The following is a 55,762-nucleotide window of genomic DNA, read 5'->3' on the forward strand; positions in this document are numbered from 1 at the left end:
GATCAGAGATGCTGGAAGGTGTGCCCATTAGCGGCACCGTTGATCTTCTGCACGGCGTCGTCGATGGGAATGTCTTGAGTGGACACTTTCGCGACGTTGTTGAACCCGCAGGCGGTCGGCACATGAGCAATGAGAAGCGCGACTGTGAGGGTGATCAGCCGTGTGGGTGGCATTAGCGCACCGCGCTTTCAGCGTTGACCGGCGGGTAATTGGTGGGGACAAGAAGGGTTTGAGTGTCGACTTGGGCGTAGCTGGCTGCGATCACCGCGGCACCGAGCGGCGCGGCGATGGCCAACACTCGCATCAGCGCGCCCCGACGGGCTGAAATGCGCACGCCCCGCGAGGACGATCGGGTCAGGGGCGGGGCTCCAAAGTTTCACTTTTCAGTGGCGTGGGTGGGCCCGGCGTTCCATCGACTGCGCGCGTTGCAGCGGTCGGCGCTGGCCGAGGTAATAGGCGGTCAGGTACACCAGAGCGAAGCCGCCAGCCGTGATGACCGACGCTACGCCGAACTGTACGAACTGTCTGCGCGCTACCGGACAACGCCCGCTCGCGTCCCCGTATCCGGTGCCGGCAGCCAGCAATGCAAGCAGCGCGGCCACCATTATCGCGACCCAAACCTCCCCTTTCCCGACCGCGAAGCCATATACGTTCCCGGCGGCGATTGCCGCTATCACCACGAGCATCCACCACATTGTTGCCGGCGTGAGGAGCCCGCTGTACGAATCCGGCGTCGGATCGGTTTCCGGCTCCGTGGAAACGTTCTCAGCGTGAGGCACGACTTCAGCGTCGGGGCGCTGCGCGCCGACCGTCAGTGAGTAAATCTTTCCGCCGATCTTGATATAGGGAGTGGCCACATAGGCCATCACCACCATCGCCGCCAAGGGCAGAATGCCCAGCGTGGCAGCGCCGTCCCACGTCGGATACGTCGACATGGCGCCAGCCACTCCTGCTGCGCATGCACAGCTCCAGTAGAGACGCCGCTGCATACTTCTGCTGATGTTGAGGAACGAGAGCATGAATCCGGCAACGAAACACAGGGCCACTACCCAGAAAAGCAAATCGCTCATCATTGACCACCTAGGCCCAACGTCACGAGCTTCTCCCCACCAATACCGCCTGCGACCGCCCCGAGAAGTCCGACAATCAAAGTCCCCTCCGGCCCCACCAACGAGCCCCACGCCGCACCGGCCGCGAATCCTCCAGCGATTCCACCGAGGCTGCGTCCACCAAGTTTGGCAATTTCCTCGCCTTTCGGAGCCCCGTGCTCGATGTTGTCGAAAGTCAATAGAGCGTCGAGTCCGATGCCGGCGTAACCAAGCCGTCGACCGAACATCTCGAGGGCTTGAGCGTCCGCTTTCGACCACACCTGAGCGCTCCCCCAATGCCTGCCGTTCGGCAGAGCCGCACCATGGGACTGCGCGCCGCCGCCCAACGCGCCGCCCCAGCCGGCTGCCCCGGCTCCCGCCTCCCGGATCACCTGCCCGGGTGTCTTTCCGCTTTGTACTTCGTCGAGCGCACGCTGGATCCCGGGCGGAGATACGCCCGCCGCTTCCAGTTGACCGGCGAAACCGCGAAGAACCGTTTCCCGGCCCTGGACCTCAAGCCTGTCGACCATCTGGGTAGCTTGATCCGGCGTTAGTGGTGGGCGGTCTGAAAAGGCTTGCCCGGATTCCAAAAAATCTTGAAGCTGACGTCTGGCTTGGGCTCGGCTACGTGCGTCGCCTCCGAGAACAGGATCGATTGGCAAGTCACCGACGATTTGAGAGTTTCGCAAGTCGTCAAGACGTTCCTGCGCTAACTGCCGCGCCGTCGGGTCCGCGTCGGGATCATTGACGATCGCCAGATCGCGTTGCTCCGCTGGATCAGCAGGATCGGCACCGGCACGCGGCTGCCCGCCATTCCCGCCGTCGGCGCCCTCATCGCCGAAGCTGAACTCGTGCAACCCCGCGCTGGCTGTGGTGAGGTTGCGGGAGATGGCGTCCTCCTCGCCGACGAGCTTGTCGACCTTAGACATGAGGAAGCTCCGGTGGTCCTCAGCTGCCTGTTCGCGTTGTTGGAGTTCCGCGGCGGAGCTGTACCAGGTGATCCTGTCGGTCACCGACCAGTCTTCACCGACGGTGAAGTTGTCGTTCTCGATTTCGTCCACGGTGTCGAGCACCGAACTCTTGTTGCCGCCCTGAGCGTCAGCGCCACGCTCGGCGATCCCCGCGAGGGTGTCGGTGACATCGACGGGCGTGCGGATCTTCACCAGGTCGAGGTAGGCGCGGTCCTGGAATGCTTCGGCACCCGAACCGGTCCAGTCGGTCCCGCCGGGCCGCAGGGAGGATTGGTGCACCTCGGTGAACGCGGACTCCCAGGTGCGCCCGAGGTTTCGCCAGGCGGCGGCGTTGGTCCGCAGGTGGTCCCAGGTGGCAGCGCGGACCTCGGACAAAGTGGGTAGACCAGACATCGAGGGCTACCGGCCTATCCCGAACCCGCCGGCTGCGCCGCCATCGATGCCCGACCCGCGCGGGGCGAGCGGAGTGAAGCCGGGCGGCAGGTCGCCGGCACTGCCGTCGCCGCCCGATCCGGCGGGCAGGTGCGAGCCCACCGCGGTGAGTCGCTGCGCGGCGTGGCCTTCCTGGTTCTCGTAGATGCTCGCCGCTTTGGTGAGCTTGGCCCCGTTCGCGGTCATCCGGGATTTGCAGGCGGTGGCGATGGTGTTCATCCCCGCATTTACCGCACTCGTCGCTGCGCCGGTGGACTGCCAGCCGGAGATGGTCACGGTGGACAGAGCCGGTGCGACCGTCGCCGCGAGGGCTTCACAACGCTGCGCCGCGGTGCGCAGACCTTCGGGTGTGACCTTGAGGGTGGGCGAGGTCATGGAGGAACTGTATTTGAAGGAGGCGACGCGGGCCACGTGACCGTCGTCCACGCGCGTGCGGTGCAGGTCGCGGGTCAGGCTTAATCGCATCGGACTCAGAGCTGTACGGTCCGGTCCGATAGAAGTACTCGCCGACGCAGCGTTCGACCGGTTCGCCGCGAAGTCCCCGGGTGTCGTGTGCCGCGGTGTGAAGATCTCTCCGCCGCGGCGAAGGCACCGACGGCCAATACCGTCCTTGACCCATGAGTTGCGGATGTCGTGATGGTGGCCGTCCCGCGTCGACATCTGCTGTGACAGTGCTCGGTTTCGGGGTCGCCTACCCGGATGGATCAAGGGCCTGTGCGCGACCAGGCCGTGTTCCGCCCGTTCTTGCGCATGGCGGTCGTCAGAATCTTCGCTCCGCCTGCGCTTTGAGCGCCTCCGGTATCACGGCACCTTCGGCTTGATCTCCTCCATCACCCACTGGGCGTAGTCGAGGTACTCGTCGACGCCGCGCACGGCCGGCAGCGGTACGGCACTGACCGTCACACCCTGTTCGCCCAGCCAGCTCAACCGGTCGATGATCTGCTGGCCGCTCATGCCCGAGCGGGCCTGCGGGTCGTCACGGCGGACATGGCCTTCCCCGACCCGGGTGGTCGCCATTCCGTGCACCACGTCGAAGGGCCGCCCGTCGTACTCCGGCTGGGATTTGATGAAGTCCACCCGTTCGCCGATCTTCTCCGGCGGGGTCAGGAAGCTCCACCAACCCGAGGCGAACTTCGCGGCCCGGCGCAACGCCGCATCCGCGTCACCGCCGATCCAGACCGGAAGATGGGGCCGCTGCACCGGCTTCGGCTCGAACGCCACCTCGTCGAAGGACACGTAGCGACCCGCGAACCGCGGCGCCTCGCTGGTCCACAGCTCGATGATCGCCGCCAGATACTCGTCGGCGATCCGTCCGCGTTCGCCGAAAGGCACACCGAGCACGCCGAACTCACGCTGCAGCCAGCCCACGCCGAAGGTGACCATCATCCGGCCGCCACTGAGCCAGTCTGCGGTGGCCAGCGCCTTGGCGAGCACGATCGGCTGGTGCAGCGGCAGCACGGTGACGCACGAATTGAGCATGATCCGCTCGGTCGCCCCGGCGAGGTAGGCCTGAGCGGCGGTCGACTGAAAGTAGTGCGGGCCGGAGAGTTCGACATGCTCGGCCGGGATGACGATGTGCTCCGGCACGGCGATCATGTCGTAGCCCAACTCATCAGCACGCTTGGCCATCCGGGTCTGGTCGGCTCCGGTGACGACCGCCTCCCACGGCTGCATCATCGCTTTCAGCCGCAGCATGTGGGGCAGGCTGAACACCAGCTTCATCCGCGGTACTCTACAACAGTAGAGAAGGTTGCGGACTAGAGTCAGTCGAACCATGCGACGTAAGCCCAACCCTGACCAGCGCCGGCGCGAACTCTGCGACACCGCGATCCGGCTGCTCGCCGACGACGGCGTGAAAGGGGTCAGCCATCTCAAGGTAGACCGCAAGGCCGGTGTACCCGATGGGACCACCTCGTTTTACTTCCGCACCCGATCGGCGCTGCTGCAGGCCGTCGCGGTCCGGGTGTCCGAGCTGGATCTCAAGGATTTGAGCGCAGCGGCGAACGAACCGTCCGGGCTGGCGGCCCTGGTGATGCGTTCGGCCACCGGGACCAGACTGGTCCGGACCAAGGCCCGCCAGGAACTGGCGTTGCAGGCGATCCGCGACCCGTTGCTCGACGAGGCGCTCCGCAGCTATCGCGATCGGTTCCTGGCACTGATCACCGACGCGGTTCTGCGATTACAGCACGGCCATCCCGACCAAGCACTGGCCGACCGACAGGCCTACGTGGTGATGATGTTCATCGGCGGTGTGCTGCAGGGGTTCGCGGCCGGGGACCGCAGGATCGGCAGCGCCGCGGAGCTGGATGCCCTGATTTCGGGCATCATCGTCGGGCTCGGCTCTTCCGCTGCTCTACGTTCATAGAGTAGTGTGGCTCACCAACATCGGAAGGATCCAGACGATGACTGCGGCACAAGATGATTCGGGTGTGCTGGCCGGCGAAGGACGGATGTTCATCGACGGCGAGCTGGTCACCACCGGCAGCGGCGCGACGTTCGACGTCGTACACCCCGCCACCGAACAGGTGGCCGGAACGGCCGCCGACGGCACCGTCGAGGACATGCAGCGCGCGGTCGGCGCGGCCCGGCGCGCGTTTGACGCAGGCGACTGGGCCCACGATGTGAATTTCCGCTACCACTGCCTGATGCAGCTGCACACCGCGCTCGAGGCCGAGAAGGAGCGGCTGCGCCGAATCCTGATCACCGAGGTGGGGTGCCCGGTCACCGTCACCGGCAGCCAGATCGAGAGTCCGATCGCCGAGGTGAAGCATTGGGCCGATCACGCCCGCGCCTTCGACTACCTGGTGGACACCGGACTGCACGACACACCGCTGGGCCCGGCGCGGCGCAAACTGCACTACGAGCCGCTCGGTGTGGTCGGTGCGATCACCCCGTGGAATGTGCCGCTGTATCTCAACATCGCCGAGACTGTCCCGGCGTTGATGGCCGGTAACACCGTCGTGCTCAAGCCGGCGCAGCTCACACCGTGGTCCGGCAGCGAGCTCGGCCGGATCGTGGCCGAGCACACCGATATTCCGGCCGGGGTGTTCAACGTCGTCACCTCGAACGCCAACGAGGTCGGTGCGGCGCTGTCGGCGGATCCCCGCGTCGACATGATCACCTTCACCGGTTCCACCGCGACCGGACGGGCCATCCTGGCCGCCGGTGCCGCCACGGTGAAGAAGACATTGCTGGAGCTCGGCGGCAAGTCGGCGCACATCGTGCTCGACGACGCGGACTTCAACTCGGCGCTGCCGATGGCCGCGATGATGGCCTGCGTCATGTCGGGCCAGAGCTGTGTGCTGCCGTCGCGGATCCTGTTGCCCCGCAGTCGCTACGACGAGGGGCTAGCGGTGCTGAAGGCGTCGATGGAGAACTTCCCGATCGGTGACCCGTGGACGCCGGGCAATATGCAGGGCCCGCAGATCAGCGAGACGCAGCGGCGCAAGGTGTTGGACCTGATCGCCTCCGGCGTGGATTCGGGTGCGCGGCTGGTCACCGGCGGCGGTATCCCGGAGCAGTTGCCCACCGGCTACTACGTGCAACCGACGCTGCTGGCCGACGTCGACCCCAACAGCCGGATCGCGCAGGAGGAGATCTTCGGTCCGGTCCTCACCGTCACGCCGTACGACACCGACGACGAAGCGGTCGCGATCGCCAACAACTCGATCTATGGACTCTCCGGTGAGGTCAGCAGCGCCGACGTGGACCGGGCGATGGCGGTGGCCACCCGGATGCGCACCGGCAACGTCAGCATCAACGCCAAGAGCCACTTCGGCATCGACAGCCCGTTCGGCGGCACCAAGCAGAGCGGCCTGGGATACCGCAACGGCACAATAGGTTTCACCGAGTACCTGCACATCAAGACCATCGGGATGCCGCAATGACGGTGCCGGCCGAAGACCGGCTGGAGATCTCCGCCCTGCTCTACCGCTACGCCCGCGCCGTCGATACGAAGGACTGGGCGCTGTACCGGTCGGTATTCACCGAAGATGCCGTCATCGACTACACCTCGGCCGGTGCCGTTAGCGGCACCCGCGACGAGGTGACCGACTGGCTGGCCGCCGCTTTTACCGCAATCCCGATGTCGATGCACTACATCACTAACATCGAGATCCTGGGACACACTGGGGACACCGCGCTGGTACGGGCGATGTTCTACAACCCGATGCAACTACCGGGCATGGCCGATCTGAGTTACTGCGGCGGCTACTACCATCATGAGCTGGTCCGTACTGCCGAGGGCTGGCGCAGCCGGAGCCTGCGCGAGGAGAACCTCTGGTTCACCAATCCGCCGGGTTAAATCGCCGGTCCAGCTTCGCCTCTCCTCCGTCGAGGCTCGCTAACCGCCGGGTTAAATCAGCGCAGGAAGTCCAGCAGTAATCTGTTGACCTGCTCGGCCTGCTCGATCTGCGGGCAGTGCCCGGCGTCGTCGACAACGACCGCCCGGCCACCCGGAATCTGATCGGCGATCTGTTTCGCCCAGCCGGCTGGTAGCAACTTGTCACAGCCGCCCTCGACCACCAGCGCCGGCACCGAGATCCGTTCGTAGCGGCGATCACTGGATGCCGGCGGGGGCGGTTCGGCGCCGGGCCGGCGAAACCGGGCGGCCGCGATCGCCTCCCAGGCGCCGGGCGCGGTGCTGGAGGCATAGCGGCGCTGCACGTAGTCCTCGTCGGCGGGATAGGCCGGATCATGAAACAGCGCCTCGACGATCCGGCGCATCGCGGGCAGGGTGGCGTCGTAGTCGTAGAGCGCGGCCATGTGCTGGTTCTGCTGGATCTCGCCGCCGCCGCAGATGGCGACCATTCGGCGCACCGGCAACAGCGGTGCCTCCGAAGTGGTGTCGACGAGCAGCATGATCGCGCCCATGGAATTGCCAACGAAATCAGCGGATTCGACGCCGAGCGCGGCGCAGAACCGCGCGACATGGCGGATCCGCATGCCCCGGCCGTCGTTGAAGTCGATGACCTTGGCCGACTCCCCGAAGCCGAGCAGGTCGGGTGCGAGCACGTGGTGTTGCTGCGCCAGGGCGGTGATAGTGCGTTCCCAACCGATTTCGGCACCGGCGCCGAACTCCCCGCCGTGCAGCAGCACCACGGCCGGGCGGGCCGGATCACCGGCTTGAAGGTAGGAGGTGCTCAGCCCGTCCACCAGGACGGTCTCTCGCGCAACCAGCAACGTCGGCTCCTTTAGTTCGGGATCAGCGGGCCGGTCGGGCGCGTCGTGGTGGCGTGCACCAGCAGTTCGGCCAGTTCGGCGGGTCGGCTCAAAAACGGCGAGTGCGACGCGTCGATGGTCAGCGGTTCCACCCCTAGTCGCTTGCAGACCAGGTCGGCCAGCCAGCGCGGGTAGGCGCGGTCCTGTTCGCAGCGAATGAAGCTGCGGCCGATCTCGGCCGCCCAGAAGTTGCCCACCGATACCGGCGCAACCGTGGTCTCGCCGAACCGTTCCGGCCCGAGCCGTTCGAAGGCCCACCGCACAGTTTCGTCATCGCAGTCGTGGTAGAAGTACTGCCGCGCACCGTCGACGTCGGCGAAGGTCATCGCGCCGTCGTCGGCGAAGTGCAGGTGGGACAGCATGTCAGCGGCGGCGGTGTCGAAGAACTCGGTTCCCTCGCTGCCCATCGTCATCGCATCGGTGTAGCTGTGTCCCTCCCGTGGCAATGCCGCGGCCAGGTAGACGATGTGGCGCACCAGCTCCGGTGCACTGTCGGCGCCCAGCGTCGCGTCGAATCCGCCGCCGGAGTGCCCGACCAGGACATCGCCGGCCTGCAGCACCGCCGCGACGGCTTCCCGCCGGTTCGCCAGGGTCGACTCCTCGTTCAGCCGAGCGCCGTGGCCGGGCAGGTCGATCGCGATGCCGGTGTGGCCGATCTTTTCCAGCTCCGCGACGGTGCGGCTCCAGCACCAGCCGGCGTGAAACCCACCGTGGACAAAGACGAATCGCATGACAACTCCCCTGCCGACTACTTGATCGCGATCGGGTTCACCGGCGACCCCACTGCGCCGGTCACCCGTAACGGCGGCGCCACCAACTGGAATTCGTACACCCCGTCGGCGGCGCAATCGGCGGCCAGCGCGCCGAGATCCCAGTACTCGCCCAGCATCATGCCCATGTCGCGCAGGCACAGCATGTGCATGGGCAGGAAGGTTCCCTCGACGCCGGACACCGGGTCCTCGACCATCAGGTTGTCGGCGGCCACTGCGGCGACATCGTGTTCGTGCAGCCACACCGCACACCGCCAGTCCAGCCCGGCGCCCGGCGCAGCACCGTCACCGGTTTGCAGAAACCGTGTCCACCAACCCGTTCGGACCAGCACAATGTCGCCGGCGGCGATCGTGACCTGCTGGGCGCGGGCGACGTCGTCGAGTTCGTCCGGGGTGATCGGGGAGCCCAGTGGCAGGAAGGTGTCCGCGCCGCGGTGGGCGACCACGTCGAGCAGCACCCCGCGGGAGGTGATGCCCTTGCCGTCGACTTTGTCGATACCGCAGTGGTAGGCGCCCAGGCTGGTCACCGAGTTCGCCGGGAAGCCGTTGTAGAGCTGGTCGTCGTAGTAGACGTGCGACAGTGCATCCCACTGGGTCGCGGCCTGCAGCGGCATGACGATCATGTCGTCGTTGAACCGGAATGGGTTGTCGACGAAGAACTTGCTCAACTGCTGGGCAACGATGTTGCGGTGCCATTCCGGCCCGTACCGCGCCAGCGTGTTCACGTCACCGCCGTCGACGGTCATGGTGTGAATCGGGTTGTGCCGAAAAGCGAATGCGCCCTGCGGGCCGGACGAGCCGAAGTCCACCCCGAGCGGGAAGACCTTGCCGTGGCGCACCAGGGCGGCGGCTTCGGCGACTTTTTCAGGCGTGATGAAGTTCAGCGTGCCCAGCTCGTCGTCGTCGCCCCAGCGCCCCCAGTTACGGACCGCCTCACCGACACGGCGGAACTCGCTCAGGCCGGCCACGAACACGCCCCGTTCGCCAGCACGGCGGCGATGCGGCCGGCGATGTTGCCGCCGTCGACCCAGAGCACCTGGCCGGTGATGTAACCGGCTGCCGGGCTGTTGAGGAACACCAGCGGGGCGGCCTGTTCGCTCGGGCTGGCCACCCGGCCCAGCGGCTTGGGGATGTCGTCGAGGTAGCTCTGACCGTAGCTACGGCGCAATTGGTCGAGGATCGGGGTTTCGGTGACTCCGGGTGCGGTGCAGTTGATCCGGATACCGCGACTCGCCAGCCGATCGGTATTGAGCATGCCGTACAGGATGATCGCCTCCTTGGCGAGCCGGTATCCGCCGTCGGCGAGCGCCTCGGGATGCGCTCGGCACCACTGCAACCCGCCGGCCAGGTCCGTGGAGTTCAGCAGGCCGGCCGTGGTCTGCGCGTTCTCCCGGTAACCGGCGGCGGCCAGCGATGAGACATTGGCGATCGCTGATCCCGCCGGCATCGCCGGCAACAGTGCCTCGGTGAGGTGGCGGGTGCCCAGGAAGTTGATCGCGACCACCCGTTCGGGGTCCCCGATGCCCGACGACACCCCGGCAACGTTGAACAGCGCATGCACGGGTGCCCGAATCGCCCCGGCCGCCTGCTCGATCGATCCCGAGTCAGCCAGATCCAGCCGGTGGAACTCGTCGACGGGCACCGCGGGCTCAACCCGGTCCAGGCCGATGACGGTCGCCCCTAGCTCAGCGAGCTGGCCCACCAGCTCCGCGCCGATTCCCGACGCGCAGCCGGTGACCACGGCCCGTCGACCGTCATAGCGCCACAGCCCGCCGGATGCGGTCATTGCTGACCGCGGTCCCGCTCTTCTCGCTCTTCTCTAGCACGCTGGGCTGCCTGGACCCGCCCCTCGTTGATCTCGGCCATGGCCTCGGGGATCTCGGTGGCGGTGAACTTGTCCCGCCCGGTCGGCAGGCCGCCGAACGAGTAGTCCTCGTCGAACTCCGGCGCGCTGGACTTCGGCCGGCGAGACTCGAGCTTCTCGAGCACCGGCGCGAGCCTTTTGGCCTTGTCGGCCACTGCCTTCTCGTCGCGTTCGATGAACTCCGGCAAGACCTGTGTGCCCATCAGTTCGATCGCCTCCATGGTCGCTTCGTGACTGCGCGGGTTGAGCAGCAGGATAATCTCGTCAACGCCGCTTTCCTCGTAGCCGCGCAGGAACTCCCGCACCATCGCCGGGGTGCCGATCGCGCCGCGGCCCGGACCGTAGGCCAGCGTCGGGTCTTTCTCGACCTCTTGGAGATAGCGCTCCCACACCCCGGTCCGGCCCGGCGTGTGCTGACCGGTCATGTAGTAGTGCATGATCCCGAAGGAGAAGAAGCCGCCGCCCACCCCGAGGCGGTCGAGGGCCTGCTCCTCGGTCGGCGCGACCATCATCGACAGGTCGCCGCCGATCGCCAGGATGTTGGGGTTCATCTGCGGGGTGGCCGGGACACCGATTTCTTCGAGTTGCTTGTAGTAGCCGTTGACCCGCTCGGCCAGCGGTCCGGGTCCGGTATAGGCGAAACTCAGGGCGCCGATGCACTTCTCGGCCGCCATTTGGATCGACGCCGGTCGAGTGCAGGCCACCCAGACCGGGGGGTGGGGCCGTTGCAGCGGCTTGGGGACGACGTTGCGGGCCGGCATCTGCACGTGCTCGCCGCTGAATCCGGTGAACGGCTCCTCGGTCATGCAGCGGATCGACACCTCGAGGGCTTCCTCCCACTGGGCGCGCTTGTCGGCTGGGTCGATGCCGAAGCCACCGAGCTCGGCGATCGAGGACCCCTCCCCCGTGCCGAACTCGACACGACCGCCCGACAGCAGGTCCAAGGTGGCGACCCGCTCGGCCACCCGGGCCGGATGGTTCACCACCGGCGGCAGGTGCATGATCCCGAAGCCGAGCCGGATGTCCTTGGTCCGCTGACTGGCCGCGGCCAGGAACATCTCGGGGGCGGTGGCGTGGCAGTACTCCTCAAGGAAGTGGTGCTCGGTGACCCACACCGTCGAGAACCCGGCCTTATCGGCCGCCTCCACCTCGTCGAGGCCGTCCTGGAAGAGCTTGTGCTCGTCGTCATCCGACCACGGACGTGGCAGCGCGAATTCGTAGAACAGTGAGATCTTCACGGGTTACCTCCTGATTGGTTGGGAGTCTGCGCGCCGAGGGGACGACGACTGCTGGAAAGATGTTGTGCTGCCACGTAACCGAACGTCATCGCCGGGCCGATGGTTGCTCCGGCTCCGGCGTAGCTGCGGCCCATCACCGGCGAAGCGGTGTTGCCCACCGCATAGAGGCCCTCGATCACCGAGTCGTCGGCGCGCAGCACCCGGGCGTGCTCATCGGTGCGCAGGCCACCGGAGGTACCGAGATCGCCCAGGATGATCTGGAACGCGTAGTAGGGCGGCTTGCCCAGCGGGTGCAGGTTGGGGTTGGGCAGGGTGGGATCGCCGTAGTAGTTGTCGTAGACGCTGTCGCCGCGGTTGAAGTCGTCGTCGTGGCCGGCGGCCGCGAGCTCGTTGAACCGGTTCGCGGTGTGCCGTAGCCGGTCGGGCGGCACACCGATCGCGGCGGCCAGCTCGTCGAAGGAGTTGGCCGCCTTGACCACCCCGGAGTCCAGCCAGGCCTGGGGTATCCGGCGCCCGGTGGGCACCGGCGCACCGGGCACCTTCGGGATCGGCAGGTGACCGGCCACCACATAGCGGTGAAAGGACCGCTGGTCGGTGATTAGCCAGCACGGGATGTGGGTGATGCCGGATTGCTGGCCGGCGATCATGGCGTGCGCGAAGTCCATGTAGGGCGCCGCCTCGTTGATGAATCGCTCCCCGTTGCCGTTGACGATGAACTGGGACGGCATCATGCGTTCGTTGAGCATGAACTGCAGGCGGCCGTCGGGCCAGCACAGCGCGGGGAACCACCACGCCTCGTCGAGCAGTTCGGTGGCGGCCCCGACGCGCTCCCCGGCCCGGATCCCGTCACCGGTGGCCAGCGGGTTGCCGAAGCTCCAATCCTGTTCCAGCACCGGCTGATACTGCTTGCGCCAGGCCATGTCGTGGTCGAATCCGCCGCTGGCCAGAATGACGCCGCGACGCGCGGTGATGCGCTGCGCTGCGCCGTCGCGGTGCACCACGGCCCCAGTGACCGCGCCCGAGCCGTCGCTGATGAGCTCGGTCATCGGTGTGTCGAGCCACAGCGGGATGTCGCGTTCGAGCATGGCCAGGCGCAGCCGCGCCGCCAGCGACTGGCCGATGGCGGCCATCCGGTCCCCGAACACCCGGGCGCGGAACATCCGCCACAGCAGTTTGACCAGCACGGCTTTGCCGCGCCATGACTGGCGCACCTGATAGAAGAGCCGAAGGTCTTTGGGCCCCAGCCAGATTCCCTTGGGGGCCAGCGCCAGCGGGGCCAGCAGGTGCTGCTCCTCGTCGCCGAGTTTGCGCAGGTCGATGGCCGGAACATTGATGGTGCTGCCCAGCTCCGACCCGCCCGGCAGTTCCGGGTAGTAGTCGGCGTAACCGGGTTTCCAGACGAATTCGAACCAGCTGCTGGCCTGCTCGAGAAACTCCATCATCCGCGGGGCCGCATCGACGTATTGCCGCAGTCGTGCCTCGTCGACCAGGCCGTCGGTGATGGCGCGCAGGTAGGTGACGACGTCGTCGGGGTCGGGGGCATAGCCCTCCCGGCGCTGCGCGGGGGCGCCGGGCACCCAGATGCCGCCGCCGGACAGGGCGGTGGATCCGCCGAAGTACGCCGACTTCTCCACCACCAGGGTGTCCAGTCGGCGGGCGTCGGCGGCCAGCGCTGCGGTCATACCGCCGCCGCCGGAGCCGATCACCAGCACGTCGACGACATGCTCTGTTTGGGTCATCCGCTCACCTCCGTGCGTTCTGCGGTGCGGATGGCGAACCCGGCGATCAGTTCCGGGGCCGGGCGGTAGTAGCGGTCGACGGTGCGGTAGCCGCCCTGAGCCGCCAGGGCGGCGAACGCCGCGGCCCAGGTGCGGATCTCGTGTGCGGAGCCACCGCCGGCCTCGGTGATGAAAGCGTTCGACCAGTCGGCGAGCTCATCGAGCCGCCCGCTGTCGAGGAGGGACAGGAACCGTTGATCGAAGTCGGGGTTCAGCGGCGCGAGGTCGTTGGTTCCGGCCGCGAAGTCGCGCGCCGCCGCGATGACCGCGTCCTGGCGGGCCTGCCGCTGCTCAGCGCTCATCGCGGTGCCGTGCAGCAGCCGGTCTCGGGTGACCGGCGGCGCGGTCGCCAGGGTGGGGATCGGCGGGTCATGCGAGAGTCCACCGGATCCCAGGATCAGCACCCGCAGATCCAGGGTGGCCAGATAGTCGCCGACCGCGGCGCCCAGGGCGCGGGCACGGTGGATCGGCCCCAACGGGGCGGCGACGGCGTTGATGAAGATCGGGATCACCGGGCATGCGGTGGCGTCACCGAACAGTCGCTGCAGTGGCTGCACCATGGCGTGGTCGACGTCCATGCCGGCCGAAACGGCCACATCCACACCGTGATCCAGCACCGCCGCGGCGCAGTCGGCGGCCAGATCCGCGGCGACGTTCAGGGGGCCGGCATAGGTGCCGTAGTCGCCGATGCCCTGCGCGGAGGTGCCGATGCAGAACGGCGGCATCAGCCGCAGGAAGAAGCCGTTGTAGTGATCCGGCGCGAACACCACCGTCAGCTGCGGGTCGAAGTCGGCGACGAACGCCGCGGCCTGATCGATCGCGGTCTCGATGTCGTGCATCAGCTCAGGGGGCGGTCCCGGCAGATTCAGCAGCGGGCTGTGGGACATGCAGCACAGGGCCAGTGCCATCGGGGCGATCACCCCCTTCGGCAGGCAGAGCCGGGCCGAGGGCCAAGGCACCGAAGAGCTGAGCGCTCACCTCGGGTGCGCGCTGGGCGATGCAGGCGGCGGCGATGCAGCGGTCCGGACGCAGGAACAGCACCGACTCGGCGTGGCGGTCGAACCAGGACTTCAACGCCCCGCTGCGATCACCGACGATGGTGATCGCCGGGTCGTCTTCGGCTCCCGGCGGGGTCCAGTGCAGCTGAGTCGAGGGCCGAACGGCGATGAAGCTGGCCCCCAAGGCTTTCCATCGTCCGAAGGCTTCTTCTCCGAGCAGGATGCGGGGATTGTTGTTCCAGGCCAGCACCGCGAAGCCGGTGCCGATCACGTCGTCGAGCAGGAGATCCGTTGCGGTGCGGGTGTCCACGCGGGGCTGAATGAACAGGGTTCCGGCCGGCGAGTCGGGACGGCGGGGCTGGTCGTGGACGACCGCACCCTGTTCGTAGCGCGGCATCGGTTTGAACCGCATCTCCAGCACGTAGCGCTTGAGCGTTGGCACCGCCGAGGCGGCGCGAATCACCCGGTCCCGCACGGCGGCGACCCGGCGATTGGTCGGGGAGATCACTTTGCCCACCATCGTGGACAGGTCGATCATCGCCCGGGCGTGCTTGCGGCGTTCGGTGTCGTAGCTGTCCAGCAGGCTCGGCTGCGCCTGCCCGCGAACCACGGCGGCCAGCTTCCAGCCGAGGTTCATCGCATCGCGGATCCCGCTGTTGTAGCCCTGGCCCTGCCAGACCGGCATGAGATGGGCGGCGTCACCGGCCAGCAGCAGCCGGCCGCGGCGGAACGCGCCGGCGATCCGGGAGTGGTGGGTGTACACCCGGTGCCGGATCACGTCGACGTCGTGCGGACGGGGCAGGAAGGGGGCCAGCATCGCCGCGACGAATTCCGGGTCCTCGGCCTGCTCGTCGGTTTCGTCGGCGTGGATCATGAACTCGAAGCGCCGGATGCCGTGCGCGATCGAGATCGAGGCGTACGGGCGCGCCGGGTCGGCCCCGACCTCACTGTTGGGATGGCCCAGTGGGTCGTTGGCGACATCGACGACCAGCCAGCGGGTGGAAGATGTGGTGCCGTCGAAGGAGACGCCCATCAGCCGGCGGGTGGCGCTGCGGCCGCCGTCGCAGCCGACGACGTAGCGGGCGGCCACCTCGGCCGGCTCGCTACCGCCCAACTGCACCGTGACTCCGTCGGTCTCCTCAGCGCACCCGGTCATCGGACGGCCCCACAGCACCTGGACGTGCTCGAAGCGCTCCAGGCCGCGCAGCAGCTCGGCGTCGACCAGTGGCTGCACGAAACCGTTGCGTTTGGGCCAGCCGAAACAGGCGTCGGCGGGCGCCATTTCGGCCAGCAACCGTCGCCTGCCGTCGAAGAACCGCAGGATCTGGTTCGGCACGGTATGCGGCAGAACGGCATCGACCAAGCCGATCGCCTGGAACGTGCGCAAGGACTCGTCGTCGAGCCCGACCCCCCGGGGATAGTCGATGAGCGTGACGCGGTCCTCGACCACCAGGGTGCGAACCCCTTGCAGTCCAAGGATATTGGCCAGGGTGAGGCCGACCGGGCCGGCACCGACCACCACGACGTCGACATCACTGAGTGCGGTCACCTCAGCGCCCCAGCAGGAAGTCCAGGTGAAGGCGGTCGAAAGTCTCGGCGTCCTCGTACTGGGGCCAGTGGCCGCAACCGGGCATCAGCTCGAAGCGGGAGCCCGGAATCATCGACGCGATCCGCTTGCCCTCCGCGACGTCGGCGGTCGGGTCGTCACTGGTCCAGACCACCAGCGTGGGCGCGGTGATCTTGCCGTACTCGCCGGGCCCCAGCAGGTTGCGGGCCCGGATCTCCGGGTCCTGCAGCGCCATGATGTCGCGCATCGCGTCGACGAATCCGGGCAGCCGGTAGATCCGCTGCCGGCTGGCCACGATGTCGTCGTAGTCCTTGGACTTGTCGGCCATCAGCCACTTGATGCGAGCCTGGACGGTTTCCCAGTCGGGGTTCTCGACGGCGGCCATCGACAGGGTGATGATCCGCTTCATCACCTCGGGGTCGGCCTGGGAACCGCCCGCGGTGTTGAGCACCAGACGGGCGACCCGGTCGGGGTGGTCGATGGCGGCGCGCGCCGCTACCCAGCCGCCGAGCGATTCACCGCTGATGCTGGCCTGATCGGCGCCGATGGCGTCCAGCACCGCGATCAAGTGTGCGACGTAGTGCGGGATCTCCAGCGGATGGCCGGGTTTGTCGGTATAGCCGTGGCCGAGCATGTCGATGGACCAGGTCCAGAAATGCTCGGCGTGGGCGGCCAGATTGCGGACGTAGGCCTCGGCGTGCCCGCCGGAGCCGTGCAGCAGCATCAGCACCGGTTTGGCGGGATCGCCGGCGCGCAGGTAGCGGGTGCGAACGCCGCCCGCGTCCAGATACCCCTGCTCGAACGCGACGCCCTGAAGATCGCTCCAGATGCTCTCGAACTCCGGCACCGGCCACCTCTCCCCTGCACTGCGCGGAAATACGATTCTCGTATTCCGGCATATTTTGCGTGCTTTTATCGCACATGAACGTACGTTATATTGAAGAGCATCACTCTCAAATGGGGGTATGTCAAGGAGGCCGCTGCTGATGACCACGCTGAAGTCCGACGCGGCCGCCGACACCGCTCCCGGGTCGCAGACCCTGGCTCGGGGGCTGGCCGCATTACAGGCGGTGGCCGCCACGCCCGAGGGATTGACGATCCAGCAGATCGCCGACCAGATCGGCGTGCACCGGACCATTGCCTACCGCCTGCTGAACACTCTGACCAGCTACCGGCTGGTGGCCAAGGGAGAAGACGGCCGGTTCCGCTCGGCCGCCGCCCTGGCCGTCCTCGGCGCCTCGTTCGACAACAACCTGCGCCAGCTGAGCCTGCCGACGCTGCGCGCGCTCGCCGACGAACTCGGGACCACGGTGTCGCTGCTGGTGGCCGAGGGCGACCAGCAGGTGGCCGTCGCCGTCATCGTGCCCACCCAGGTCGGTTACCAGCTGGCGTTCCACGAGGGCAGTCGCCATCCGCTCAGCCTGGGCGCTGCCGGGATCGCGCTGTTGGCCGCGATGCCGCGGCGCCCGGACGAACGCGAGATCGTCCCGCAGACCCGCGAGCGGGGCTGGGTGGTCACCCACGGCGAGATCGAGCCCGGGACCTTCGGACTGGCGGTGCCGGTGCGCCGCCGCCCTCCCGCGCCGCCTACCTGCATCAACCTGATCTCGCATCGCGAGGATGTCGTGCTGGGTGGCCGAGCTGCCGTGCTGGCGGCGGCCGCCCGGCTGTCCGAGATCCTCAGCTGAAACCCGCTGTGCCCGAAAGGAAAACGTCATTGACAGTCGGTGATTGGGACGACGAGTTCGACGTGGTGGTGCTGGGCACCGGCGGCGCCGGGCTCACCGCCGCCCTCACCGCGGCGGTGAACGGCGCATCGGTCGCCGTCTACGAGAAGGCCGCGACCGTGGGGGGCACCACCGCGGTCTCCGGTGGTATCGCCTGGATCCCCGCGCACAACCGGGTTCCCGGATTGACCGTCGACGCCGCGCTGGACTACCTGCGGGCGCAGTCGTTCGGCGCGATGGACGAGGAGTTGGTCGCGACCTTCGTACAGACCGGCCAGGAGATGGTCGACTTCGTCGAGAAGCACAGCGACGTCTGCTTCGAGGTCGCCTCCGGATTCCCGGACTACAAGCCGGAGCTGCCCGGCGGGCGCCCGGGAGGTGGGCGTTCGCTGAGCCCACTGCCCTACGATATGTTCCGGCTGGGCCCCTGGAAAGACTGGCAGGACCGCATCACCGCGTTCCCGGCCGACTACAGCAACGTCGGGTTCGACGCCGAGACCCGCGCCCGGCTGCACGCCGACATCGGCAACGGAGCCGACGATCTCTGCGTGGCGGGCACCGCGCTGATCGCCGGGCTGCTCAAGGGCCTGCTGGATGCCGGCGTGACGCCGGCGACCAACTGTCGTGGCGTCGAGCTCATCGCCGGGGCCGACCACGGCATCGCGGGCGTGCGGGTCGAGCACGACGGCACGTCGCGCCGGGTGCGCGCCCGGCGGGGCGTGATCCTGGCCAACGGCGGATTCGAATGGGACACCGCCCTGGTGGAGGCATTCCTGCGGGGACCGATGCGGGGCGCGGTATCACCACCGGCCAACACCGGCGACGCACTGCGCATGGCGATGGCCCACGGCGCCGACCTGGCCAACATGGGCGAGGCGTGGTGGGTTCCGATCGTCCGGATCCCCGGCGACACCATCGGCGGCAAGCAGCGCAGCCGCAGTGTTCGACTGGAGCGCACCCGCCCGCGCAGCATCATCGTCAACCGGTCCGGGCGCCGGTTCGTCAACGAGGCCTGCGACTACAACTCGATGGCCGGCGCCTTCCACTATCTGGAGCCCCGCGGCGGCTACGTCAACGATCCGGCGTGGATCGTGTTCGACGCGGAGCACCTGCGCCGCTACGGTTTCCTCGGCGTCGCGCCCGCCGGCACCCCACCGGACTGGTTCTGCGAATCCCCCGACCTGTCCAGCCTGGCCGCCAAGACCGGCATCGACGCCCAGGGTCTGCACAGCACGGTGGCGGCCTGGAATCGCGGTGTCGCGGCGGGCGTGGATCCCGAGTTCGGGCGGGGCGCCAGCGCCTACGACGGCTACTGGGGCGACGACCAGGCCGATACCCCGGCCGGCCGCACCCTCGGCCCGATCGACACCGCGCCGTACTACGCCGTGCCGCTGTCGGTGGGGGCGATGGGCACCAAGGGCGGGCCGCGCACCGACCACGACGGCCGGGTCCTGCACGTCAGCGGGCGGCCGATCCGGGGTCTGTTCGCCGCGGGCAATGCGATGGCCGGGGTGACCGGCCGGGCCTACGGTGGGGCGGGCGGCACCATCGGCCCGGCGATGGTGTTCGGGTTCCGCGCCGGACGTGCGGCGGCCGCCGGCGATGCGGCCACTTGAGCACAATTCGCTCAGCACCAGCCAAGCGGAAATGCTATTCTTCCGCGCAAAGAATTCGAATCTTTGGCAGTGCCGCTCCGGCTGGCGCCCAGCAGTGGAGGAGTCCGTGAGAGCCCGGTTGAATCTCGGCGCGCCGCTGCTGGCGGGGGGCGTGGCGATCGCTGCCTCGCTGACGGCCGCTACGCCGGCGAGCGCCGATGATGCGGCGCCGCACCGGGTCCGCTACCTGGTCAGCGCGACACAAACCGCGCAGGCGTACGTCTACTACCGCGAGGTCCAGCCGCCCAACTTCGGCGAGTACAGCCACAACCCCTACCAATACAGTCCGCGTGCCGATGTCACCATCGGGCCGAACCAGCCCTGGATCTTCGAGACCACCCTGGCCGACCCACAGGACTGGGCGATGGTGGTAGTCACGCTGCCCGGCATGCATCCCGAGTTGGCCTCGCCCGGGTTTGTCTGCGAACTGCGTATCGACGACGTCGTGGTCGCCACCGACGCAGGTACCAAGGGGGCGCTCTGCTCGCTCCGCACCTGGTGAGAGCCCTGGTGCTACCGTTTCGGCCTGGGTGGACAACGGACAGGAGGGCGTATGCCGTCGCGTGATCCGGCGAAACCGGGGGGTCCCAGAAAGCACGCCGGAAAGCATGCCGCCGAGGGCGCCTCGAAGGATGCGCTGACGCTGGCGGAAGCCGAGGCGAAGGCCGCCGAGGCGGCAGCGGAGTTGGCCCGCGCCCGCGCGGAGCTGCTCAAGGCGCAGCAGGGGCCCGAGCCGGGATCCACCCGAACGGCCGAGCTGGAAACCGCACCGGACGTCGAGGCGTCCGAGGCTGCCGAGCAGGCTTCCGGCGCCGACGAGGGTGCCGTCGAGGAACCGGCTGAGCAGCCGCGCAAGTTCGTCAGCATCTGGAGACGACTGCGATGGGTGGCGGCGACGCTGGCCGTGCTCGCCATCGGCGGGTTCCTCGCCGTTGATGTGCTGATGCTGTCCCACCATCGCGACGTCGCACAGCGTCAGCATCAACTGGGCGAGTACGCCGCGGCCGCGCGGCAGGGCGTGGTGACGCTGATGTCGTTGAACTACGAGACCGTCGACGACGACGTCAAGGCGATCCTGGACAACTCGACCGGTGAGTTCAAGAAGGACTTCGAAGCCCACGCCGGCGACTTCGCCAAGGTGGCCCGCGAGTCCAAAACCGTCACCACTATCGACACGGCGGTCGCGGGCGTGGAGTCGATGTCGGACAACGAGGCGGTGGTGCTGGTCGCGGCCACCACCAAGGTCACCAACACCGCCGGAGCGAAAGAGGAACCGCGCAGCTGGCGCCTCACCGTGCACCTGGCGCGTGAAGGCGACCAGGTCAAGATGTCGAAGGTGGACTTCGCGGCATGAGCGAACCCGATGAAGACGACGTGACACTCGATGCGGCCGATGCCGCGGAGCCTGCCGAACAGGTGGCCGACGAGGCACCGGCCGAGCAATCCCAAGCCGGCCCGACCGTCTCAACGGCGCGCTGGATCGCTGCCGCGCTGGGCGGGCTGCTGTTGGCGTCGGCGGGGCTGGCCGGCTGGCTGTACTTCGGTGTGCTGCGGGCAGATCAACAACTCGGCCCCGCGGGCGAACAAGCCGTGATGGCCGCTGCCGCCGACGGCGCGGTCGCCGTGTTGACCTACGCCCCGAAGACGATGGAGCAGGATTTCGCCGCCGCCGAGAGCCACCTCACCGGTGACTTCCTCTCGCATTACACCGATTTCACCCAGAAGGTCGTCACCCCGGCGGTCAAAGAGAAGGAAGTGCAGACGATCGCCGCCGTGGTCCGCAAGGGCATCGTGTCGTTGCGTCCCGGCTCCGCCGAAGTGCTGATCTATCTCAACCAGACGACGATCAGCAAGACGAACCCCGACGGCTCCTACTCGATGAGCAGCGTCAAGGTCGGCTTGGAGAAGCACGGCGACCGGTGGCTGATCTCCTCGTTCGATCCGGTGTAACCGACTACATCCGCACCAGAGCGAACGTCCAGGTGTTCACTCCGGCGGGACCGTTCATACAGCCGACGTCGAAATGTGATTCGACGACGCCGGCCAGCGTGTTCGCGTCCCAGGTGTAGGTGTCGCGCGTCGGCATCGAGGGCCCGAACGGACAGTTCAGGCCGTTGGGGTAATCCGAGGTGAACGAGTACTGCCCGTTCACCAGTCGGGCGGTGCCGCCGTAGTATCCGCGGCCGAAGAAGTGCGGCCGGTCGATCGCGCTGATCTGAACGCACCCGGCCGGAAGGTCATCGAATTTGCCCATCGTCTCGCACGGGTAGGCCGCCCACACCCAGGTGGCATCGGTCCACCGGTTGCTCAGCACGTCATAGTTGCCGTAGCGCATGTCGGCCGCGGCGGGCGGCGCCAGGGCCGTGGCAACCGCGAGCGCGCCGAGCGCTGCACCGACAGTGGTTCGCATCATGGGCCGAACTCCCTCGAATTGCCTGGACTGGTGTACCGCTACAGGTCTCCGCGACGCCACAACGACTCGCCATCGGCGACACAGGTCAAAAACAGCCCGTCGGGTGCCTGCGCCACCTCGCCGGAGTACTCGTCGCACTTGCTGTTCTCCTCCTTGACGCCGTGCATCTCCGGAGAGCGGAACCAGCGCGGCTCGTAGCGGCGCGGCGACGCGCAGTACACCAGCCTGCCCGGCAGGGTCGAAGGCCCGGCAACAGCGGACCCGAAGACGAAGTAAGTCGTGTTGGAGCACGGCGCACCCAGCACGACATTCGGCGCGATTCCGGGTGTGCACGCCGGGACGTCGCACATCGGCACATACGGGTCGGCAACCGACGGCGCCGCGGGCGTCACGGCGGCGACTATCCCGGCGGCAAGTACCGCCGCGGCAAGCGATTTCATCACGTGGGTGGTCTGCATGGCTTCTCCTTCCGCCTAGAGCCGCTGCACGCTCAGCGGCATCAAGATCACCGTGGGCTGGTTGCGTCCACATGCCCCCGAGACGCCGATCGTTCTGTCGTAGCCGACAAGCAGATCGATGTTGCGTTTGTCGTACTGGCCGTTGAGGTCGCTGCCCTGGAACTGGTAGCGCTGCCGGCCCGGCGAGGTGGTGCCGTCCGGGCAGGTCTGCCAGTTCTCGTGGAAGCGGTCGACGATCCACCGCGAGGTGCGGAATTCCAGCGGCGCGGACCAGCCCTGATCGCTGCTCACCTGGCCGGTACAGACGTGCGCGTTCTCGCAACTGGAACTGAACGTCCACACCGAGGAGACGGTGACCTCGTCCATGAAGACCTCGTTGGTCTTGGCCCAGTCCCCCTTCGAGACGACTCGGTAGGGGCCGTTGAGCTCGAAGCCCAGCGCAGCCTGCGCCGGCGGCACCGGGGCCATCCCGGCAACAAGCCCGAACGCCGCTGTCGCGGCGGCTAATTCGCGTACCTGCATGTTATGTCCTCCTTCGGCTAGGACGGCATCAGGTCGGTCCACGACTTGGGTCCGGAACCGGGCATCAGGTTCGTCTGCTGCTCGTAGCGCCCGTCGGGTGTCATGTACTTGCCCGTGTTCGGGTCATAGGGCAACACCGCCACCGGTGGCCTCTGTTCAGCACTCCCGTCGTGCCCGGCGAACGGCGGCGGCGGCGCCGGAACCTCGGGCCGCGGGGAATCCGGCGATGTCCCCGACGGGGTGGCCCACGGCGGCAGCGGGGTGCCTCCGGTCGGGGCGAAGATCCGGTCGTTGAAATCGACCCGGTCATCGACCGGGATGCCTTGCTTGACCAGGTTCGGGTCGAACGGTCCGGGGCCGGTGAGGTGCTGACGCATCGCGATCGGCACGAACCCCTTCGGGTCGTCGCAGAGTTCGACGGTAGGCGCGCGCTTGCCCGGATGCTCGATACATGGGAAGTTGCGGGCGCCGCGCACCGATACCGGTGAGTCTTGCGGCAGTTTGCAGTACAGGCCGTCGGGGGTGTCGATCGTGGTGGTGTCGGCCGGCGAACGCCAGGACGACGGCGGCAGGAACCCGACGGTGCACGGGTTGGGGTCACCAAAGGTCAGGGTGAAGTCGCCCTGCGGCAGACCGGTCGGGTTGTTCTTGGGCAGACCGAACGATTGCTGGGCCGCAATGTATCCGGGCAGCAGCACCATCATCTGTTCCAGCGACGGGTTGTAGACCATCAGCACTTGTCCGAGGGTGTTCAGGTTCGCCAGCAGAATCGGCAGGGTGGGCTTGAGATCCTTCATCAGGCCGGACACTTCATCGGCGAATCCGGGGCCGCGCTGCAGGATGGCGCGCAACTGCGGGTCGTTAACGGCGACCTGTTCGGAGATCCCGGCCACGCTGCGCGCCCAGGTCCGGATCGCGTCGGTGCTTCGCTCCTGGGAGTCCAGCAATGGCGCAGCGTCATCGACCAGCCTGCGTACCTTGTCCGAGACCCGGTTGGCGTCACCGCTGATGGTGGTCGCCGAATCCAGCAGTGATTGGAAGTCATAGCCGGCGCCGTCGAAGGCTTGGAAGGTCTCGTCGAGCAGGCCACTGAGCCGGTCCTTGGGGATACTGTCGACCAGGGCACTGACCTGATCGAGCATCGGCCCGACCTGTTGGGGCACTTGGGTGTTGGACGCCGCGATCACCGAACCGTTCTGCAGGTAGGGGCCGTCATCGCTGCGCGGCAGCAGGTCGACATACTGCTCGCCGATCGCCGACACGCTGCGAACCGAGGCCACCAGGTCGGCGGGGATTTTCGGCGATCGATCCAGGGACAGCGTGGCACGTACACCGTTGCCGGTCAGCGCGACGTCGGTGACTGTGCCGATCTGCACGCCGTTGTAGGTGACGTTGGAGAATCGGTAGAGCCCGCCGGTCTCGGGCAGGTCCAGCTTGACCGTGACCCGGCCGATCCCGAGCAGCGTCGGCACCTGCATGTAGCCGAAGATCATGGCCCCGACGCCGATCACCGAGGCCACCAGGAACAGGATCAGCTGAATCCGCACAAAGCGTGTCAGCATCTAGCCACCGCCTTCCGACCCGAGCGCCCCCGGCGGTAAGCCTTGGCTCGACGACCGCAGAATCGGTTCTTGCAGCGGGTCGTAGGAATAGTTCAAGTACCACGGGTCACCGGGCGCCGGAACGAGTTTCGCGTCTTCATCGCCCCACTGCGTGCCGGCGAACATGGCGCGCTTGAGTCGCGGCTTGGTGAGGTCGAAGACGGCGAACAGGTTCAGGAAGTCGCCCCGCACGGCGCGCTCGATCGCATTGGGTCCGTAGGGGAAGGCCGAGGCGTAGGCCACCGCCGAGTTGAGTTCCGGACCGATATCGGCCAACGAACGCAACGCCGGTTCGATGTGGATGAGGTCGGAGACCAGTTGGTGCCCGGAGTCGTTGACCAGGCCCGCCGACAGGTCGCCGAACTGGCCCAGCTTGGTCATCGCGGTGACGAACTTGGGACGCTCCTTGATCAAGACGTCGATGGCCGGAGGGATCTTGTCCAGCGCACGGTGGATGGTGTCGCGCTGTCCGGCGAAAGTCGTGGCCGTCCGGTTCATCTCACCGATGGCCTCGACAATGTTGTTCCGCTGCCGGTCCAGCGCCCCGGTGAAGTTGTCCAGCCGGACGATCAGGTCGCGAATGTCGGCTTCCCGTCCCGCCATAGACGCGCTGAAGTTGTGGATGATGTCACCGATCTGGCCGAGCCCGCCCCCGTTGACGATTACCGCCAGCGACGACAGGGTCTGCTCGGTGGACGGATAGGTCGACGAGTCGCTCAACGGGATGGTGGCTCCCGACCTCAGCCGCCCCGTCGGCTGCTGTCCGATCGGCGAATTGAGCGCCAGATGCATCGAACCGAGCAGGCTGGTCTGCCCGACCGTCGCGACTGCATTAGCCGGGACCTCGACGCCGGGGTTGACCGCGATGTCGACGTTGGCATGCCAGTTGCTGACCGTCATCTTGCCGACGCTCCCGATCACCACGTCGGAGAGCAGCACCGGCGAATTGGATTCCAGTGTCCCGACATTGGCCAGCTGAACGGTGAAATGCTGCGCCCCGGAACCGCGGCCCTGAACACCGGGCAGCGCCACCGAGTTCAGCCCGCCGAAGGCGCAGCCGGTCGTGGTGACGGCGACCAAAGCCACGACCGCCGCGCTGCGCCGCAGGGAACGAAGACCGATCATGGCGTGGCCCCCCCTTCCGCGGGCAACGGACCGGGCAAGCCGGGCGGCGGCCCTGGCGGCGGACCGCCCGGCAGCAGCATCCCGTCGAAGGTGGTCGGGCTCGGCAGCGGCACTCCGGGGTTCAGTGGCGGCGTCGCCGCAGCGGGCAGCCCGTCGGGCGCAAGGGAACCGCGCGGTTGCAACGGATCCGTCCACCCCGGCGGCGGCGGGACGTCGCCGCGCAGCCCGGTGTAGGCCGAGATCGACGGCTCCTGTTCCGGCAAGTTCCCCGGGTGCTCGGCGTGCGGCATCAACGCCGGGTCGGTGTAGATCAACTTCTCCGGGCTGGCCGCCTTGGTCAGATACGGCGACATCGGCAACGGGAGCCCGTTGAAATTCAGCAGCCGCATGGCCGGCCCGAGGTACCCCTCGCACAGCTTGCCGGTCTCCGTCGACGTCACGTTGCCGACCGCGCCGGTCATCGTGCAGATCGCCTGAACCGGGTTGCTGAAGTTGGCGAAGGCGAACGAACCCACCGGGGTCCCGCTGGTCACGTTGTACATGTTGAGCGTGTTGGCGATCGCGTTCGGGGTGATATGCAGAATATTGCGGAGCGCATTCTTCGAATCGACCAGCGTCTGACTGACATTGGCCACGCCCTGCAACGCCTCGGCGGTTTCAGCGCGGCTCCCCGCCACGAAATCCCGCACCGTGTCGATCGCGCCGGCGAAGTCGGTCAGAGCGGCATCCAAGTTGGATCGGCTGTCGTTGACCACGCTCGTCAACGTGGCGAGCCGCGACTCGAACACCACGATCTGCTGATCGCTGTCACGTAGCGCCGTCACGAACGTCTGGAGGCCCGAGATGATGTCGACGATGTTGCCGCTGCCCTCGGCGAAGATCCGGGCCACGCCGGACAGTTGCGCCAACGTCTCGCGCAGCTTGGCGCCGTTGCCGTCCATCGCATTGGCCGCGCTGTCGATGAAGCGCGACGCCGACGTTCCCGAAACACCGCTGCGCGGACCCAGTTCCGCGGCAAGCCGGTTCAACTGGGTCTTGACCTCATCCCACTCGACCGGGACCGCGGTGTGCTCGCGCGGGATCACCGCGCCGTCAGCCATCCTCGGCCCGTCGCCGCGGTGGTAGGCGGGGGTCAGTTGGACGAACCGGGCCGCCACCAGGTTGGGCGCGACGATGACCGCTTTGGCCGCGGCCGGGATCGGCACCTTGCGGTCGACGCGCAGGGTGATCTTGGCCTGCGTACCCTGCGGTTCGATGCGGTCGATAGTGCCGACCTTCACCCCGGCGACCCGGACCTCGTCACCGGGATAGATGGCGGTCGCGGTGGAGAAGTACGCGGTGATCCGGGTCGGTTTCAGGATGGTCTGGCGAACCAGGATGCCCGCGCCCGCCAGTAGCAGCAGCGCCGCCAGGGCGACCGCCGCGATTCGCAGTGGTTTACGAGTCTTCATCGGGGCGGCAGGTCTCCTGGTTGCGGAATCCCGTTGACCGGGAACGGCAGTTCGGCACGCGGCCCGGCATTGTCCGGCGGCTGTCCGGCGTCGACGCCGCGCCGGAAGCCGAAGATGTAATCGAGGAACGGCTGGAGCAGCTGCGGCAGGAACAGGTTCGGCACATAGGCGCTGTAGTAGGCCCCGTTGGACACCGTCTCGCCTTGGGTGAGTTCGTATTTCGCCAGGCCTGGCAGCGCTTTGGCGAGGTTGTCCCGGTTCTTCTCCAGGATCTTGTTCAGTTCGATGATCTTCGCCAGCGTCGGTTTGAGCTGTTCGTTGTTCTGGGCGACGAGTTCGGACAGCTGGCGCGACACCGCCGACGTGCTGACCAGCAGGTTGACGATCGCCTGCCGTCGGGTGTTGAGCACATCGACGAGACTGTCGGCGTCCAGGATCAGCGAGTTGATCTGCTGGCTGCGTTCAGAGAGCACACCGGTGAGCTCGGCGGCCGACTTCAGCAGGCCGGCAAGGCCCTCGTTGCGGCTGTTCACCGCGCGGGACAGTCTGCTCAGACCGTCGAACGTCGGCCCGAGCTGCGGAGCGATCTGGTCGATGGTGTCCGAGAGGGTGTCCAACGACCGGTTCAGCGACTCGGTGTCGGTGCCGGCGGTATTGGAGGTCAGTTCGCCGACGACGTCGACCAATGAGTACGGCGACGACGTACGGGTGAGCGGGATGACCTCGAGCGGGCGCAGCTTGCCGCTGCCCTCCGGCTCCACGGTCAGCACCCGCTCGCCGAGCAACGACCCGGTGCGGATGTGCGCGGTGGTCTGCGAGCCCAACGGGTATTTGCCGGCCAGGGTGAACGTCACCAGGGCGTCGCCGTTGTCGAGTGCGACATCGGTGACCGAGCCGACCTTGATCCCCGACAGCGTGACGTCGGCACCAGTGCTCAGGCCACCGGCTTCGGCGAACCGGGCCTGGTAACGCACGCAGGTAGCCCACTGGATCAGTTGCTCAGGCTGCAGCCCGATCGCGACGACGAAGGCTACGACCACAATGCCGATCAGGCCCATCCTGCTCAGCTGGCTGCCGCGGTATTTCAGCATCAGCGCGCCCCCCGCCGTACCGGCGCGGCACCGGGCAACACGCTGCTCAGTCGGTGTCGCTGCATCGGCCCTCCTCCGCTTTGATCCAGGGGAACACCGCCGTACGGCCCTGGGTATCGCTGACCCGGATCTGCACAGCGCAGAGGTAGTACTGGATGAACCCGCCGTAGGCGCCGAGGCGGATGGCCTTGCGGTAGTTCTCCGGCGCCTTCTGCAACGACATGTCCAGGCCGGCCAGGTCCGCGTTGATGGCGGTGGTCAACCGATCGACCTGAGTGATGGTGTTGGTCAACGGATCCCGCGCGTTGCCGAGCAGATCGGCCAGCGATGCGGTGCCGCGGTCCAAGGCCGTCACCGCGGTCCCGATCGGGTCGCGGTCGGCGGCCAAGCCGGCGACCAGTTTGTTGAGTCGATCGATCGCCCCGGAAAACCGCTTGTCGCCGTTGGACAAGGTGGCCAGCGTGGTGCGCAGTTGGTCGATCAGGGACTCGATCACCTGGTTGTTGTCGGCCAGCGAGCTTGAGAACGACGACGTCCGAGACATCAGTGATTCGATGGTGCCGCCTTGGCCCTGCATGATCTGGATCAGCGAGGCGGTGAGCGAGTTGACGTCCTGCGGATTCAGTCCGCGGATCACCGGCTTGAGGCCGTTGAGCAGCAGGTCCAGATCCAGTGCGGGTGCGGTCCGTTCCAGGGGGATCTCCGAGCCGGCCGGCAACAGCCGGGTCGAGCCCGGTCCGTCCGTCAGTTCCAGGTAGCGGTCGCCGACCAGATTCAAGTAGCGCACCGAGGCCTGCGTCCCGGTGGTGAGCGAAATGTTGCGGTCGGCCTGAAATTTCACCAGCACCGTGCCGTCTTTGCGTAGAGACACGCCCCCCACCGTGCCGACGCGCACGCCGGCCACTCGCACGCTGTCCCCGGATTTCAGCCGGGAGGCGTCGGAGAACACCGCCTGGTAGCCCACGGTCGGACCGGTGCGGACCTCGGCGAAGATCGCGAACAGAAATATCGTCGCCAGCACCATCACCGCGGCGTAGATGCCGAACTTGACCAGGGGTCCCAAAGAGCGTGTCATCCCGGCATCCCCACCTGGGCGCTGTTGCGCGGCGGCCCGCCGATCGGTCCGAACAGCGCCTGCTTGAGGCCATCGGAGTTGAGCAGGATGCCTTGGTTGCCGTATTCATACGGGTTGGCTCCGGTGTCGGCGATCAGCGCGGGCACCCGGTATTCCGGCGGCACGTCGGGCAGGCCCAGTTCCGTGCAGTAGGAGCGGTCGGAGCGGGCCGCCACCTTCGGTAGGTGGTCGGGGTAGCGGTAGCGTTCCTTGGCCAACGTGAAGCTGGCGGTGATGATGATGCCGGGGACGTTGAACGGCGGCGAATTGGCGAAGGGCACCAAGCCGCCGATCGAACAGCCGAGTTCCTCGTGATATTTGTCCAGCAGCGCAGCAGTCGGCTCCAGCACGTGCGTCAGGTCGGTCAAGGCCTGGCGGTTGTCGCCCAGCACCTCGTTGCCGGTATCGGCCAGACCGATGGCACTGAGCAGGAAGGTGTCCAGACTGTTGCGCTCAGCCACGATGCTGTCGCTCATGGTGCTGGTGGCGTTGAGCGCAGTGGTGAGGTCCGGTGCCGCGTCGGCGTAAGACCGGAACACCGGCGGCATCGTGGCGGCCTCGTGTTCGAGCGTGTTCAGGCTGGGCTCGATCTCGGCCAGCAGCTTGTCGAAGTCGGTGAGCGCCTGCCCGATCTTCTGCCCGCGACCGTTGAAGGCCGTCGAGACCGCGCTCAGCGTTTCGTTCAGCTTCTTCGGGTCGATCTTGTCCAATACCCGGACGAGCTGCTGGAACACCGTATTGATTTCGACGGTGACGTGTTCGCCCGCCAGCACCTGACCGGCATGCAGCCGCGTGGCCTCCGGATCCGGCGGGGCCACCAACTCGACGGACTTGGCCCCGAAGACCGTCGTGGAGGCGATCCGGGCGGTGACGTTCGCCGGAATCAACCGCAGTTGGTCGGGTTGCATCTCCAGCCGCAGCACCGCGGTGCCGTCCGGTCGAGGATCGATGGCCCCGACTTTGCCCACCTGAACCCCGCGCAGCTTGACCTTGGCGTCGGGATACATCACCAGCCCGGCCCGCTGCGACACCACGCTGACCGGGACCGTGCGGGTGAAGCTGCCCCGGAACAAGCCGATCGCCAGCCCGACGACAGCCGCGATCGTCACGATGGTCACCAGCCCGATCAGTGGCCGTAGGTAGGCCGGCTGTTTCCCTCGCGGCGAGCCGGGCCGATGTCGTCCCGCGGCGGAGCCCCGGTGAATCCCTTCGTCGGATTCCCGGTCCATCGGTGGATCTGCGGTCGCCCCGAGAACCATTAGGCCGCCGCCACCGCGACGTCAGCGTGATCCATCGCCGCCGCCCCTTTCCACGATGGTGACCGCCGATACCGCAGTCGGCCCCCCAAGGTTGTGCGCCAAGCCAATCCGGGCGCCATCGACTTGATTGACCGCTGTACCGCGCAACTGCTCGAAGAGTTCTACGCACTGTCCCACACCGGTGGCACCCGGCGGGTGGCCTTTGCACTTCAAGCCTCCGCTGGGGTTCACCGGCAGCGCTCCCCCGACGCTGGTCGCCTCAGTTTCCAGCAGCTTGTGGGCCTCGAACCGGTCAGCGAAGCCGAGATCTTCGTAGCTGATCAGCTCCACCCCGGTGAAATAGTCGTGCACCTCCGCGACGTCGATGTCAGCCGGCGTCAATCCGGCCATGGCGAACGCCCGCTTGGCGGCGCGCACCGTCGCCGGAAACGTGGTCATGTCGCGCTTGTGCTGATGCATCACCGAGTCCAGCCCCAAGCCGACCCCGCGGACCCACACCGGCCGATCGGTGAAGCGGTCGACCACGTCCTCGGCCGCCAGCAGCAGCGCCGCGGCGCCGTCGCTCTGCGGCGCGCAGTCATAGACACCGAACGGCGACACCACCGTGGGCGCCTCGAGGGCTTGTTCCAGCGTGATCTCGAAGCGCAGCCGGGCCTTGGGGTTGGCCACGCCGTGCCGGTGGTTCTTCACCGCCACCATCGCCAGATGTTCCCGGGTGGCGGGCGATTCGTGCAGGTAACGCTGCAGATGCAGGGCGAAACCGGCGGGAGCGACCAGGCCCAGCGGGTAATCCCACGCCATGTCGCGCACCGCGCCCTCCCAGGCCCACAGCATGTCCTTGGTGGCGATCTCACGCAGCTTGTCCGCGCCGATGACCAGGGCGACGTCCACCGCCCCGGAGGCGACCGCGAACAGTGCATTGCGGACCGCGTCGTTGCCGGTGGCGCAGGAATTCTCCACCCGGGTCACCGGCAGGTCCGGCAGCCCGAGGGTGTCGGCCAGGATCCCGGACGGGAACCCGTCGGTGGTGCCCAGCGCCCCGAACCAGGCCGCCTGCACATCGGTCTTGGTCAGTCCCTTGTCGACGCTGGCGGCGCACTCGGCGAAGGCCATCGGCAACAGGTCCTTGATGCCCAGCGCGAAATGCTCCCGGAACGGCGTCATCCCGGCGCCGACGATTCCTACGCGCCGCATGCGACCGCCTCGGGTTGATCCGCCGGGTCGAAGGGTTCGAAGGCGTAGCCGTAGTCGGGCACCCCGGAGCGCACCGCGATCCGGCGCAACACCAGCCGGCCGCGGTCGCCGATCCAGGCACTGCCGGCCGGGGCTCCGGTCACTTTCACCAGCGCCCGGACCGCAACGTCGTCGAGTTCGACGATCACCAGCGAGTAGGGCGTCCGCAGGCCGGGCACCGGCAGGTGCACGCTGACCTCGGTGTAGACCGTGCCGGTGCGCGGTAGTTCCACCAGCTCGTAGTCGGTGCTCAGCGTGCTGTCGTCGCCGACCCGGTAACGCGGCGGGAAGTCGAGTTCGTTGCTGTCGGAGTGCTTACCCGCCTCCCAGCGCACCTTGGCCTCGAAAGCGCGCTCGTAGGCGGCCAGCGAGATCGGCAGGTCGGCGCCCGGCGTCAGCACGCTCGGCGGCAGCGGCCGGGCCACCGGTTCGCGACGGTGCACCGCGACCTCACCGCCGGACACATTGATGCCGGACAGGTTGGCCTGCTCGACGGCGACCAGCGGGCCCTCGGTCTGAGTCTCGGCCAGCACCGCCAACGCGAACAGCCCGGAGCTGGCGCCGGTCGTCGGCAGCGGCGTCGGCTCGCCGCTGCACAAGGCGACCGCGCGCTCGTGCTCGACCCCGGCCAGCATCACCGGGGTGTCGGCCCAGGCCTGGGCCAGCGATGTCACCACCCCGCGCTCGTGCAGCAGCCGCGGGTCGCCATAGTCGTGCACCACCCCGACCGCATTGCGGGTACGCACCGGCAGGCTGCGCGCGATCCGGGCCGCGGTGCGGATGCGTAGGCCGTCGTCGGCGGTCAGGACCGCCACGGCGCCGCTCCCATACGGCGGTCCCAGCTTCGCCTCTCCTCCGTCGAGCCTCGCTGAACCGCCGGCCGGGGCGACATCGACACCGATGACCAGGGTCCGCGGCCGCGCCGAGCTCAACGCGTCGAGTGCGGCGGGCGCACCACCGAGTCGTTCGACCACTTCCAGTTCCGGATCCAGACCCAACCCCGCCAGCAGCACCGCGGCGTTGCTGCTCTCGGTCAGCGGAAGATCGCGGCTCACGACCACGAGCCGTTCCACCGCACCGCCGGCGGCCAGCGCGGCGCGGCCGGCCTCGACAGCCAAAGTGATGGCGTCCTCGTCGTCACCGGCCAGCCGCCGTAGGGGGGTTCCCCAGCACGGCAGGTAGGTGCCAATCGAAGCTACGTACGGCATCGCGATCCCAGACTTCTCAGGTGACCGCGCCGACGGTCTTCAGCTCGATGATGCGGTCCCAGTCCAGCCCTAGGTCGGTCAGGATCTCGTCGGTCTGCTCGGCGAAGCCGGGGGCCGGGCCGGTTTCCGCGGCGGTGACGTCGAATTGGACCGGGTTGGCGACCAACTCGAGCTCGCCGGCCTGCACGATGTAGTCGTTGGCGCGGATCTGCGCGTCCTGGGCGGCCTGCAGGGTGTCCTGGACCGGCGCCCACGGGCCGGCCAGGGTGGCGAAGCGCTCGCTCCACTCGGGCAGCGTCCGCTTGGCCATCGCCTCGCGCAGGATCTCCACGGCCGCCGGGGTGTGCTCGGTAAACGACTGCGCGGTGGCGAACCGCGGATCGTCGATGTAGGCGTCGAGTTCCATGTGCCTGCACACGTCGGCCCAGAACTTGGTGGGCTGCATCATGACAAACGAGATGTAGCGCTCGTCGGCGGTCGCGTAGACCCCGACCAGCGGGTTGATCGGCGAGCCGTGGACACCGGGCGGCTGTTGGACCAGACGCTCGTTCAGATGACTGGTCAAGGCGACGGTGTGGCCCATCGCCCACAGGCCGCTGCCCAGCAGTGAGACGTCGACGACCGAGGGCTCACCGGTGCGCTCACGCTTGAACAGTGCCGCCGCGATACCGCCGGCCAGGTTGGTGCCGGAGATGGTGTCGCCGTAGGCGGGCCCCGGCGGTGCGATCATGCCCTCGATGCCGGGCGGGGTGATGGTGGCCGCGGTACCGGCGCGACACCAGAAGGCGGTCATGTCGTAGCCGCCTTTTTCCGATTCGATGCCGCGGGGGCCCAGCGCGCTGCCGCGGGCGTAGATGATCTTCGGGTTGACCGCACGGATGTCTTCGACGTCCATGGCGAACTTCTTGCGGTGGCCGGGCAGAAAACTGGTCAGGAAAACGTCTGCCCGCTTTGCCAATTCGAGCAACACTTCGCGGCCTTGCGGTATCGACACGTCCAGGCCGATGCTGCGCTTGCCGCGGTTGGCGTGCTCGATGTTCGGGTTGGGGTCGCCCTCGACGCGCAGCATGCCGGTCTGACGCAACCCGCGCTGCGGATCCCCGGTGACCGCGTGCTCGACCTTGATGACCTCGGCACCCCATTCGGCCAGCACCGCACCGGCCGACGGAACGAAGCCGTACATCGCGACCTCGAGCACCCGGATGCCCTCCAGCGGCCTCATTCGGCGGCTCCTACGGGCGCGGCGAAGGTCTTGCTCTCCAGGAATTCCTCCAAACCGGCGACGCCCATCTCGCGGCCGATGCCGGACTGCTTGTATCCACCGAAGGGGGCGTCGGGACTGAAGTAGTTGCCGCCGTTTATGGAGAACGTCCCGGTGCGGATCCGCCGGGCCAGCGCCACCGCCCGATCATGGCTGCCGAAGACGGCGCCGGACAGCCCGTAGATCGAGTTGTTGGCGATCCGCACCGCATCGTCGTCGTCGTCGTAACCGATCACCGCCAGCACCGGCCCGAAGACTTCTTCCTGGGCGATCTCGCTGTCCGGATCGACTCCTGTGAGCAGCGTCGGGGTGTAGAAGAAGCCGGGGTCGACCTTTTCGCCGCCGGTCACCAAGGTGGCTCCCGCGGCGACCGCGCGCTGCACCATGCCGTCGACCTTGTCGCGCTGCTTGGCACTGATCAGCGGACCCATGTAGGTCTTCGGATTCGTCGGGTCGCCGTAGCGCACGTGGGAGAAGTTGGTCTTGATCAACTCGACGATCTCGTCGTGATGGCTGTTGGGCACCAGCAGCCGCGACGTCAGGGCACAGCCCTGGCCGGCGTGCGTGACCATCGAGAACGAGGCGAAGACCGCGGCCATGTTGAAGTCGGCGTCGTCGAGCACGATCGCCGCGGACTTGCCGCCGAGTTCGAGGAAGACCCGCTTGAGCGTCTCGCTGGCGGCGGCCATAATCGCCCGCCCGGTCGGGGTGGATCCGGTGAAGGTGACCATGTCGACGTCGGGGTCGGTGGTCAGCACCGCGCCGACCTGCGCGTCTGACGAGCTGAGCACATTGACGACGCCGGCCGGGATGTCGGTGTGGTTGGCGATGAGCTCCCCGAGCGCCAACGTCACCAACGGGGTGTCGGGGGCGGCCTTGAGCACCAGGCTGCAACCGGCGGCCAGGGCGGGGGCCAGCTTCGCCAGCGCCAGCTGGTTGGGGTAGTTGTAGGCGATGATTGCGGCGACGACGCCGGCGGCTTCTTTCTCCACCCAGCGGTGGTGCAGCATCCCGCGACTCTCGACGTTGCCGAGGTCTTCGGTCATCGGATAGTCGCGGAGCAGATCGGCGTAGTAGCGCACGATCGCGATCGGCTGATCCAGCTGAGCGCCCTGGGTCAGCGCCGCAGTGGCTCCGACCTCGGCGATGGTGAGCGCGGCGAGTTCGTCGCGGTGCTCGACCAGAGCCCGATGCAGCTGGTCCAGGCAACGGATCCGCAGTTCGGTGTTGGTGGCCCAGTCGCCGGTGTCGAAGGCCCGCCGCGCCGCCGCGACGGCTGCGGTGGCCTGCTCGACGCCGGCCTCGGGCGCGTAGCCCAGGACTTCTCCGGTAGCCGGGTTGAGCGACGGATACGTCCGGTCCGCGCCCACCAGCTTGCCGTCGATCAGCAGTTGCCGGGCGGCCACCTGCTCGGTGGCCTGCGCAACGCCGGGGTCACCGGTGATGGTCCCTGCCGTTTCCTGCGAACCCATGCAAGCCTCCCGCCGGGTAACTACATTCTCATGTGCGGCGAATCATACATCTCGTCAGGGAGAACTCAAGCGCAGTCGGAATCCCGTCAGCAGCCCCGGCGGCCGACACGTCAGCGCAGCGATTCGGCATCCTCCCTGCTGGGAGCCGGTTCGTCCGAGCCTTGCCAGAAACAGTTGGACGAGAGTACGATTCTCACACCTTGGAAAGGGGATTCTTTGTGGGCGAGACGGACCTCGTGAGAACGGCTGTGGTAACCGGGGGCGCCTCAGGCATCGGCGCGGCGGTGGTAACCCGCCTGCGGACCGCCGGCCACCGGGTGGCGATCATCGACCTCAAACCGGGCGAGCAGGACCTGGCGTTCGCCGCCGACGTCACCGACCGCGGACAGATCGACGCCGCCTTGACGCAGATCCGCCAACAGCTGGGTCCGGTCACCATCCTCGTCAACGCCGCCGGCAAGGACGGCTTCAAGAAGTTCAGCCACATCAGTTTCGAGGACTGGCAGCAGATCATCGACATCAACCTCAACGGTGTCTTCCACACCGTCCAGGCGGTGCTGCCCGACATGGTCGAGGCCGGCTGGGGGCGCATCGTCAACATCTCCTCGTCGAGCACCCACTCCGGTACCCCGTATATGGCGCACTATGTTGCGGCCAAATCCGCGGTGAACGGACTCACCAAGACCCTGGCTCTGGAATACGGGCCGAGCGGCATCACGGTCAACGCCGTGCCGCCCGGCTTCATCGACACCCCGATGCTGCGCAACGCCGCAGACCACGGATTCCTCGGCGACATCGACGACAACATCGCCAAGACCCCCGTGCGCCGGATGGGCAGACCCGAAGACATCGCCGCAGCATGCGCCTTCCTGATCTCCGAGGAGGCCGGCTACATCACCGGGCAGATTCTGGGCGTCAACGGCGGTCGCAACACCTGACATTCGCCGGACCGAGGCATTCGATAACGAAAGGAACAGCTGTGGGACGCGTTGCCGGAAAGGTCGCATTCATCACGGGGGCCGCCCGCGGGCAGGGCCGCAGCCACGCGCTGCGGCTGGCCGAGGAGGGCGCCGACATCATCGCGGTCGACCTGTGCCAGGACATCGAGACGATCGGCTATCCGATGGCACGGCCCGAAGACCTCGAAGAAACCGCCAAGCTGGTGGAGAAGACCGGGCGCGGCATCATCACCGCGCAGGCCGATGTGCGCGACGCGGCGGCGCTGAAGACCGCGCTGGACGCCGGGATCGCCGAGTTCGGCAAGCTCGACATCGTCGTCGCGCAGGCCGGTGTGGCCGGCATGAAGGGAAACCCGCCGCTGCAGGCGTGGATCGACGTCATCAACACCAACCTGGTCGGCACCATCAACGGCATCCAGGTCGCACTGCCGCATCTGGGCGAGGGCGCGTCGATCATCGCCACCTCCTCGGCGGCGGCGTTGATGGACGCCCACCAGAAGGCCAATCCCGGTAACGACCCGGGCGGCATGGCTTACATGACCTCCAAACGCCTGATGGCCCAGTATGTTCACGATCTGGCCACCGAGCTGGCGGTGCGCGGCATCCGCGCCAACGTCATCCACCCGACCAACTGCAACACCGACATGTTGCAGAGTGAGCCGATGTACCGGTCCTTCCGCCCGGACCTGGAGCACCCGACCCGTGCGGACGCCGAACCGGTGTTCTATGTGCAGCAGGCGATGAAGGTGCCCTTCATCGAACCCGAGGACATCTCCAACGCGGTGCTCTGGCTCGCCTCCGACGAGGCCCGCTACGTCACCGGAATGCAGTTGCGGGTCGACGCGGGCGGATACCTCAAGTGGTACGACTACCACGTCTGATTGCGGCGCGGCGCAATTCGGCACGTTCGATAGGAGCAGCATGAAAGTTTGGGTTGACCCGGATCGCTGTCAGGGCCACGGCCTGTGCAAGATGATCGCTCCGGATTCCTTCGACCTCGACGACATCGACGGTCACTCCACGGCGGTCAGTGAGGACGTCGTGACCGGGCAGGAGGACGTGGTGATCGAAGCCATGCGGTCTTGCCCGGAGCGTGCGATTTTCGTAGACGGGAAGGACTCCACCGGTCAGGTCGCGACCGGTGCAGGTCAGCCAGATTGGACCACGCAGTGAACGAGCAGAAGACGCAGCGGCACTACCATTTCGATCGCCACGCGCCGGAATATCGTGACCGATTCCTTGACATCACCGACGAGATGCATTCCAAGTGCCCGATGGCTTGGAGCGACACGTACGACGGTCACTGGGTGGCCGCCGGTGCCGCGGAAGTCTTCGAACTGGCCCGGTGCCCACACGTCTCCAACGACCACGACATCAACAATGAGCGTCGCGGGTACAAGGGCATCTCCATCCCGCCCGCAAAGCGGGCCCAGAACCGGGGTGGCGTGCTCGAGATGGACGGCGAGGAGCAGCAGTTCTACCGCGACCTGCTGAACCCGTACATGTCGCCGGCCGCCATCAAACGGTGGATTCCCCTCATCGACGAGATCACCCGTGCCGCAATCAACGAGAAGATCGAGGACGGTCACATCGACTTCGTCGACGACCTGGCCAACGTCGTGCCGGCCGTCTTCACCCTGGCGATCCTCGGCATCCCGCTCAAGAATTGGACGATCTACTGCGAACCGGTGCACGCCGCGGTGTACACCCCCGAGAACGACCCGGACTCGGTGCGCGTGGCCGAGATGCACCGGCAGATGGGCTTGGATCTGGCCACCAACTACTTTGAGGTCAAACAGAATCCGCGGCCCGGAATCGTCAACGCCCTCGCCCAGGCCAAGCGCAACGGTGAACCGATTCCCGACCTCGACGGACTCTCGATGGTGGGTGTAGTGATCGGTGGAGGCTTCGATACCACCACCGCGCTGACCGCTCACAGCCTGGAGTGGCTGGCCGAGCATCCGGATGAACGGGAGCGCCTCAGCCGGGAGCGCGAGAAGCTGTTCAATCACGCCACAGAGGAGTTCCTGCGCTACTTCACGCCGGCCCCGGGTGACGGACGCACCTTCTCCGAGGACGTCGAAGTGGCCGGGGTACAGGTCAAGGAGGGCGAGCGGCTGTGGCTGTCCTGGGCGATGGCAAACCGCGACCCGTCGGTGTTCGAAGAACCCAACCGCCTCATCATGGACCGGAAAGGCAACCGGCATTTCAGCTTCGGACTCGGTGTGCACCGCTGCATCGGCTCACACGTCGCGCGTGCCGTGTACAAGTCGATGATGCTCGCGGTGCTCGACCGGATGCCGGACTACCGCTGTGATCCCGATGGCGCGGTGCACTACGACACCATCGGTGTCATCCAGGGCATGAGGCATCTGCCGGCCACATTCACGCCCGGGAAGCGGATCGGCCCGGGGCTGGATGAGACCTTGGAGAAGCTGCAGCGGATCTGCGACGAGCAGCAGTGCGCCCTGCCGATCACCGAGCGCAAGGAGTCTGTCGTTATCGACTGAGGTCCCCCTGCGCGAGCAGTCGCAAAAGCCCCCAATTCCCGCCTGGAATGGGGGCTTTCGCGACTGCTCGCGGCGGTTGGGCCGGTGGTTGGCGCGTCAACCGCGGGGCAGGCCCAACACCTGCTGGGCGACGATGTTGCGGTGGATCTCCGAGGTGCCGCCGGCGATGGTGCCCGAGAAGCTGCGGGCGTGCCGTTCGAACCAACTGGCGAAGTAGCTGTCGAGGTTCATCGGCGCATACGGCCCGGAGTTGGCCGGATGGATCAGACCCGATGACCCCGCGGCGTCCAGTGCGTAGCCGGTGGCGTACATCTCGGCTTCGGAGCCGAGCAGCTTGAGCACCGACAGGGCGGGCACATCCTCCTCGCCGCGGGCGGCCCGGGCCAGCGCCCGGGAGCCGAGCAGGCGCAGCGCCTGGTAATCCATGACGGCCGTGGCAAACTGGTCGCGTGCCAACGCACCGTCGGGGCGAAAATCGGCGATCACATTGTCGAGCCGGTCGGCGAAACCCAGCCACATCATGGTGCGTTCGTGTCCGAGGGATCCGTTGGCCACCCGCCAACCGCCGTTGAGCGGGCCGACGAGGTTCTCCCCCGGCACCCGCACATCGGTGAAGAACACCTCGTTGAAGTCTTTGTCGTCGATCCCGCAGATGGTGGGGAACGGGCGGCACACCACGCCCGGGGTGTCGGTGGGGATCAACAAGACGCTGATGCCCTTGTGCTTGGGTGCATCGGGATCGGTGCGCACGAACGTCAGCAGCACATCGGCGTCGTGAGCACCCGAGGTCCACACCTTCTGGCCGTTGACGATGAAATCCTCACCGTCGCGGTCCGCCCTGGTCCGCAGCGACGCCAGGTCCGAGCCGGCGCTCGGCTCGCTCATCCCCAGCGACGCGGTGATCTCGGCACGCAGAATCGGCACCGCCCAGCGCCGCTTCTGCTCATCGCTGCCGAACGAAAGCAACGACGCCGCAATGATATTCACACCCTGTGGATTGAAGCTGTGATAAATCCGGCGCCGACACAGTTCGTCGGCGTGGACGAACTGCTGCAGCAGGGTGGCGTTGCGGCCGCCGAACTCCGGCGGGTTGCCGGGCAGCAGCCAGCCGTTGTCGAACAGCAACCGCTGCCAGCGGCGCGCCCACTCCGGCATGTGCGACACCGACCGCGGCCGCTCCAACGTGTCGGCCTCGGCCGGCAGATTGGCGTCGAGGAAGGCCGCGAACTCGGCACGGAACTCCTCGACCTCGGGATCAAACGTGAGCTGCAAGGTACTCCTCTGCGATGGCCGCGCGGTGCTCTGCGGCACCACCGAGCATCAGCTCACCGGCTTTGGCCCGCTTGAGCGCGAACTGCAGGTCGTTCTCCCAGGTGAAGCCCATCGCGCCGAACAGCTGCAGTCCGTGCCGGAAGACGACCGACTGACATTCTCCGGCCGCCGCCTTCGCCATCGCCGACGCCATCCGCCGCCGGGGGTCGTCGGCCGCGATCGTCAGTGCCGCGAAATACGCCAGCGCCCGGGCACGTTCGATCGCCACGTGCATGTCGGCCGCCTTGTGCTGGACCGCCTGGAACGAGCCGATCGGCACCCCGAACTGCTGGCGGCCGCGTACGTGCTCGAGTGCCAGATCGAGGATCCGCTGGCAGGCGCCGACCATCGTCATCGCCATCCCGGTGAGCGCGACATGGCGGGCCCGCTCAACGTCGACGCGCATCCGCGCGGTGTCAGGCACCTCGACTCCGCTGAACGACACGTCGGCCACGTGCAGCGTCGGGTCGAACACCGAGGCCGTCCGCGTCGTCACCGCGGCGGCGTCGACCAGAAACACCCCGGCATCGGCGACCACCGCCAGCCGTTCGGCCCGATCACCATCGAGCACGTTCAGCGCGGTTCCGTCCAGCACCCAGCCGGCGGCGTTGCGGTAGGCGCTCACGCCGCGGTACACCGCCGCGCCGGCCGAACCGTCGCCGCGATGGTGCTCACCGACCAGGGGGGCGAACTGGGTCATGGTCGCCAGGAACGGTGTGGGGTCGGTGGCGCGGCCCAGTTCTTCGAGGACGATCGCCAGCTCTACCGCCGTCTCCGGCTCGTGCAACTCGGTCCAGCCAAGATCGACGTAGACCTTCCACAACGAGTCGATCGCATCATCCGCGCCGCCCTCGGCCTCGGCCACACCGCGCACCAGCGAGGGCGAGCACTGCTTGCCCACCACGTCGCGCACTGTGCCCTGCCACAGTCGCTGATCCGCATCGAACTCCAACAGCATTGCGTCACCTCCTCCACGCGCCCGTCGAGAATAACATTCTCGTTAGCGAATGTAACGATCTCAATCTGAGATACCGTGCTGCCACACCGTATCGCGGGCTGGCAGCGGTCACTGCGCCCCCTGCCTGCAGCGGCCGGTCACCCCATGGATGAGAATCCAGTTCTTGCAAGCAAAGAATACAGCTATACAATGGAGTCCGGCTCGTGGTGACTCCCCACAGCGCGCTCCGTGGCGGGCGCGGGGTCCGGCGAATGAAGGGCGGAGTTGATGATCGAACACCCGGACGGCACCGGGACGCCCGTCATCGACGCCAGCGTGCACATCTTCGCGGCGTCCAACTCCGACCTGCGCAGCTACCTGCGGGAGCCCTACCGCAGCCGCGGCTTCCCCGACTACGAGATGGACTGGTATGGGGCGCCGGGCGGCGAGTATGCCCCCGGCACCGAGGGCGCCAACGGCCAGTACCCGGGCTCGGACCCCGACGTGGTGGCCCAGCATCTGTTCGCCGAGCGCGGTGTTGACGTGGCGGTGCTGCACCCGATGACGCGCGGGAGCATGCCCGATCGGCACCTCGGGTCGGCGATCGCCGCGGCGCACAACGAGATCCTGGTGTCGCGCTGGCTGGACCACCCCGAGCACGGCGAGCGCTTCCGCGGCACGATCCGGGTCAACCCCGACGACATCGCCGGAGCGCTGAAGGAGATCGACCGGTGGAAGGACCACCCGCGGGTGGTGCAGATCGGCGTTCCGTTGCAATCCCGCGAGCTGTTCGGCAAGCCGCAGTTCTGGCCCTTGTGGGAGGCGGCGATCGACGCGGGCCTGCCGGTGGCCGCGCACATCGAGGTCGGCTCGGGCATCGCCGCCTCGCCGACGCCGTCGGGGGGCACCCGCACCTACGAGCAGTACGTCGGATTCATGGCGTGCAACTACCTGTATCACCTGATGAACATGATCGCCGAGGGCGTGTTCGAGCGGATGCCGGCGCTGAAGTTCGTCTGGGCCGACGGCGGCGCGGATCTGCTGACCCCGTTCATCTGGCGGATGGACACCTTCGGCAGGCCACACCTGGAGCAGACGCCGTGGGCGCCCGAGATGCCCAGCGACTACCTGCCCGAGCATGTCTACTTCGTCCAAGGCGCCATGGACGGTCCCGGGGACACCGAGTTCGCCGGGGAATGGTTCGGCTTCACCGGCAAGGACGACATGGTGATGTACGGGTCGAGCTATCCGCACTGGCAGCGCAATGAACTGGCGGTGCCGAGCTCGTTCAGCGCCGAACAACGCGACAAGCTGTGCTGGCGCAATGCCAGCCGGCTTTACGGCATAGAAATCCCGGCCGTTCCGGCCGCCGCGGGCGCACACTAGAGAACAGCTGGATCAAGGGAGAGCACCATGACCGTGACAGCCACAGAGCGCAAGCCGGCGGCCGAGCGTGTCGCCGTGCGATGCGTGGACTCCGACGTCCATCCGGTACCGCGGCGCGGCGAGCTGACCCCATACATTCCCGAGCCGTGGCGTAGCAAGTACTTTCTGACCCGCCGGATCGGCGAACAGATCTACTACGACGCCCCCGACTACGCGCACGCGTTCGCGATGCGCGTCGACGCGTTCCCGGCCGACGGTGAGTTCCCCGGCAGCAGCCCGGAGTTGGCGTTCAAACAACTGATCATGGAGGCGGGCTCCGACTTCGCGATCCTGGAGCCCGCCGCCTACCCGGCGCGGATCCCCGAAGCCCAGCACGCGATGTCGTGTGCGCTCAACGACTGGCAGGCCAACCACTGGCTGGACAGCCACAACAACTGGCACCAGCGGTGGCGCGGGTCGATCTGCGTCGCGATCGAGGACCCGTCCGCCGCGGCCGCCGAGATCCAGAAGTGGGCCGGCCACCCCTACATGGCGCAGGTCCTGATCAAGGCCGAGCCGCGGCCGTCGTGGGGCGATCCCAAATACGACCCGATCTGGACCGCGGCCACCAAACACGACATCACCGTCAGCTGTCACCTGTCCCGCAGCCACCACGAAGAGCTGCCGATGCCGCCGGTGGGGATGCCCAGCTACAACCACGACTTCATGGTCACCTACTCGCTGCTCGCGGCGAACCAGGTGATGAGTCTGGTGTTCGACGGCGTCTTCGACCGGTTCCCGACCTTGCGCATCGTGCTCGTCGAACACGCCTTCACCTGGATCCTGCCGCTGATGTGGCGCATGGACGCCATCTACGAGGCGCGCAAGTCGTGGCTGGACATCAAACGCAAACCCAGCGAATACATCAAGGACCACATCAAATTCACCACCCAGCCGCTGGACTACCCGGAGGACAAGACCGAGCTGATGCGCGCTTTCGAGTGGATGGAGTGCGAGAAGATTCTGCTGTACTCCTCCGACTACCCGCATTGGACGTTCGACGACCCGCGCTGGCTCGTCAAGCACCTGCCCAAGGCGGCCCGCGAAGCGGTGATGTTCAAAAACGGCTTGAAGACCTACCACCTTCCCGACACGGTCCCGGCCCTCGAGGGTCAGGTACGGGTGTTCTGAATGAGCCACGACGACCAGCGGCCCCGGCTGGCCCAGGGCCGCGAGCACATCGTTGCCACTGTCGACGAAATCCCGCCCGGCACCCATAAACTCGTGCCGATCGGGCATCACGGCGTGGGCGTGTACAACATCAACGGGACGTTCTACGCGATCGCGAACTTCTGTCCGCATCAGGGCGGGCCGCTGTGCGCCGGGCGGCTGCGCGGCCGCACCGTCGTCGATGAGACCGCGCCGGGAGACGCCGCTACGGTCCGGGACTTGGAATACATCTACTGCCCTTGGCATCAGTGGGGTTTCGAACTGGCCACCGGCACCACCGCGGTCAAACCCGAGTGGAGCATCCGAACCTACCCGGTGCGGGTCGTCGGCGACGATGTCCTGGTCCAGGCCTAGCACACAGGAGTTTTCGGTGCCCGCAGTCGAAATCAACGGTGGAAACGTCGTCTATGAGATCCTCGGCGACGCAGGCGATCTGATCGTCTTAACCCCCGGCGGCCGGTTCTCCAAGGAGATCCCCGGACTGTGCCCATTGGCCGACAAACTCGTCGAGGGTGGCTACCGGGTGCTGCTGTGGGACCGCCCCAACTGCGGGGCTTCCGATGTGCAGTTCTACGGCCAGTCCGAATCGCATATGCGCGCCGAAACGTTGCACGGACTGCTCACCGCTCTGGGCACCGGGCCGTGCATCATCGCCGGCGGCTCGGGCGGCGCCCGAGACTCCATGCTGACCACCATGCTCTATCCAGAGCTGGTCACCAAGCTGGTGCTGTGGAACATCGTCGGCGGCGTGTACGGCTCCTTCGTGCTGGGGTCCTATTACGTGGTGCCCAACATTCTGGCGGTACGCGGCGGCGGCACCCAGGCGCTGGTGGGCCTGCGCGAATGGCAGGAACGCATCGAGGAGAACCCGGCGAACAAACAGCGGCTGCTCGAGCTGGACTCCGACGAGTTCCTCAAGGTGATGCTGCGCTGGCTGAACGCCTTCGTCTCCAAGCCTGGGCAGACGATTCCCGGCGTCGACGACGAAATGTTCGACCGCATCAGGGTTCCCACGCTCATCATCCGCGGCGGCGAGAACGACTGGGATCACCCGAAACGCACCTCGCTGGAGGTGAGCTGTCTGATCAAGGGATCCGAACTGATCGACCCGCCGTGGCCGGAGGACGCCTGGGAGCGGGCCGGCGAGGAGCGCGCGGCCGGAAAAGTCAGTCACTTCAACATGTTCGACACCTGGGTGCAGGCCGCCCCGGCCATCCTGGAATTCCTGGGTCGCTGATGACCTCAGCGGCTGTGGATATGAACCTCGCAGTTCAGCGACGCCTCCAGCGCGGTGTGGATGCGACTCTCGCCGACCCGCGCCACGTCCGGTTCGGCCAGGGTCACGTGGACGACGTCCAGACCGTTCGCTCCCGGTGTCCGGCCGATCTCGCCGGTCAGCCCCAGCCCAGCCAGCACTCCGTGCGCGTCGTCATCGGTGCCCCTACTCACGTAGGTCACCACACCGGGCTTCGGCGCGGTGTCGAAAGCCTTGGCGCACAAGCGGGTACCGGTGTCGACGAGGTCGGTGTCGGCCCCGGTGATCAACAACCGGACCTGGCGCCGGCCCGCCGGCATCGCCGCAACGTCGGTCTCCACCAGCTCGACGCCGGCCCGCCCGGCCAGGTCACGCAGCGTCGCCATTCCGGCCGCCAACTGCTCACGGGTCAGCTGCCCGGTCGGGTCGATGTCGACACGCACCACCGCTGTTCTCACGTCCGCGAGCCTAGCCAAACGAGGTGGCAATGACGACAACTGCCGCGAGACCGGATATCACTGTCGCCACCTGGCCGGACTGTGCACCGCGTCTGTTGCGTGAGGGCATCGAGGATGGTGCGAGTTACCTCGCCGCGGGCGGCTACCGTGCGCTCGCCGACGCCGACGCGTTCCTTCAGGAGGTGGAACGCAGCGGCCTGCTTGGGCGCGGGGGCGCGGCCTTCCCGCTGGGAGTCAAGTTGGCGTCGGTGCGCGCCGCCAGCGCCCGCCGCGGCGGGGACGCCGTCGTCGTCGCCAACGGCGAGGAGGGCGAACCGGCGTCGATCAAAGACCGCTGGCTGCTGCGCAACCGCCCCCACCTGGTGCTCGACGGCCTACGTCTGGCGGCCGCCACCGTGGCCGCCACCCGCGCCTACGTCTACGTCTCCGACCCGGCAGCGGCCCGCAGCATTGAGGATGCGCTGGCCGAGGTCGGCCCGGAAGTCCTTGGCGGGATGACGATCAGCGTGTTCACCGTCGGCGCGGGTTATGTGGCCGGTGAGGAGACCGCAGCGGTGCGGGCGATCAACGGCGGCCCGGCCAAGCCGACCGACAAACCGCCACGCCCCTACCAGAAAGGGGTTGCCCAGCGACCGACGCTGGTCTCCAATGTCGAGACGCTGGCGAATCTTCCGTATCTGCAGCGGCACGGCGCGGCGGCGTTCCGCTCGGCCGGGACCGCGTTGTCCCCGGGAACGTTCCTGGCGACGGTGACCGGCGGCGGCCGGCCGCCCGTGCTCTACGAGCTGCCGCACGGTATCGCGGTCTCCGAACTGCTGCAGTTGCACGGGGTTCCGCTCGGCCAGGTCCACGGGTTGCTGATGGGCGGCTACTTCTCCGGCCTGTTGAACCGCGAAGCGCTGGACGCCACCCTGGATCACGAGACCCTGCGCGCCGGCGGCAGCGGCCTGGGCTGCGGCGCGATAGCGGTGCTGACCGACGACTGCCCGGTCGCGGTGGCGGCCTCGGTGCTGGCCTATTTCGGGCGGGAGAACGCCGGGCAGTGCGGGTCGTGCTTCAACGGCACCGCCGCGATGGCGGCAGTCGCCGAGGCGCTGCGAGACGGGGCAGCGACCGCCGAGGAGGTCGAGCGGCTGCACCGCTGGGCTGGGGTACTGCCTGGGCGCGGCGCCTGCGGCACGCTGGACGGCGCCACCAATGTGGCCGCGAGCCTGTTGATCCGGTTCCCGGAATCGGTGGCCGAGCACCTGGACGGCGCCTGTGCGACCTGCGGCGGTAGCGCCTTCCGGGCCGAACGTCCCTACGCGGTCGAGGAGGTGACGCCATGAAGATCCGGCTGGATCGCACCATGTGCGACGGATTCGGGTTCTGCGCCAAACACGCACCGAAGTACTTCTCCCTGGACGACTGGGGCTATGCCTCTCTGACCGGCGACGGCACGGTGGACGAGGCGGACGAGCATGACGTCATGCGTGCCCTGCTGGACTGCCCGGTGCACGCCATCATCGAGATCAACGAGGAAGACGCCGTATGAGCACACCCGGACGCCCCCTTCCTGCGGTCACCCCCGAGAACGAATTCTTTTGGACCGCAGGCGCCGACGGCGTGCTGCGACTGCAGGGCTGCCGGGACTGTTCGGCGTTGATCCATCCGCCGGCGCCGGTCTGCCGGTATTGCCGTGGCACGAACATGGGTGTGCGCGAGGTCTCCGGGCAGGCCACCCTGGCCGGGTTCACCGTCAACCACCGGTTCAGCCTGCCCGGCATGCCGGCGCCCTACGTGGTGGCGCAGGTCGCGATCAACGAGGATCCCCGAGTTCGGCTGACCACCAACATCATCGACTGCGATCCGGACCGACTGGAACTAGGCCAGCAGGTGGAGGTCGTCTTCGAGAACATCGAGGACGTGTGGCTGCCGCTGTTCCGCCCGGTGCCGGACAGTTCGGAAATCAAACCGCTGCCCACCGACGAGATCGCCCCCGAGGACTTCGCTCAGCACGTGCGGCCGATGGTGACGACCGACAAATTCGAAGACAAGTCGGCGATCACCGGGATCGGCGCTTCACGACTGGGTCGCCGACTCATGGCTGCGCCGCTGGCGCTGACCGTGGAGGCATGCCAGGCGGCCGTCGCCGATGCCGGGCTGACCTTCGATGACATCGATGGGCTCTCAACGTATCCGAGCTTGGACGTAGCCGGCATGGGCGAAGGCGGCGTTACGGCACTGGAGGGCGCTTTGGGGTTGCGCCCGACATGGATCAACGGCGGCATGGACACCTTCGGGCCCGGCGGTTCTGTCATTGCCGCGATGATGGCGGTTGCCACCGGACTGGCGCGCCATGTGCTGTGTTTCCGAACCGTTTGGGAATCAACATTCAGTGAGCTGCTCAAGGCCGGTAAAGCCTCGCCACCGGGCGGACAGCGCACCACCGGCTGGCAGATGCCGTTCGGAGCGATCTCGGCGGCCCACACGCTGGCGCAGAACGCCCAACGGCACTTCCACCGCTACGGCACCACCCGCGAGACGCTGGGCTGGATCGCGTTGAACCAGCGAGCCAACGCCACGCTGAACCCGACGGCGATCTACCGCGATCCGATGACCATGGACGACTACCTGTCCGCGCGGATGATCACCACCCCGTTCGGGCTCTACGACTGCGATGTGCCCTGTGACGGCGCGGTGGCGGTGATCGTCTCCGCGGTGGATGCCGCGCGTGATCTGGCCAAGCCGCCGGTGCTGGTGGAGGCGGTCGGCACCCAGATCATCGAGCGGATCGACTGGGACCAGAGCACTTTGACCCACGAGCCGCAGGTGCTGGGTCAGGCCGCCCACCTGTGGTCGCGCACCAGTCTGCGTCCGGCCGACGTCGATGTCGCGGAGCTCTACGACGGGTTCAGCTTCAACTGCCTGTCCTGGATTGAGGCGCTGGGCTTTTGCGGCATCGGCGAGTCCAAGAGCTTTCTGGACGGCGGTACCAACATCGCCCGGGACGGCGTGCTTCCGCTGAACACCCACGGCGGTCAGCTCTCCCACGGCCGCACCCACGGGATGGGGCTGATCCACGAAGCCGTCACCCAGTTGCGCGGCGAGGCCGGCGAACGTCAGGTGGCCGGCGCGCGGGTCGCGGTGGCCAGCAGCGGCGGGCTGACGCCCAGCGGGGTCATCTTGCTGCGGACCGACACATGAGCCCAGCAGTTCGCCCGCGGACGGTCAGCGCCGACGGCATCCCGATGTCGGCGCTGCTGGCCGAAGTTTCCGAGCCGCGCGCCGTCGTGGTCGCCCTGCACGGCGGCGGCACGACGTCGGCGTATTTCGACTGCCCGGGCCAGCCGCAACTGTCCCTGCTGAGAGCCGGTACCGCGCTGGGGTACACCGTGATCGCCCTGGACCGGCCAGGCTACGGCGCTTCGGCGCTGTACCCGGAGTCGATGGACGACCCGCAGCAGCGCGTCCGGCTCGCCTACCAGGCAGTCGAGCGGATCCTCGGCGATCGGGACCGGGGCGCCGGACTGTTCGTTCTGGGCCACTCCAACGGGTGCGAACTGGCGCTGCGGATGACAGCCGATGAACGCGGCGACGAATTGCTCGGCCTGGAACTGGCCGGCACCGGGCTGCACTACCAGGCAGCCGCGCGCGACGTGCTGAGCAAGGCCGGTCCCGGCCAGCGACCGGTCGGCCTACGCGAACTGCTCTGGGAGCCGGCCTCGTTGTATCCCGACGAGGTGCTGCGCGGAATCATCCAGGCCTCTCCGGGCGCAAACTACGAGGCCGCCATGGTGGCCGCTTGGCCGCGCAGCGCCTTCCCGTCGCTGGCCGGCCAGGTGCGCGTTCCGGTGCGCTTCACCTTCGCCGAACACGAGAAGATCTGGGCTGCCGATCCGGCCGCGCAACGCGAGATCCGCGAAATCTTCACCGCCACACGGAGCTTCACCAGCAACGACGAGCCCGGGTCCGGACACAATCTCAGCGTCGGTTTCGGTGCGCAGCGCTATCACGAGTCGGTGCTGGCATTCGTCGAGGAGTGCGCCGCAACCGCCGGCGCCGCACAGGATTCGGAGGTCAGCTGATGCGCGTCGGTTTCATCGGACTTGGCAGTCAGGGCGCGCCGATGGCGCGACGCATCGTCGAGGGCGGCTATGCCACGACGCTGTGGGCCCGCCGGCCCGAGTCCCTCGAACCCTTCGCCGACACCGCGGCCGGCGTCGCCGACACCCCGGCGGAGCTGGGCCGGGCCAGCGATCTGGTCTGCCTGTGCGTGGTCGGTGACGCCGACGTCGACGAAGTGGTCCGCGGCGACAACGGTGTGCTGGCCGGGTTGCAGCCCGGCGGGATCATCGCGATTCACAGCACGGTGCACCCCGACACCTGCCGCCGGTTGGCAGAACACTGTGCCGACCACGGCGTTTCGGTGATCGACGCACCCGTCAGCGGTGGTGGGCCGGCCGCCGAAGCCGGAACGCTACTGGTGATGGTCGGCGGGGACGAGGACGTGGTGCAGAAGTGCCGGCCGGTGTTCGACACCTACGCCGACCCCGTCGTGCACCTCGGTGGGATCGGATCGGGGCAAGTAACCAAGTTGCTCAACAACCTGTTGTTCACCGCGAATCTCGGCACCGCCGCAACCGCTCTGGCGCTGGGCGAACAGCTCGGGGTGTCGGCCGGCCGACTCGCCGAGGTGGTGTGCCGCGGGAGTTCGAACAGCTTTGCGCTCAACAGCATCCGGGGTTCCGGCGGCACCCTGGATCGTCTCGCCGGAATGGCCGGGGCACTGTTGCGCAAGGACGTGCGGCTGGTGGCCGATTTGGCGCAGCAGGCGGCGGCAGCTCCCGGTGCGGTTCTCGACGCCGCCGACGCCGCGCTGTCGCTGATGGATCACCCGCGATGATCGCGCGACTTTGGCGAATACCCTTCCGGTAGCTACCCGTATGTCTTACAGTTGGGCCTACGGTCTGACGGCCGGTCACGGCGTTTTTTCCAGCCGCTTCTTGCCGCTGAGGAGGATTCAATGACCAAGCCGAAGCTCGTCTTCGACCCGTTCTCTGAAGAGTATTTCAACGACCCCTTCGACATCTACCGGCGAATGCGCGCCGAGGCTCCGCTCTACTACGACGAAAATGAGGACTTCTACGCGCTGAGCCGTCACGAGGATGTGGCCGCGGCGCTCAAGGACTTCGAGACCTACTCGTCGTCGCGCGGCTGTGACCTGGCGATGGTGCGGGCCGGTGAACCGCCGCAGAAATCCATCATCTTCATGGACCCGCCCGAGCACCGGCACCTGCGCAGCCTGCTCAACAAGGCGTTCACCCCCCGGGCCATCCAAGCGCAGCGCGAGACCATCATCGAGCAGGTCGAGCGATTCCTCGGTGCCGCGGACCCGGACCGCTTCGATGTGGTGCAGGAATTCTCCGGGCCGTTCCCGGTGGAAGTGATCACCCGGATGGTCGGCGTTCCCGACGAGTACCGCCAGCAAGTGCGGCACTGGATTGACACCTCTTTGCACCGCGAGCCCGGGCAGATCGAGACCAGCGCCGAGGGCATGCAGGCCAACATGGAGACCGCGGTGTACTACTACGGTCTGGTCCAGGAGCGGCGCGCCGACCCGCAGGACGACATGCTCAGCAGGCTGATCGCCGCCGAGATCCCTGGCGAGGACGGCCAGATGCGCCGGCTGGATGACATCGAGATCACCGCCTTCGCAACGCTACTGGGCGGCGCCGGCGCCGAGACCGTCACCAAGCTCATCGGCACCGCCGCGGTGACATTCGCCCGCCACCCGGAGCAGTGGCAAAAGCTGCTTGAGGACCGCAGCAAGGTTCCAGCGGCCGTGGAGGAACTGCTGCGCTACGAGGGCCCGGTGCAATACAACGTGCGGTACACCCTCAAAGAGGCACAGGTCAGCGGCGGCATCATCCCGGCGGGCAAGCCGGTGTTCTTGCTGAACGCGGCGGCGAACCGGGACCCGGAGGCATTCACCGACGCCGACACCTTCGATATCGATCGGGACCAGACCGAGGCACAACACCTCGGTCTGGGGTATGGCATCCACAGCTGCCTCGGCGCGGCACTGGCCCGCATGGAGAGCGCCATCGCGCTGGAGAAGCTGCTGGACTTCATGCCCCGCTACGAGGTGGATTGGGCTGGGCTGCAACGGGTGCGCATGCAGAATGTCTCGGGCTGGCTCAACGTCCCGGTGCGCGTGGTCCGGTAGGGGCGCGGCGAATGACTACCCGGAAGGTTGTCGTCGACTACGGGTTGTGCGAAGCCAATGCGGTCTGCATGGGCATCAACCCCGAGGTGTTCGACCTTGATGACGAGGACACCCTGCACATCCTCAAGCCGGACATCACGCCGGAAACCGAACGCGATGTCCTCGAAGCGGTCCGGAGATGCCCCCGGCAGGCACTGTCGATCGTCGAGGACGACGACTAGCCCGGCGATCTAGCGCGCCGGGAACCCAGAGAGGATGACCGCGTTGCAGTCCGCGGCGGCCTGGCGCAGCTTCGCGGCCTGCTGGTAGCCCTCGGAGTGATACCAGGCCCGGGCGGCTTCCACCGATTCGAACTCCAAGACCACGGTCTGGTTGCCGTGCCAGTCGCCCTCCACCACCTCGGGCTGGGTCTCGACGGCCAGGATCGTCGCGCCACCGGAGGCCATCGTCGGCTGGGCGGCCTTACCGTAGGCGACCATGCCCGACGGGTCGTTGATGGCCTCGGTCAGAATGACATATCCCTTGGGCCCGTTGGACATCAGTTCTCCTCTTGCGAATCGGTGACTTCGTCGATGGCGTGTTCGGGGCATTGCTTGATGGCATCGCGAACCGCGTCCTCGAACTGCGGCGGCACCTCGTCGACGGTGACCTCCGAATACCCGTCGTCGTTGATGGCGAACACCTCGGGGCAGATCGTGGTGCAGATACCGTGCCCGGCACAGCGGTCCGGGTCGACCCAGGCCTTCATCGCGCGGCCTTCGCGGCGGGCGTGAACTCCAGGTTCAGATCGATCAGACCACGCAGGATGTAGGTCGGAATGTAGCTGAACCGCCGTGCGTCGGGCGGACCGTGCCGCTCTTCGGAGATGCTGATCTCGGCGGTGCGATCCAGCAGACGCTCGATCGCGATCCGGGTCTCGGCCCGGGCCAGTGGCGAACCGGGGCAGCTGTGGATGCCGCGCCCGAAGGTGATGTGCTGGCGGGCGTTGGTGCGGGCGGGATCGAAGGTGTCGGGGTAGATGAAGCGGCGCGGATCCCGGTTCGCGCCGGCGCTGATCACCATCAGCGTTGTGCCGGCGGGGATCTCGACCCCGCCGACTTCGGTATCGACCCGGGAGAGCCGGAAATCGCCCTTGACCGGGCTCTCGAAACGCAACACCTCTTCGATGAAGTTCGGGATCAGGCTGCGGTCGTCGCGCAAGCGCTGCTGAATATCGGGCTGCTCCCCGATGATCCTGAGCGCGGAGCCGAGCAGGCGCACCGTGGTCTCCTGGCCGGCCGAATAGACGTTGGCGGCCACCCGGGCCACATCCATCGGGTCTGGGACGGAACCATCGGGGAAGGTCGCCTCGGCCATACCGGTGAGTACATCGTCGCGCGGCGTGCTGCGGCGATCAGCGATGTAGTCGGCGAAGGTGGCGTAGAGGAACTCCAGCGGACTGTGCGCCAGCGCTTTGGCATCGGTGCTGCCGATCCCGCCGCCGACGTTGTGGTGCATGTTCTTGACGAACTCGTCCCGGTCCTCGTCGGGGACGCCCAGCAGGTCCGCGATCACCAGCAAGGTGAACGGCGCCGCGAAGCCGCCGATGAACTCACCGGCGCCGGGCGCGAGGAATTCGTCGAGCACCGCATCGGCGAGCTCCCACATGGCGTCCTCGTTCTCCTTGAGGCGCTTGGGGGTGAGCAGCCGCATCAGCAACGCCCGATGGTTGGTGTGCGTCGGCGGGTCCAGCGTCGGCAGCTGGTCGCTGAACGGCAGTTCGTCGCGGTGCTTGTCGATCAGACCGGACACCGTCGCACCGCCCAGGTCGCCGTCCAGCGGCACCGGGAAACCGGGGAACGGGCCGGTCACCGCGATGCACGAGGAGAACACCTCGGCGTTGCCGGCCACCGCGCAGGCCTCTTCCCAACCGGTCACCATCATCACGTTGTGGTGCGGCTCCCGGGTGACCGGCGAGCGTTCCCGCAGCGCACGCAGATACGGGTAGGGATCGGCCACCACCGCGGAGTCCTGAAAGAAGTCAATCGTGTCGGGATCCATCACGAGCCGGCTGCACTCCCTCCAAGGAACACTCTCATATCCGAGAATGCGATTCTCGCATGTGGTCAACAGACTCGCATACGGGCGGGTGCCCGTCAACGTCGGCCCGGCTCAGCTGTTGGACCGCGCGGCGTCCATCAACGCGTTCGCCTGACGGTCACCGTGCTTGTGCTGGCTGAGCGCGCGAATCTGAACGTCGTGCCCCTCGGCGGCTTTGCGCAGCGCGCCCACGGTGGCCTGGTCGCGGGCGATGTGGGCGAACGGGTCGAACGAGTACCAGCGCATGGCGTTCTCGTGGGTCATCTTGTTGATCTCAGCATCGGTGGCGTTATTGGCCGACAACACGTTCCACAGTTCCTCGGGAGCGTTCGGCCACATCGAATCGCTGTGCGGGTAGTCGGCCTCCCAGGCGATGTTGTCGATGCCGATCTCCTGGCGAAGCTTGACCCCGACCGGGTCGGAGATGAAGCAGGTCAAAAAGTGCTCCCGGAACACTTCGGAGGGCACCTTGCCGCCGAAATCCTGACCGGTCCAGACCGAGTGCATCTCGTAGGTGCGGTCCACCCGCTCGAGGAAGTACGGGATCCACCCGGTGCCGCCCTCGGACAGGGCGATCTTGAGATCCGGGTATTCCTTGATCGGCCGCGACCACAGCAGGTCGGCGGCCGCCTGGACGATGTTCATCGGCTGCAGGGTGATCATCACGTCCATCGGGGCGTCGGGGGCGGTGATGGCCAGCTTTCCCGAGGACCCGATGTGCACATTCATCACGGTGTTGGTGTCACACAGCGCCCGCCACAACGGGTTCCAGTACTCGTCGTGGAAGCTCGGGTACCCCATAGCCGCCGGGTTCTCGCTGAAGGTCAGGGCGTGGACACCCTTCTTGGACACCCGCCGCACCTCCTCGGCGCACTTCTCGGCATCCCAGATCACCGGCAGCGCCATCGGGATGAAGCGCGCGGGATACGCCCCGCACCACTCGTCGATGTGCCAGTCGTTGTAGGCCTGCACCAGCGCCAACGAGAAGTCCGGATCGTCGGTGGCGAACAGCCGGCCGGCGAAGCCGGGGAACGACGGAAAACAGATCGAGCCCAGGATGCCGCCGGCGTTCATGTCCTTGACCCGCTCGTCGACGTTGTAGCACCCGGGCCGGATCTCATCCAGTCCCTGGGGCTCCAGTCCGTACTCCTCCTTGGGGCGCCCCGCGACCGCATTGAGCGCGACATTGGGGATCACCACATCGCGGAACTGCCAAGTGTCGGAGCCGTCGGCGTTGTGCACCAGCCGCGGCGCATCATCGAGGTATTTGCGCGGAAGGTGGTTGGCGAACATGTCCGGCGGCTCAACGGTGTGGTCGTCGACGCTGACCAAAATCATGTCGTCCTTGTTCACGGCCATCCTCCCATCCGGGCCGGCGCGGCCGGCCGGCCCAATGACATCTCCCATGGAAACTAGCTTCCCGTTTTCGGAGAATCAACCTTCTCCAGCGATCAGGCGGTTCGGGACGGTCTCCACAGTCAGGCGACACCGCAGGCCAGTCCTGCCCACGGTTCTACCTGCGTCGATAGCCCAGTATTGACCAATCGCGCGAAACATGGAAATCTGTTGGTCAAATATGAGAATGTGATTCTCATACGCGAGGAGGAACGATGCGCTTGACCCCGCTGTCGGCGTCCCAGTGGGACGACGAGGAGGTTCAGCGTGCTCTCGCCCAAGTGCTGACCGCCGACCGGCGCAACTCGCGCGGTGCCGGCAGCGCCATGACCATGCTGGTGCACCACCCCAAGCTGGCCCGGGCGTTCCTCAAGTTCAACGTCGAGCTGCTCTACCGCGGGACGCTCCCCGGCCACTTGCGCGAACTCGCGATCCTGAGCACCGCCCACCGCCGCGGCTGCGAATACGAGTGGGTGCACCACATCACGATCGGCAAGCAGGCCGGCCTCACCGACTCCGACATCGAAGACCTGCAGCAC

General features: G+C 67.2%; 57 protein-coding genes and 2 pseudogenes (1 of these 59 cut by a window edge). 24 read left to right on the forward strand and 35 right to left on the reverse strand.

Annotated features, from left to right (window positions below; genetic code table 11):
• Positions 1-2 precede the first annotated feature (2 nt).
• The 6 genes from AC5Y31_RS06350 to AC5Y31_RS06375 all read right to left on the reverse strand — a co-directional run bounded on the left by AC5Y31_RS06350 (position 3) and on the right by AC5Y31_RS06375 (position 4,213).
• A complete protein-coding gene (locus tag AC5Y31_RS06350; RefSeq protein WP_499979020.1) occupies positions 3-173 on the reverse strand; it encodes a hypothetical protein in 171 nt (56 codons plus the stop codon).
• The gene (locus tag AC5Y31_RS06355) at positions 173-304 is read right to left on the reverse strand and encodes a hypothetical protein (protein ID WP_286167707.1); all 132 of its coding nucleotides are present in this window, start codon (positions 302-304) and stop codon (positions 173-175) included. Before AC5Y31_RS06355 ends, AC5Y31_RS06350 begins: the two co-directional genes overlap by 1 nt.
• A 79-nt stretch (positions 305-383) precedes the next feature.
• Positions 384-1,070 (reverse strand): hypothetical protein, encoded by a 687-nt coding sequence (locus AC5Y31_RS06360; protein ID WP_499979022.1) that lies wholly within the window; start codon positions 1,068-1,070, stop codon positions 384-386.
• A complete protein-coding gene (locus tag AC5Y31_RS06365) occupies positions 1,070-2,434 on the reverse strand; it encodes a hypothetical protein (RefSeq protein ID WP_499979023.1) in 1,365 nt (454 codons plus the stop codon). The genes AC5Y31_RS06360 and AC5Y31_RS06365 overlap by 1 nt, the downstream gene beginning before the upstream one ends.
• 24 nt (positions 2,435-2,458) lie before the next feature.
• Complete coding sequence (locus tag AC5Y31_RS06370; RefSeq protein ID WP_499979025.1) at positions 2,459-2,866, reverse strand: type VII secretion target; 408 nt, start codon at positions 2,864-2,866, stop codon at positions 2,459-2,461.
• 426 nt (positions 2,867-3,292) lie between these two features.
• Positions 3,293-4,213 (reverse strand): TIGR03619 family F420-dependent LLM class oxidoreductase, encoded by a 921-nt coding sequence (locus tag AC5Y31_RS06375; RefSeq protein WP_499979027.1) that lies wholly within the window; start codon positions 4,211-4,213, stop codon positions 3,293-3,295.
• A gap of 52 nt (positions 4,214-4,265) precedes the next feature.
• Here AC5Y31_RS06375 and AC5Y31_RS06380 point away from each other — a divergent pair, with 52 nt between their 5' ends.
• From AC5Y31_RS06380 to AC5Y31_RS06390, 3 genes are read left to right on the forward strand one after another with little or no spacing between them, the layout of a single operon-like run.
• On the forward strand, positions 4,266-4,856 hold the full coding sequence (locus tag AC5Y31_RS06380; RefSeq protein ID WP_499979029.1) for a TetR/AcrR family transcriptional regulator: 591 nt from the start codon (positions 4,266-4,268) through the stop codon (positions 4,854-4,856).
• Between the two features lie 37 nt (positions 4,857-4,893).
• Positions 4,894-6,378 carry an aldehyde dehydrogenase family protein gene (locus AC5Y31_RS06385; protein WP_499979031.1) on the forward strand — a complete coding sequence of 495 codons (1,485 nt, stop codon included), beginning with the start codon at positions 4,894-4,896 and terminating at the stop codon, positions 6,376-6,378.
• Complete coding sequence (locus AC5Y31_RS06390; protein WP_499979032.1) at positions 6,375-6,794, forward strand: nuclear transport factor 2 family protein; 420 nt, start codon at positions 6,375-6,377, stop codon at positions 6,792-6,794. The genes AC5Y31_RS06385 and AC5Y31_RS06390 overlap by 4 nt, the downstream gene beginning before the upstream one ends.
• A gap of 56 nt (positions 6,795-6,850) precedes the next feature.
• Here AC5Y31_RS06390 and AC5Y31_RS06395 read toward each other — a convergent pair whose 3' ends face one another.
• Genes AC5Y31_RS06395 through AC5Y31_RS06435 form a run of 9 tightly spaced genes read right to left on the reverse strand, consistent with a single transcriptional unit; the run spans position 6,851 to position 16,773 of the window.
• Positions 6,851-7,672, reverse strand: a complete 822-nt coding sequence (locus tag AC5Y31_RS06395; RefSeq protein WP_301633600.1) for an alpha/beta fold hydrolase — start codon at positions 7,670-7,672, stop codon at positions 6,851-6,853.
• 11 nt (positions 7,673-7,683) lie between these two features.
• The gene (locus tag AC5Y31_RS06400) at positions 7,684-8,442 is read right to left on the reverse strand and encodes an alpha/beta fold hydrolase (RefSeq protein WP_301633599.1); all 759 of its coding nucleotides are present in this window, start codon (positions 8,440-8,442) and stop codon (positions 7,684-7,686) included.
• Between the two features lie 17 nt (positions 8,443-8,459).
• Positions 8,460-9,449, reverse strand: a complete 990-nt coding sequence (locus AC5Y31_RS06405; protein WP_301633598.1) for a cyclase family protein — start codon at positions 9,447-9,449, stop codon at positions 8,460-8,462.
• A complete protein-coding gene (locus AC5Y31_RS06410; RefSeq protein ID WP_499979034.1) occupies positions 9,437-10,267 on the reverse strand; it encodes a coniferyl-alcohol dehydrogenase in 831 nt (276 codons plus the stop codon). Before AC5Y31_RS06410 ends, AC5Y31_RS06405 begins: the two co-directional genes overlap by 13 nt.
• The gene (locus tag AC5Y31_RS06415; RefSeq protein WP_499979036.1) at positions 10,264-11,583 is read right to left on the reverse strand and encodes an LLM class flavin-dependent oxidoreductase; all 1,320 of its coding nucleotides are present in this window, start codon (positions 11,581-11,583) and stop codon (positions 10,264-10,266) included. The genes AC5Y31_RS06410 and AC5Y31_RS06415 overlap by 4 nt, the downstream gene beginning before the upstream one ends.
• Positions 11,580-13,322 (reverse strand): FAD-binding protein, encoded by a 1,743-nt coding sequence (locus AC5Y31_RS06420; RefSeq protein ID WP_499979038.1) that lies wholly within the window; start codon positions 13,320-13,322, stop codon positions 11,580-11,582. The genes AC5Y31_RS06415 and AC5Y31_RS06420 overlap by 4 nt, the downstream gene beginning before the upstream one ends.
• Positions 13,319-14,248, reverse strand: coding sequence for a 3-carboxyethylcatechol 2,3-dioxygenase (locus tag AC5Y31_RS06425; protein WP_499979040.1), 930 nt, complete (start codon positions 14,246-14,248; stop codon positions 13,319-13,321). The genes AC5Y31_RS06420 and AC5Y31_RS06425 overlap by 4 nt, the downstream gene beginning before the upstream one ends.
• Entirely contained in the window at positions 14,205-15,908 is a 1,704-nt protein-coding gene (locus AC5Y31_RS06430) for a bifunctional 3-(3-hydroxy-phenyl)propionate/3-hydroxycinnamic acid hydroxylase (RefSeq protein ID WP_499979042.1), read from the reverse strand. The genes AC5Y31_RS06425 and AC5Y31_RS06430 overlap by 44 nt, the downstream gene beginning before the upstream one ends.
• Position 15,909: 1 nt before the next feature.
• Complete coding sequence (locus AC5Y31_RS06435; protein ID WP_065023236.1) at positions 15,910-16,773, reverse strand: alpha/beta fold hydrolase; 864 nt, start codon at positions 16,771-16,773, stop codon at positions 15,910-15,912.
• Between the two features lie 139 nt (positions 16,774-16,912).
• Here AC5Y31_RS06435 and AC5Y31_RS06440 point away from each other — a divergent pair, with 139 nt between their 5' ends.
• From AC5Y31_RS06440 to AC5Y31_RS06460, 5 genes are all read left to right on the forward strand, one after another.
• Complete coding sequence (locus tag AC5Y31_RS06440) at positions 16,913-17,614, forward strand: IclR family transcriptional regulator domain-containing protein (protein ID WP_301633587.1); 702 nt, start codon at positions 16,913-16,915, stop codon at positions 17,612-17,614.
• A 29-nt stretch (positions 17,615-17,643) separates the two neighbouring features.
• The gene (locus AC5Y31_RS06445; protein WP_499979045.1) at positions 17,644-19,269 is read left to right on the forward strand and encodes an FAD-dependent oxidoreductase; all 1,626 of its coding nucleotides are present in this window, start codon (positions 17,644-17,646) and stop codon (positions 19,267-19,269) included.
• Between the two features lie 106 nt (positions 19,270-19,375).
• Positions 19,376-19,810 carry an Rv2576c family protein gene (locus tag AC5Y31_RS06450; protein ID WP_499979047.1) on the forward strand — a complete coding sequence of 145 codons (435 nt, stop codon included), beginning with the start codon at positions 19,376-19,378 and terminating at the stop codon, positions 19,808-19,810.
• Between the two features lie 51 nt (positions 19,811-19,861).
• Positions 19,862-20,662, forward strand: a complete 801-nt coding sequence (locus tag AC5Y31_RS06455) for an Rv1363c family protein (protein ID WP_499979048.1) — start codon at positions 19,862-19,864, stop codon at positions 20,660-20,662.
• Complete coding sequence (locus tag AC5Y31_RS06460; RefSeq protein WP_499979049.1) at positions 20,659-21,258, forward strand: twin-arginine translocation pathway signal; 600 nt, start codon at positions 20,659-20,661, stop codon at positions 21,256-21,258. The genes AC5Y31_RS06455 and AC5Y31_RS06460 overlap by 4 nt, the downstream gene beginning before the upstream one ends.
• A gap of 4 nt (positions 21,259-21,262) precedes the next feature.
• Here AC5Y31_RS06460 and AC5Y31_RS06465 read toward each other — a convergent pair whose 3' ends face one another.
• From AC5Y31_RS06465 to AC5Y31_RS06525, 13 genes are read right to left on the reverse strand one after another with little or no spacing between them, the layout of a single operon-like run.
• The gene (locus tag AC5Y31_RS06465; RefSeq protein WP_499979050.1) at positions 21,263-21,721 is read right to left on the reverse strand and encodes a hypothetical protein; all 459 of its coding nucleotides are present in this window, start codon (positions 21,719-21,721) and stop codon (positions 21,263-21,265) included.
• A gap of 38 nt (positions 21,722-21,759) precedes the next feature.
• Entirely contained in the window at positions 21,760-22,179 is a 420-nt protein-coding gene (locus AC5Y31_RS06470; RefSeq protein ID WP_499979051.1) for a hypothetical protein, read from the reverse strand.
• A 15-nt stretch (positions 22,180-22,194) separates the two neighbouring features.
• On the reverse strand, positions 22,195-22,701 hold the full coding sequence (locus AC5Y31_RS06475) for an Rv2253/PknI dimerization domain-containing protein (RefSeq protein WP_499979053.1): 507 nt from the start codon (positions 22,699-22,701) through the stop codon (positions 22,195-22,197).
• Positions 22,702-22,718: 17 nt separating this feature from the next.
• Positions 22,719-24,263, reverse strand: a complete 1,545-nt coding sequence (locus AC5Y31_RS06480) for an MCE family protein (RefSeq protein ID WP_499979054.1) — start codon at positions 24,261-24,263, stop codon at positions 22,719-22,721.
• Positions 24,264-25,427 (reverse strand): MCE family protein, encoded by a 1,164-nt coding sequence (locus tag AC5Y31_RS06485; protein WP_499979056.1) that lies wholly within the window; start codon positions 25,425-25,427, stop codon positions 24,264-24,266.
• Positions 25,424-26,878 (reverse strand): MCE family protein, encoded by a 1,455-nt coding sequence (locus AC5Y31_RS06490; RefSeq protein WP_499979057.1) that lies wholly within the window; start codon positions 26,876-26,878, stop codon positions 25,424-25,426. The genes AC5Y31_RS06485 and AC5Y31_RS06490 overlap by 4 nt, the downstream gene beginning before the upstream one ends.
• Positions 26,875-27,969, reverse strand: a complete 1,095-nt coding sequence (locus AC5Y31_RS06495; RefSeq protein WP_499979058.1) for an MCE family protein — start codon at positions 27,967-27,969, stop codon at positions 26,875-26,877. Before AC5Y31_RS06495 ends, AC5Y31_RS06490 begins: the two co-directional genes overlap by 4 nt.
• A gap of 46 nt (positions 27,970-28,015) precedes the next feature.
• Entirely contained in the window at positions 28,016-29,044 is a 1,029-nt protein-coding gene (locus tag AC5Y31_RS06500) for an MCE family protein (RefSeq protein ID WP_065026332.1), read from the reverse strand.
• Positions 29,041-30,342 (reverse strand): MCE family protein, encoded by a 1,302-nt coding sequence (locus tag AC5Y31_RS06505; protein WP_499979060.1) that lies wholly within the window; start codon positions 30,340-30,342, stop codon positions 29,041-29,043. The genes AC5Y31_RS06500 and AC5Y31_RS06505 overlap by 4 nt, the downstream gene beginning before the upstream one ends.
• A gap of 21 nt (positions 30,343-30,363) precedes the next feature.
• Entirely contained in the window at positions 30,364-31,536 is a 1,173-nt protein-coding gene (locus tag AC5Y31_RS06510; RefSeq protein ID WP_499979061.1) for a thiolase C-terminal domain-containing protein, read from the reverse strand.
• Positions 31,524-32,783, reverse strand: coding sequence for a Zn-ribbon domain-containing OB-fold protein (locus AC5Y31_RS06515; protein ID WP_499979062.1), 1,260 nt, complete (start codon positions 32,781-32,783; stop codon positions 31,524-31,526). Before AC5Y31_RS06515 ends, AC5Y31_RS06510 begins: the two co-directional genes overlap by 13 nt.
• 16 nt (positions 32,784-32,799) lie before the next feature.
• Positions 32,800-34,005, reverse strand: coding sequence for a CaiB/BaiF CoA transferase family protein (locus tag AC5Y31_RS06520; RefSeq protein WP_499979065.1), 1,206 nt, complete (start codon positions 34,003-34,005; stop codon positions 32,800-32,802).
• Positions 34,002-35,516 carry an aldehyde dehydrogenase family protein gene (locus AC5Y31_RS06525; protein WP_499979067.1) on the reverse strand — a complete coding sequence of 505 codons (1,515 nt, stop codon included), beginning with the start codon at positions 35,514-35,516 and terminating at the stop codon, positions 34,002-34,004. Before AC5Y31_RS06525 ends, AC5Y31_RS06520 begins: the two co-directional genes overlap by 4 nt.
• A gap of 236 nt (positions 35,517-35,752) precedes the next feature.
• On the opposite strand from AC5Y31_RS06525, the gene AC5Y31_RS06530 reads away from it, so the two are divergent.
• The 4 genes and pseudogenes from AC5Y31_RS06530 to AC5Y31_RS06545 all read left to right on the forward strand — a co-directional run bounded on the left by AC5Y31_RS06530 (position 35,753) and on the right by AC5Y31_RS06545 (position 38,985).
• Entirely contained in the window at positions 35,753-36,454 is a 702-nt protein-coding gene (locus tag AC5Y31_RS06530) for an SDR family NAD(P)-dependent oxidoreductase (RefSeq protein ID WP_499979072.1), read from the forward strand.
• Between the two features lie 41 nt (positions 36,455-36,495).
• Entirely contained in the window at positions 36,496-37,356 is an 861-nt protein-coding gene (locus AC5Y31_RS06535) for a mycofactocin-coupled SDR family oxidoreductase (RefSeq protein WP_499979074.1), read from the forward strand.
• Positions 37,357-37,396: 40 nt separating this feature from the next.
• Positions 37,397-37,582 (forward strand): annotated as a pseudogene (locus AC5Y31_RS06540) (ferredoxin); the annotation flags it as partial.
• A 62-nt stretch (positions 37,583-37,644) separates the two neighbouring features.
• On the forward strand, positions 37,645-38,985 hold the full coding sequence (locus AC5Y31_RS06545; RefSeq protein WP_499979076.1) for a cytochrome P450: 1,341 nt from the start codon (positions 37,645-37,647) through the stop codon (positions 38,983-38,985).
• Positions 38,986-39,081: 96 nt separating this feature from the next.
• Here the strand turns inward: AC5Y31_RS06545 and AC5Y31_RS06550 are convergent, their stop codons facing one another.
• Positions 39,082-40,257: an acyl-CoA dehydrogenase family protein gene (locus AC5Y31_RS06550; protein WP_499979078.1), complete on the reverse strand. Its 1,176-nt coding sequence runs from the start codon at positions 40,255-40,257 to the stop codon at positions 39,082-39,084.
• Positions 40,241-41,254 (reverse strand): acyl-CoA dehydrogenase family protein, encoded by a 1,014-nt coding sequence (locus tag AC5Y31_RS06555; RefSeq protein ID WP_301633536.1) that lies wholly within the window; start codon positions 41,252-41,254, stop codon positions 40,241-40,243. Before AC5Y31_RS06555 ends, AC5Y31_RS06550 begins: the two co-directional genes overlap by 17 nt.
• A gap of 267 nt (positions 41,255-41,521) precedes the next feature.
• On the opposite strand from AC5Y31_RS06555, the gene AC5Y31_RS06560 reads away from it, so the two are divergent.
• The 4 genes from AC5Y31_RS06560 to AC5Y31_RS06575 are packed head-to-tail and all read left to right on the forward strand — an operon-like array spanning position 41,522 to position 45,065.
• Positions 41,522-42,619, forward strand: a complete 1,098-nt coding sequence (locus AC5Y31_RS06560; RefSeq protein ID WP_499979082.1) for an amidohydrolase family protein — start codon at positions 41,522-41,524, stop codon at positions 42,617-42,619.
• Between the two features lie 27 nt (positions 42,620-42,646).
• Complete coding sequence (locus tag AC5Y31_RS06565) at positions 42,647-43,789, forward strand: amidohydrolase family protein (RefSeq protein ID WP_499979083.1); 1,143 nt, start codon at positions 42,647-42,649, stop codon at positions 43,787-43,789.
• On the forward strand, positions 43,790-44,182 hold the full coding sequence (locus AC5Y31_RS06570) for a Rieske (2Fe-2S) protein (protein WP_065026350.1): 393 nt from the start codon (positions 43,790-43,792) through the stop codon (positions 44,180-44,182).
• 16 nt (positions 44,183-44,198) lie between these two features.
• Positions 44,199-45,065 carry an alpha/beta fold hydrolase gene (locus AC5Y31_RS06575; protein ID WP_499979085.1) on the forward strand — a complete coding sequence of 289 codons (867 nt, stop codon included), beginning with the start codon at positions 44,199-44,201 and terminating at the stop codon, positions 45,063-45,065.
• Positions 45,066-45,070: 5 nt separating this feature from the next.
• On the opposite strand, the gene AC5Y31_RS06580 is transcribed toward AC5Y31_RS06575, so the two are convergent.
• The gene (locus tag AC5Y31_RS06580; protein ID WP_301633530.1) at positions 45,071-45,541 is read right to left on the reverse strand and encodes a hypothetical protein; all 471 of its coding nucleotides are present in this window, start codon (positions 45,539-45,541) and stop codon (positions 45,071-45,073) included.
• Positions 45,542-45,570: 29 nt separating this feature from the next.
• On the opposite strand from AC5Y31_RS06580, the gene AC5Y31_RS06585 reads away from it, so the two are divergent.
• The 7 genes and pseudogenes from AC5Y31_RS06585 to AC5Y31_RS06615 all read left to right on the forward strand — a co-directional run bounded on the left by AC5Y31_RS06585 (position 45,571) and on the right by AC5Y31_RS06615 (position 51,970).
• Positions 45,571-46,869 carry an NADH-ubiquinone oxidoreductase-F iron-sulfur binding region domain-containing protein gene (locus AC5Y31_RS06585; RefSeq protein ID WP_499979089.1) on the forward strand — a complete coding sequence of 433 codons (1,299 nt, stop codon included), beginning with the start codon at positions 45,571-45,573 and terminating at the stop codon, positions 46,867-46,869.
• Positions 46,866-47,069, forward strand: a pseudogene (locus AC5Y31_RS06590) (ferredoxin); the annotation flags it as partial. The gene AC5Y31_RS06585 and the pseudogene AC5Y31_RS06590, both read left to right, overlap by 4 nt.
• Positions 47,070-47,071: 2 nt before the next feature.
• Entirely contained in the window at positions 47,072-48,727 is a 1,656-nt protein-coding gene (locus tag AC5Y31_RS06595) for a thiolase C-terminal domain-containing protein (protein WP_499979091.1), read from the forward strand.
• A complete protein-coding gene (locus tag AC5Y31_RS06600) occupies positions 48,724-49,608 on the forward strand; it encodes an alpha/beta fold hydrolase (RefSeq protein WP_499979093.1) in 885 nt (294 codons plus the stop codon). The genes AC5Y31_RS06595 and AC5Y31_RS06600 overlap by 4 nt, the downstream gene beginning before the upstream one ends.
• Positions 49,608-50,426 carry an NAD(P)-dependent oxidoreductase gene (locus tag AC5Y31_RS06605; protein ID WP_499979095.1) on the forward strand — a complete coding sequence of 273 codons (819 nt, stop codon included), beginning with the start codon at positions 49,608-49,610 and terminating at the stop codon, positions 50,424-50,426. Before AC5Y31_RS06600 ends, AC5Y31_RS06605 begins: the two co-directional genes overlap by 1 nt.
• A gap of 120 nt (positions 50,427-50,546) precedes the next feature.
• Positions 50,547-51,749, forward strand: coding sequence for a cytochrome P450 (locus AC5Y31_RS06610; protein ID WP_499979098.1), 1,203 nt, complete (start codon positions 50,547-50,549; stop codon positions 51,747-51,749).
• 11 nt (positions 51,750-51,760) lie between these two features.
• Entirely contained in the window at positions 51,761-51,970 is a 210-nt protein-coding gene (locus AC5Y31_RS06615) for a ferredoxin (protein ID WP_499979100.1), read from the forward strand.
• A gap of 9 nt (positions 51,971-51,979) precedes the next feature.
• On the opposite strand, the gene AC5Y31_RS06620 is transcribed toward AC5Y31_RS06615, so the two are convergent.
• From AC5Y31_RS06620 to AC5Y31_RS06635, 4 genes are all read right to left on the reverse strand, one after another.
• Positions 51,980-52,288, reverse strand: coding sequence for a DUF1330 domain-containing protein (locus AC5Y31_RS06620; RefSeq protein WP_064854326.1), 309 nt, complete (start codon positions 52,286-52,288; stop codon positions 51,980-51,982).
• Positions 52,288-52,497, reverse strand: a complete 210-nt coding sequence (locus tag AC5Y31_RS06625) for a ferredoxin (protein WP_064854325.1) — start codon at positions 52,495-52,497, stop codon at positions 52,288-52,290. Before AC5Y31_RS06625 ends, AC5Y31_RS06620 begins: the two co-directional genes overlap by 1 nt.
• Positions 52,494-53,789: a cytochrome P450 gene (locus tag AC5Y31_RS06630; protein ID WP_499979111.1), complete on the reverse strand. Its 1,296-nt coding sequence runs from the start codon at positions 53,787-53,789 to the stop codon at positions 52,494-52,496. Before AC5Y31_RS06630 ends, AC5Y31_RS06625 begins: the two co-directional genes overlap by 4 nt.
• 111 nt (positions 53,790-53,900) lie before the next feature.
• Positions 53,901-55,181, reverse strand: a complete 1,281-nt coding sequence (locus tag AC5Y31_RS06635) for an amidohydrolase family protein (RefSeq protein ID WP_499979711.1) — start codon at positions 55,179-55,181, stop codon at positions 53,901-53,903.
• 257 nt (positions 55,182-55,438) lie between these two features.
• Between AC5Y31_RS06635 and AC5Y31_RS06640 the strand changes: the two genes are divergently transcribed.
• On the forward strand, positions 55,439-55,762 hold the 5' portion of the coding sequence (locus AC5Y31_RS06640) for a carboxymuconolactone decarboxylase family protein (RefSeq protein WP_499979115.1). It continues 222 nt past the right edge of the window; 324 of the gene's 546 nt are visible here — the first part of the coding sequence; it begins with the start codon at positions 55,439-55,441; its stop codon lies off the right edge, out of view.

The organism is Mycobacterium sp. NGS18 (genome assembly GCF_059813185.1).

Coding starts and splice junctions, on each gene's coding strand:
- AC5Y31_RS06350 (WP_499979020.1), bottom strand. CDS start 173: ATGCCACCCACACGGCTGATCACCCTCACAGTCGCGCTTCTCATTGCT.
- AC5Y31_RS06355 (WP_286167707.1), bottom strand. CDS start 304: ATGCGAGTGTTGGCCATCGCCGCGCCGCTCGGTGCCGCGGTGATCGCA.
- AC5Y31_RS06360 (WP_499979022.1), bottom strand. CDS start 1,070: ATGAGCGATTTGCTTTTCTGGGTAGTGGCCCTGTGTTTCGTTGCCGGA.
- AC5Y31_RS06370 (WP_499979025.1), bottom strand. CDS start 2,866: ATGACCTCGCCCACCCTCAAGGTCACACCCGAAGGTCTGCGCACCGCG.
- AC5Y31_RS06375 (WP_499979027.1), bottom strand. CDS start 4,213: ATGAAGCTGGTGTTCAGCCTGCCCCACATGCTGCGGCTGAAAGCGATG.
- AC5Y31_RS06380 (WP_499979029.1), top strand. CDS start 4,266: ATGCGACGTAAGCCCAACCCTGACCAGCGCCGGCGCGAACTCTGCGAC.
- AC5Y31_RS06385 (WP_499979031.1), top strand. CDS start 4,894: ATGACTGCGGCACAAGATGATTCGGGTGTGCTGGCCGGCGAAGGACGG.
- AC5Y31_RS06390 (WP_499979032.1), top strand. CDS start 6,375: ATGACGGTGCCGGCCGAAGACCGGCTGGAGATCTCCGCCCTGCTCTAC.
- AC5Y31_RS06400 (WP_301633599.1), bottom strand. CDS start 8,442: ATGCGATTCGTCTTTGTCCACGGTGGGTTTCACGCCGGCTGGTGCTGG.
- AC5Y31_RS06410 (WP_499979034.1), bottom strand. CDS start 10,267: ATGACCGCATCCGGCGGGCTGTGGCGCTATGACGGTCGACGGGCCGTG.
- AC5Y31_RS06420 (WP_499979038.1), bottom strand. CDS start 13,322: ATGACCCAAACAGAGCATGTCGTCGACGTGCTGGTGATCGGCTCCGGC.
- AC5Y31_RS06425 (WP_499979040.1), bottom strand. CDS start 14,248: ATGTCCCACAGCCCGCTGCTGAATCTGCCGGGACCGCCCCCTGAGCTG.
- AC5Y31_RS06440 (WP_301633587.1), top strand. CDS start 16,913: ATGACCACGCTGAAGTCCGACGCGGCCGCCGACACCGCTCCCGGGTCG.
- AC5Y31_RS06455 (WP_499979048.1), top strand. CDS start 19,862: ATGCCGTCGCGTGATCCGGCGAAACCGGGGGGTCCCAGAAAGCACGCC.
- AC5Y31_RS06460 (WP_499979049.1), top strand. CDS start 20,659: ATGAGCGAACCCGATGAAGACGACGTGACACTCGATGCGGCCGATGCC.
- AC5Y31_RS06465 (WP_499979050.1), bottom strand. CDS start 21,721: ATGATGCGAACCACTGTCGGTGCAGCGCTCGGCGCGCTCGCGGTTGCC.
- AC5Y31_RS06470 (WP_499979051.1), bottom strand. CDS start 22,179: ATGCAGACCACCCACGTGATGAAATCGCTTGCCGCGGCGGTACTTGCC.
- AC5Y31_RS06475 (WP_499979053.1), bottom strand. CDS start 22,701: ATGCAGGTACGCGAATTAGCCGCCGCGACAGCGGCGTTCGGGCTTGTT.
- AC5Y31_RS06480 (WP_499979054.1), bottom strand. CDS start 24,263: ATGCTGACACGCTTTGTGCGGATTCAGCTGATCCTGTTCCTGGTGGCC.
- AC5Y31_RS06485 (WP_499979056.1), bottom strand. CDS start 25,427: ATGATCGGTCTTCGTTCCCTGCGGCGCAGCGCGGCGGTCGTGGCTTTG.
- AC5Y31_RS06490 (WP_499979057.1), bottom strand. CDS start 26,878: ATGAAGACTCGTAAACCACTGCGAATCGCGGCGGTCGCCCTGGCGGCG.
- AC5Y31_RS06495 (WP_499979058.1), bottom strand. CDS start 27,969: ATGCTGAAATACCGCGGCAGCCAGCTGAGCAGGATGGGCCTGATCGGC.
- AC5Y31_RS06500 (WP_065026332.1), bottom strand. CDS start 29,044: ATGACACGCTCTTTGGGACCCCTGGTCAAGTTCGGCATCTACGCCGCG.
- AC5Y31_RS06505 (WP_499979060.1), bottom strand. CDS start 30,342: ATGGTTCTCGGGGCGACCGCAGATCCACCGATGGACCGGGAATCCGAC.
- AC5Y31_RS06510 (WP_499979061.1), bottom strand. CDS start 31,536: ATGCGGCGCGTAGGAATCGTCGGCGCCGGGATGACGCCGTTCCGGGAG.
- AC5Y31_RS06515 (WP_499979062.1), bottom strand. CDS start 32,783: ATGCCGTACGTAGCTTCGATTGGCACCTACCTGCCGTGCTGGGGAACC.
- AC5Y31_RS06520 (WP_499979065.1), bottom strand. CDS start 34,005: ATGAGGCCGCTGGAGGGCATCCGGGTGCTCGAGGTCGCGATGTACGGC.
- AC5Y31_RS06525 (WP_499979067.1), bottom strand. CDS start 35,516: ATGGGTTCGCAGGAAACGGCAGGGACCATCACCGGTGACCCCGGCGTT.
- AC5Y31_RS06555 (WP_301633536.1), bottom strand. CDS start 41,254: ATGCTGTTGGAGTTCGATGCGGATCAGCGACTGTGGCAGGGCACAGTG.
- AC5Y31_RS06560 (WP_499979082.1), top strand. CDS start 41,522: ATGATCGAACACCCGGACGGCACCGGGACGCCCGTCATCGACGCCAGC.
- AC5Y31_RS06565 (WP_499979083.1), top strand. CDS start 42,647: ATGACCGTGACAGCCACAGAGCGCAAGCCGGCGGCCGAGCGTGTCGCC.
- AC5Y31_RS06570 (WP_065026350.1), top strand. CDS start 43,790: ATGAGCCACGACGACCAGCGGCCCCGGCTGGCCCAGGGCCGCGAGCAC.
- AC5Y31_RS06585 (WP_499979089.1), top strand. CDS start 45,571: ATGACGACAACTGCCGCGAGACCGGATATCACTGTCGCCACCTGGCCG.
- AC5Y31_RS06595 (WP_499979091.1), top strand. CDS start 47,072: ATGAGCACACCCGGACGCCCCCTTCCTGCGGTCACCCCCGAGAACGAA.
- AC5Y31_RS06600 (WP_499979093.1), top strand. CDS start 48,724: ATGAGCCCAGCAGTTCGCCCGCGGACGGTCAGCGCCGACGGCATCCCG.
- AC5Y31_RS06605 (WP_499979095.1), top strand. CDS start 49,608: ATGCGCGTCGGTTTCATCGGACTTGGCAGTCAGGGCGCGCCGATGGCG.
- AC5Y31_RS06610 (WP_499979098.1), top strand. CDS start 50,547: ATGACCAAGCCGAAGCTCGTCTTCGACCCGTTCTCTGAAGAGTATTTC.
- AC5Y31_RS06615 (WP_499979100.1), top strand. CDS start 51,761: ATGACTACCCGGAAGGTTGTCGTCGACTACGGGTTGTGCGAAGCCAAT.
- AC5Y31_RS06620 (WP_064854326.1), bottom strand. CDS start 52,288: ATGTCCAACGGGCCCAAGGGATATGTCATTCTGACCGAGGCCATCAAC.
- AC5Y31_RS06625 (WP_064854325.1), bottom strand. CDS start 52,497: ATGAAGGCCTGGGTCGACCCGGACCGCTGTGCCGGGCACGGTATCTGC.
- AC5Y31_RS06630 (WP_499979111.1), bottom strand. CDS start 53,789: ATGGATCCCGACACGATTGACTTCTTTCAGGACTCCGCGGTGGTGGCC.